This window comes from Parasedimentitalea maritima, from assembly GCF_005771405.1.
In the GTDB taxonomy this organism is placed as follows: domain Bacteria; phylum Pseudomonadota; class Alphaproteobacteria; order Rhodobacterales; family Rhodobacteraceae; genus Parasedimentitalea; species Parasedimentitalea maritima.
Window position 1 is genome coordinate 337,694 of sequence record NZ_VAUA01000001.1, and the last position, 54,968, is coordinate 392,661.

The window sequence follows — 54,968 nt, forward strand, 5'->3', positions numbered from 1 at the left end:
CGGACAACCGGTGTCTGACCCGGATACATTGCGGGCCATGTTCACCGGGATGTCAGCAGTGGACCCAGTTTTCGAATTTGGCGAACATGAGGTGTTTATCGCGGGGGATACTGCCCTGCACATCACGCCATGGCAGATGTCAGGTCGTGCGCCGGACGGAACAGAGATTGGCCAGTCTGGCCTGTCAGTTGCAGTGTTGCGCCGTCAACCAGGTGGGACCTGGCTCATGGTGATTGATAACCCTCATGGCGCGCAACTGTTGGCATCACAAGGTAGCTGAGGTCAATGGAGAGCGGAGTTCGGCCTCCGCTCTCCAGTAATTCGCTTAGCCTTTATCGGTCACGTTCTCTTTGAACGCGACTTCGAACTCGGCCTGCTTTTGCGGGCTGGCGTCGGTCTGATAGTTGGCTTTCCACTCGTCCATGGTCATGCCGTAGAAAATCTCACGCGCTTCGGTTTTGTCCATCTCGATGCCACGCTCGTTTGCGGCCTCTTGGTACCAGCGCGACAGGCAGTTGCGGCAGAAACCGGCCAGGTTCATCATGTCGATGTTCTGCGCGTCGGTGCGGTCTTCCATCAGGTGTTTCTGCAGGCGGCGGAATGCAGCGGCCTGGAGTTCAATCTCGGTCTGCGGATCCATCGATGCGCTCCTTCAAAACAAATACGTCCGCCTGCGTGACTAGCAAACGGACGTCGGTCGTTCAATGCGGGTTGGTTGCGGGCTACATCAGCTTCAGCGCGACATAGGGCGCCAGACAGAACACAAGTGTCAGGATCTTATAATTGGCGATGTACTTGAAATAGGCCTTTTTCACATCCGCGGTTTCCATGTTGAACATGCCCGCATGCAGGGTGGCCAGCCTCTCGTGACCAGCCAGTAAAATCAGCGCTGTTATGGCCAAGAAGCCAATGTTCAGAACAGTCATCCAACCAAAGAAAGTGGTCAATGTTACAAGGGTCATGGGTCTCTCCTATATGAGTGTTCGCCAGTATTTCCTACACACTGAATATGGGCATTTCATGCCTGCGCCACAATGATGTGCGGCCTGAAATACATGCAAGTTGACGTTGGGTTAGGTTGGGTCAGAAGCCCGCACTGCTGAGGGCTCGGGGCAGGGCCACCGCCAGTTTCTCGGCCCAGGCAATCTGACCTGTTTGCTCTGCGATCAAGTCGTTGCGCAGCTCGATCAAGGTGTTGGGACGACCATGAGTCGAGGCATGGGTATCGATGGCATCCCCGGGCAGATACCCCTTGTAGGGTTCATTCACACCAACAGGCGCATCGGTATGGGGTTTGAGATGTTCAACCACATGTGGCGAGAACTGCTCATCCTTGGGGAACAGGATGCCGATTTCCCATGGTCGTTGCGGACGACCACGCAGCTGTGGTGTGAAAGAATGAACCGAGATGATCACAACATCTTCACGGTCCGCCAGTTTTGACAGTTCAGAATGATAGGGGCGGTAACATGCGTTCAGCCTGCGTTCACGTTCGGCCGCGTCAGCGTGGCGGTTGGCGGGAATAATGGTGCCGTCATAAAGCTTCATCAGCAGGGTGGGGTCGTCATCACCGCGGTTGGGGTCGATCACCAGCCGCGAAAAATTCGATGCAATCACCGGCGCATCCAGCATCTCGCCAAGGTGTTTGGAAACCTCGTAGGCGCCAACGTCATAGGCAATGTGGCGTTCCATGTCTTCGCGCGGCAGACCCAGGTCACCATCGTTGACAAAGGGTGGTACAACATTGGTGGCGTGGTCACATGTGATCAGCCAACGGGCGGGACGGTCAGCGCCGTGAATAAAGTAGGGTGTGTATGTCATCTGCCTGTCATCTCTTTTGTCGCATCTATAGGGGAGTTGCGGCAAAAGGGGAATTGCGCGATAAGCAGCCCTGCAGTGTTTGCGATAACAATAACAAATCCGAAGGAGCCGCCCTATGAGACGTCAGCGCAATGTAAAGATTGTTGCCACCTTGGGGCCGGCCTCGGAGACCTACGAGACCATTCGAGCATTGCATGAAACAGGCGCGGATGTGTTTCGTCTGAACATGTCGCACGGTAGCCACGAAGAAATTGCTGAGAAGCACGCCATTATTCGCCGCGTGGAACAGGATCTGGACAGCCCGATTTGTATTCTGGCGGATCTGCAGGGGCCGAAACTGCGGGTTGGTGTGTTTGCCAATGGGTCCGAGGAACTGGTGCCGGGTGAAAAATTCCGCATGGATTTGGACGAGGCAGAGGGCGATGTCTCTCGCGTTTGCCTGCCGCACCCGGTGATTTTCCAAGCGCTTGAAGCTGGTGCGCATCTGCTGGTCAACGACGGCAAGATTAAACTGGTTGTCGACAGTTGCGGCGAAGATTTTGCAGAGTGCACTGTCGAAATCGGTGGCACTATTTCGAACCGCAAGGGCGTAAACGTCCCGGACGTAGAGCTGCCGTTGGCAGCCCTGTCAGACAAGGACCGCAAGGATCTGGAGTTTGTCTGCAACCTAGGTGTGGACTGGCTGGCGCTGTCCTTTGTGCAGCGTGCCAAAGATGTGTTTGAGGCACGCGGGCTGGCAGATGGCCGGGCCGCAGTACTGAGTAAGATTGAAAAGCCACTGGCCGTTGATAACTTTGGTGAGATTCTGGATGCCTCAGACGGCATCATGGTGGCGCGTGGTGATCTGGGGGTTGAACTCCCAGTGTCAGCAGTGCCGCCGATCCAGAAACGGCTTGTACGCAGCTGTCGCGCTGCAGCCAAGCCGGTGATCGTGGCAACTCAGATGCTGGAAAGCATGATTGAAAGCCCAATGCCAACCCGTGCGGAAGTGTCGGATGTGGCCACGGCCATTTATGAAGGCGCTGATGCAGTGATGCTGAGTGCCGAATCCGCAGCTGGCAGCTATCCGATCGAAGCGGTTCAGACGATGGATAACGTTGCCACCGAAGTTGAGGCCGATCCAACCTACACTCAGATCATCGCGGCGTCGCGTTCTGCCAAGGGCAGCTCAATTGCGGATGGCATTGTAGCTGCCGCTCGCGAGATTGCTGAAAAGACTGACATCAAGGCGATCTGTTGTTTCACCCAGAGCGGCACAACCGCATTGTTGACCGCGCGTGAACGTCCGGGAGTGCCGATCATCGCACTGACGTCCATGGAGGGTACGGCACGGCGTCTGGCGCTAAGCTGGGGCTGTAATTGCGTGATGACTCCGGGTCAGGAACGGTTCAAAGGCGCGGTGGTGAGCGCGGCGCGTGCGGCACGGGCAGGGGGCTTTGCCGCCGAGACGGACCAGATCGTGGTGACTGCGGGTGTGCCGTTCAACGTGCCCGGGACCACCAACATTCTGCGGGTTGCGCCCTGTGATGAACGTTTGATTTACAGCACTGATCCGGAATAGGCTGATCCTCATTTGATGAGGTGATGTCACATGGATACCGATTTGGCCCTGATTTTGGGTTTGGTGATCGGCGGGCTTTCCATCCCGTCGATCATGTCTGCCATTAGCGACAGAAGATCTCCACGAGCTTCGGCCCTTACAATTTTGATTGCCTGTGGGTTGCTGTATTACGCCACCGCCACCAAACCGGGCGGCTATCAGATTGATCAGATCCCGAACGTGTTTTTCTCAGTTCTGGGGCGTTATTTCTAAGAATCATCTTGCTCTTGCCGCAAGGCTTTCGTAAAGGGCAGTTCTTATCGCGCGACCGGCCGAATGTGGCATGCCGTGTTGCGTGGAGACCGAACCCGAACCATAGGAGACGGAAATGCCCAAAATGAAGACCAAATCGAGCGCTAAGAAGCGCTTTAAGGTGACAGCGACCGGTAAGGTCATGGGAAGCCAGGCTGGTAAACAGCACGGTATGATCAAGCGCACCAAGAAATTCATCCGTAACGCACGCGGCACTACTGCCCTCTCAGCTCCTGATGCGAAGATCATCAAGAGCTTCATGCCCTACGACCGTTAAGAGGAGCACGTAATATGTCCCGCGTAAAAGGTGGTGTTAAAACCCACGCCCGTCATCGGAAAATCGTCAAGGCAGCCAAAGGTTACTACGGCCGCCGCAAAAGTGTCTTTAAGGTAGCTACACAGGCTGTCGATAAGGCCAACCAGTACGCAACTCGCGACCGGAAGAATCGTAAGCGGAATTTCCGCGCTCTGTGGATCCAGCGGATCAACGCCGCAGTTCGCAGCCACGACGAAGCACTGACATACAGCCGCTTCATCAATGGCCTGAACTTGGCTGGCATTGAAGTTGACCGTAAGGTTCTGGCTGATCTGGCCGTACACGAGCCCGAAGCCTTTGGTGCCATCGTGCGCCAGGCACAGTCTGCTCTGGCTGCTTAAGCGCTAGCTGCACACTGACAGATTTAAGGCCGCTCCATCCGGGGCGGCCTTTTTCGTTTGCAGGGTTCAGGCTAAGTTCACACGATGGAAGTGACCGGGGGCAGATGTGTCGTTTGATCTGAAAAGTCTGGAACTGTTTGTCCGCGTTGCAGCACTGGGTGCAATTGGCCGCGCTGGGATGGAGTTCAATCTGTCTTCGACCAATGCGACCCACCGGATCAAGGCGCTGGAGACAGACCTGCAGGTGAAGCTGCTGAACCGTACGACACGGGCGGTGTCACTGACCCCGGATGGTGAAATCTTTCTGGATTATGCCAAGCGGATTCTGAACGATGTCGAGGATGCCCGCACGGTATTGTCGCAAACGACAGCCACAGTGTCAGGCGTGGTGCGGGTGACGGCTTCTGCCTCGTTGGGACGCACCCATATTGTTCCCTTCGTGCCTGAGTTTTCGCGCCTGTACCCGGATGTGAAACTGGATCTGAATCTGACGGATAATCTGGTTGATATTGTTGAGCAGGGCTATGATCTGGCGTTTCGGATGGGTGAATTGGCACCATCGTCCCTGTTGGCGCAAAAACTGGATGACAATCCGGTGTTGCTGGTGGCCTCGCCCGACTATCTGGCACGAAAAGGATATCCCGAACATCCTGATGACTTGCGCAATCATGACTGTCTGACACTGGGTGAACGGCACGGCTGGCATCTGCGGGGTCCGGACGGTGCCGAACATCGGATCCGCAGTGACTTTACCGCACGGAGCAATCTTGGAGATGCCTTGGTGGAGTGGGCTGTGGGCGGAATGGGGATTGCCCATGCCGCACTGTGGCATGCCGGGCCTGCCATCGAGGCGGGGCATCTGGTGCCGATCCTGCCGGGATACAGTGTGTTCTTCGATATGAAGATGTGGGCGGTGCGCCCGCCGGGGCGGTTGATGCCGCTGCGGGTCAAGGTGTTTCTGGATTTCATGCAGGCTCGGTTCATCGCGACAAACCAGAAACAATACGGCGCTATCCTTCCTGAATTGTCCCAATATTTGGGAAAATGATTTCCAGAATGGATCGATAGTGGCCTGCTTGGGGATGGATTAGGTCTGGTGACAGATCAAATCGGAGACCACCCAATGAAAGATATCGTCACCAGCACCGACGTTCAAAACCAGATTATCGAGGCTTTTGAATTCCGTCACGCGGCCAAAGTCTTTGACCCCGAGCGCAAGATTAATGAGAGCGAGTTTGGCACCATACTGGATGCCGCGCGGCTGTCACCGTCGTCGTTTGGGCTGGAGCCCTGGCAGCTGCTGGTTGTTCAGGATCCCGACAAGCGTGAGTTGCTGTGCCCGTTTACTTGGGGCGCTAGTGGTGAGATGAACGGAACCGAGGGCCAGCTGCGCACCGCCAGCCATTTTGGCATCTTCCTGTCCCACACCGGCGCAACAATGTCACATGAGTCGGACTATCCAAGGCAGCACGCTGCTGAGGTCAAAAAATTCCCTGCTGAATTCCTGGACGGGTTCCATGCGGCCTATTCCAAGTTCCGCACCGATGACTTCAAGATCGAGAGCGAGCGTGAAACCACAGACTGGGCTGCGCGTCAGGCCTATATTGCGCTGGGTAACGTGATGACGGTTGCAGCAATGATGGGCATTGATACCTGTCCGATCGAAGGGTTCGACGCAGACCAGACAAGTGCAGTATTGCAAGAGCATTTCGGCATTGATCCCAGGCTATACAGGCCTGCTGTGATGGTTGCCTTTGGCTATCGGGCTGGGCCGCCAATGTTCCCAAAAACACGTCGGGACATGGATGAAATTGTCAGCTGGTTCTAGTTAGAAACGACTGTGTGCTGCGTTTCCTGAACTGCGGCGCACGGTCTGACCTTGCCCAAATGTCACATGTCACAGTCTGAACTGAATGCCTCAGCAGGTGGTTTACTCTGGCTGCGACAAAATTTTGCGCCCCAGTCCCACTATGACCAAAGCCCCGATTGGCCAGAGCGCCCAAGGGTATCCACCCCAGCTAAATATATTTATCAGAGCGAGAGCCGCGACCAGCACCACAGTCTGGGGGGGAATGATGGCGCTGATCTGAGGGGGGATGATTTGCGGAGCGCACCTCAGGCCAGTGATGGTTGCTACGCCTAGGATTGGCCAGTGTGCCCAGATTGAACCTCCCGTAACCAGATTGATCAGCACAAGCGCTCCGGCAACAAGCGCAGCAAACAAAACCGACTGCGGCAGAGGGAGGCTCGATGGCGCGGAGGACACATCGCCCTCTTGACGCGCGGGCTCACGGGGGGGCACTGCAGATTTAGTTTTGCTGTGAAAGGAGAAGCCGGGTTTGCTCATGGCAATACGATAGACCGCGACGTCTTCCGCTAGGTTGCGAGGGCGCTTTTCGCCCAGGTATTCAAATCCGATGGTCAGCTTGCTGTGAACCTGATCATAGACCTGTTGCGAAATCAGAACGCCGCCGGGTTCGGCCATGCTTTGTAATCTGGCAGCAAGGTTCACACCCTCACCAATCAGGTCATCCCCGTCGACGATCACATCCCCCAGATGCACGCCAATCCGAAATTTCAGGCTGCCATCACGGGTACCCAATTCGCGCTGCGCTTCGATGGCGCATTGGGTGGCTTCGACGGTTGATGGAAAATCAGCGATAAACCCATCACCAGCTGTGTTTGCGATGCGTCCGCCGTGGTGGGTGATCAGTTTACCAAAAATGTCCTTGGCGGCATTCAGCTCGGCAAAGGTGCCAACTTCGTCTGCTCCCATGGCCTGACTGAACCCGGCAGCATCGGCTGCAAGGATTGTCGTCAGCTTGCGGGTCAGCTTCTCGGACATCTTGTAATTCTCCACTATCAATCACGGCAACATGGGCTGTGACAGGTGATGTTGCAAGGTAGGGGCACATATCGGGCACAGTGTCATAATGACGTATCTGGGATACTTGCTTTCACTGACCGCTATGGTAGCAGGGCCTAAGCGAAATTCAGGGGACCGTCATGGACGATCTTAAGTCAAAATATCTAAGCCAAATTGCCGATGCCGCCGATGAGAACGCGCTGGAGACCATCCGGGTCGCTGCCGTGGGCAAAAAAGGCGAAGTGGCGCTGAAAATGCGTGAGCTGGGCAAGATGACGCCAGAAGAGCGTCAGGTCGCAGGCCCGGCGTTGAACGCGCTGAAGAACGAGATCAACTCGGCTCTGGTTGCCAAAAAGGCTGGTCTGGCGGATGCCGCACTGGACGAGCGACTGCGCACCGAATGGCTGGACGTCACCCTGCCAACCCGCGCCAGCCGCACTGGCACCCTGCACCCGGTCAGTCAGGCTAGCGAAGAGCTGACAGCGATTTTTGCCGAGATGGGGTTCTCGGTTGCCGAAGGGCCGCGCATTGATACCGACTGGTATAACTTTGACGCGCTGAACATCCCGGGCCACCACCCTGCACGGGCCGAGATGGACACGTTTTATATGCACCGCGCCGAGGGCGATGACCGTCCGCCACATGTGCTGCGTACCCATACCTCACCGGTGCAGATCCGCTCGATGGAGAAAATGGGCGCGCCGCTGCGTATCATCTGTCCGGGTGGTGTGTACCGCGCCGACTATGACCAGACTCACACGCCGATGTTCCACCAGGTCGAAGGTCTGGCGCTGGACACCGACATTTCGATGGCCAACCTGAAGTGGACGCTGGAAGAATTTGTGAAGTCGTTCTTTGAGGTCGACAATGTTGAACTGCGCTTCCGCGCCAGCCACTTCCCGTTCACCGAGCCATCGGCCGAGGTTGATATTCGCTGTAGCTGGAAAGACGGCACGCTGAAGATCGGCGAAGGCGACGACTGGATGGAGATCCTTGGCTCCGGCATGGTGCACCCCAAGGTGATCGCCGCTGGTGGTGTTGATCCGGATGTCTATCAGGGCTTTGCCTTTGGCATGGGGATCGACCGCATCGCGATGCTGAAATACGGCATCCCCGACCTGCGCGCCTTCTTCGATAGCGACCTGCGCTGGCTGCGGCACTATGGCTTCCAGTGCCTGGACATGCCTAGTTTGCATGGTGGTTTGTCGCGTTGAAGCTGGACGAGAAAAAGTTTCTCCACGTGATGGAGTTTATTGAGGCTTCGGATGTTTCCGGAGCCTCTTTTGATGACAGCATTGATAATTTAAACGCCACATATCCCACAATGGAGCCCGGTAAGGGCACGACGGAAGAAAAGATTGGGATGTCAATTTCTGAGCGCGACTTCTTACTGAGGCATATGCGCGAGAATAATTTGGTTAAAGGTAGTTTCTTCAAAAACGGTGTTTCGAATTTGCACTTAACCTACCAAGGTCATTCTTGGTTGCAGGAGTACAGAAACAACACTTTGCCGAAAAGGGCTTTACGTTGGGCTGCCCGTCAGACTGATAAGATCTTTTCTTCAATATTTTTGCCCGTGGTTGCGGCTATCGTAACAGTTTTAGTGATGCAATATCTCGAAATTTCGCCAGACAAGCCGGTGGAGATTGAAATGGAAGCAGAACAGTAAATTCACATAATACCCGGTTGGCTTCGGTTGGGCACTTTACGCATAGAGTTACTGGTTCTGTTTCGTCCGGTCGATAGACCGGGCCGCGCCTGACCTTCCCCCCGGGAAGGCGCTTTGCACCTCCCCAAGGTCAGGCACTGCCCTATCCGCTGATGTGCTGAACTTACCGGTGCAAGCTTTTAAGCCGCACTCCCAGCTATCCTTGACCCCAACCGCGACCAAGTCTTGCACCCCGGGCCAATCTTTGCCATTGCCTGCGGGTAACACGTATGGCTTGCCAAGGGATCCTTGACCGATGAAATTCACTCTTTCCTGGCTGAAAGATCACCTCGACACTGACGCATCAGTGGACGAAATCGCCGAGACTCTGACCGATCTGGGGCTGGAAGTCGAAGAGATCAGCAATCCGGCTGAGCGGCTCAAGGATTTTACTCTGGGCTATGTCAAACATGCCGAGAAACACCCCGATGCCGACAAGCTGCGGGTCTGTAAAGTCGACACGGATGAAGGCGAGATGCAGATCATCTGTGGCGCGCCCAACGCGCGCGAGGGTATCACCGTGGTGGTCTGTAAGCCGGGCATGTATATTCCCGGCCTCGACATCACCATTGGCGTTGGCAAAATCCGTGGCGTTGAAAGCTATGGCATGATGGCATCCGAGCGCGAACTGGAGCTGTCGGACGAACATGACGGCATCATCGAGCTGCCCTCGGGCGAGGTGGGTGACAAGTTCATCGACTGGCTGGCCGAAAATGATCCGTCTAAGGTGGATACAGTGATCGAGATCGCGATCACGCCAAACCGCCCGGATGCGCTGGGGGTCTATGGTATTGCCCGCGATCTGGCTGCTCGTGGTTTGGGTACACTGAAGACCAAAGATTTCACTCCGGTTGAAGGCAGCTTTGCCAGCCCGATCAATGTGACCATTGATGAAGATACCTTGGATGGCTGCCCGCTGTTCACCGGTCGTCTGATCAAGGGCGTGCAGAACGGCCCCAGCCCGCAGTGGCTGCAGGATCGGCTGACTGCGATTGGTCTGCGACCGATTTCGAAACTGGTGGATATCACCAACTTCTTTACCTACGATCAGAACCGCCCGCTGCACGTGTTTGATGCGGCCAAGGTGCAGGGCGACCTGCGGGTGCATCGCGCGACAGGTGGCGAGGTCCTGATGGCGCTGGACGATAAGGAATACACCTTTGCCGCCGGGCAGATGGTGATTTCGGATGACAAGGGTGCCGAGAGCGTTGCCGGGATCATGGGAGGTCTGGAAACCGGCTGTACCGAGGACACTGTAGATGTGTTCCTGGAAAGTGCGTTCTGGGATCATGTGCAGATTGCCCTGACCGGACGGGCGCTGAAGATCAATTCGGATGCGCGCTACCGCTTTGAACGTGGTGTGGACCCGGAATTCACCCTCGAAGGGCTGGAACTGGCGACGCAGATGATCTTGGATCTCTGCGGCGGTGAGGCGTCTGAGGTGGTGATTGCCGGGCAAGTGCCGAACCATGCGCGTGCTTACAAGCTGGATGCTGCGCGGGTGCAATCACTGGTTGGGATGGACATCCCTGAGGCCGAACAGCGCCAAACATTGACCCATCTTGGCTTTCGCCTCGAGGGCAACCAGGCGCATGTGCCCAGCTGGCGTCCTGACGTTCAGGGCTCGGCTGATCTGGTGGAAGAAGTGGCGCGGATTGCATCGCTGACCAAACTGGTTGGCAAACCGCTGCCACGCATCACGGATGGCATTCCCAAGCCGGTAATGACACCGCGGCAGCGCCGTCAGCAGATGGCGCGCCGGACCTGTGCTGCACTGGGCTATAACGAGGTGGTCAGCTACACCTTCATCGACCAGCCCTCGGCAGAACTGTTCGGCGGTGGCACCGATGCGACAATGCTGGCCAACCCGATTTCGTCTGAGATGTCACACCTGCGCCCGGCCTTGTTGCCTGGCCTGTTGCAGGCGGCTGCCCGCAATCAGGCGCGTGGCTATATGGATCTGGCCTTGTTCGAGGTTGGTCCAGCGTTTCATGGCGGCGAGCCGGGTGAACAGCACAATCTGATCACAGGCCTGCTGGTCGGTCGCAATGGTCCCAAAGATGTGCACGGCGACTCGCGCGCGGTGGATGTGTTTGATGCCAAGGCGGATATCGAGGCCGTTCTGGCTGCGATTGGGGCACCTGCCAAGGTGCAGGTCCTGCGCGGCGCGCAGAGCTGGTGGCATCCGGGCCGTCACGGCAAGATTTGTCTGGGTCCCAAAAAGGTCATGGGTGTCTTTGGCGAGCTGCATCCCAAGGTGCTGTCCGAGATGGGCATCAAGGGCGCGGCTATGGCGTTTACTATCTGGCCAGACGAAATCCCGATGCCGCGCAAATCTGGTGCGTCTCGTGGCGCGCTGAACCAGAGCGATCTGCAAGCGGTTGAACGTGACTTTGCCTTTGTGGTGGATGACAGCGTCGAGGCGCTGACACTGGTCAATGCAGCTGGTGGAGCCGATAAGGCGCTGATCAGCAATGTGCGTGTGTTCGATGAATTTATCGGCGGCAGCCTGGGTGAGGGTAAGAAATCACTGGCCATCACCGTGCGCTTGCAACCCAAGGACAAGACGCTGAAGGAAAAGGACATCGAGGCCGTCAGCGAGAAGATCGTGGCCAAGGTGACCAAGGCAACCGGCGGTACGCTGCGCGGGTAAATGTCATTGCCCGGTCGATAGATCGGGCAGCACCCGCCCGCCCCCAAGGCGGGTGCTTTCGCTCCCACCTCGGTCGGGCGCTGCCCTTAGTTGTCGGTCAAAAACTCAGCCAGTGTATCAAACACCAGCCTGATACGCCGACTGCTGTGCAACTCGCGGTGAGTGACTAGCCAGACCGGGATCATAAAGGGATTTGCATCTGGTAGCACCCGCACCATGTCGGGAGTGCAGTCCCCCAGACTGTCAACCATGGGCAGGATGCCAAAGCCCTGTTTGGCCAGCTCCCAGGCCACCAGCCCGCTTTCGGATCCATAGGGAAAATTCTGTTCACTGAGGTTGATGCCCATCGGGGCCAGAAGCTCGATCATCCGTGGTGGATCCCCCATGCCAATGAAGTCATGATCAGACATATCAGCAGGTGCCTGAGGATATCCCCGTTGGTCGAGATAGTGACGGCTGGCATAGAAATGCCCGCGAATCTCGCTCAGCTTGCGGGCAATCAGGTCTGGCTGATCTGGTTCGACATGGCGGATCGCGATGTCCGCCTCGCGCCGCATCAGGTCGCGAATGTCATTGGCGGCAACGATCTCTACCTTCAGATCCGGAGCCTCATCTCGCAACAAACGCAGCACGTCTGGCATTCGATGTACCGAGAAGACATCGCTGGCGGTGATCCGCACCAGACCGGCGATGCTTTGTGATTGTCCCGATGCAGTCAGCGCAACCTGTGCGGCGGCGGCTCCCATCGGGCGCAGATGTTCCAGAAGATCCAACCCTGCCTGTGTCAGCTCCAACTGCTTACCGATACGTTCGAACAGAAGCATGTTCAGTTCAGCCTCTAGCGCGGCGACCTGACGGCTAAGCGTGGGTTGGGTTTGGCCAAGCTGGCAGGCGGCCGCCGACAAAGATCCGGCTTCAGCCGTGGTCAGAAAGGCGCGCAGGTGGTTCCAGTTTAGGTCATTGGGTAGAATGGACATACATTAATGTATAAGCAGACTGCGATTTTCGGCAATTCCCGTATGGATGCTTACGGGCTAGTTTCCGCCCAAAGGAGACAGTCATGCAACAGAGTGCTCAGTTCTGGGACAATGCCGCGGCCAAATACGCGAAATCCAAGATCGGTGACCCCGAGGCCTATGAGACGACGTTGGCCAGAACCCGGTCGTATCTGAAGGCGGAAGATCAAGTGCTGGAACTGGGGGCAGGGACCGGCACTACGGCGTTGCATCTGGCGGCATCGGTCGCGCGCTATACGGTGAGTGACGGATCCAAAGCGATGATCGACATTGCGCGTGAAAAGGCATGGGATGCCGGCGCTACAAACCTTGATTTTTCGGTCTGTGATATCACCGGTGCGCCGCAGGGGCCGTTTGATGTGGTTCTGGCCTTTAACCTGTTGCATCTGGTCGAAGATCTGAACGGCGCCTTGAGCAGTATCCAACAGTTGGTAAAGCCCGGCGGGTTGTTCATATCCAAAAGTCTCTGTGAGCCGGAGGAGGGGGCAAGCTGGAAGTTTCGTATCCTGCGCATGGCGATTCCGCTGATGCAAATGTTGGGTAAGGCTCCGTATGTTGCCTTTCGTCGGATGGAGGATTTCGAACAGCAAATCCGTGAAAGCGGTTTTGAGATCCTTGAGACCGGCAACTACCCGGCGAAACCTCCCAGCCGCTTTGTGGTGGCGCGCCGTCTGTAGCGGGTGATTTGACCTCACTTTGCGCTAGATCGCAGGGCGGGGTTTACATGTATGAAAATCGCACATCAGCTGGGGAAGTCTTGGCAGCAGAGCTGAAGGTGCTGGTTCTGGCTGAACCGGTGATTTTGGCACTGCCACGTGGTGGCGTGCCCGTGGCCTTGCCGATTGCAAAGGCCCTGCAGGCGCCATTAGATCTGATATTGGTGCGCAAGATTGGTATGCCGGGAAACCCAGAACTTGCCGCTGGTGCGGTGGTTGAGGGCGCAGAGCCCGTTTTCAACGAAATGTTGCTGCTTCCAGAGGGGCTTCGGGTTCAGGATTTCGATGCTGCGGTGGAGCGTAAAAGGGGCGAGATTGCAGACCGGCGGTCTCTTTACTTGGGGTCGCGGAAACAGGTTGATGTCTGCGGACGCTGCGTTGTGGTGGTGGACGATGGTATTGCGACCGGCGCCACCGTTAAGGCGGCCTTGCTTGGGCTGCAAAAGAAAAATCCAGAGACGATTGTCTTGGCGGTGCCCGTCGCCCCACCAGAGACGGTGGACGAACTGTGCGGTCTGGTGGATACTGTGATTTGCCCGCTTTGCCCCAGACCGTTCTGGTCGGTTGGCGCGCATTACAGAGATTTCCGGCAAGTGGATGGCGAAGACGTCGCAGGGATGCTTGCCGAGGCTGAAGGGCCAGGAACAACAAAGGACTGAACACGTGACATTGAACGTTTATCTTTCAGGAGAAATCCACTCTGACTGGCGCGAACAGATCACAGAAGGGGCGAAGGCGCTGGATGTGAGTTTTAACAGCCCGGTCACTGATCATGATGCCAGCGATGATTGCGGCGTGGCGATATTGGGTGCTGAAGAGAACAAATATTGGCACGATCACAAAGGGGCGATGGTCAATGCGATCCGCACCCGTAAGGGGATCGAGGATGCCGATGTGGTGGTTGTGCGCTTTGGTGAAAAATACAAGCAGTGGAACGCAGCCTTTGACGCGGGATATGCCGCAGCACTGGGAAAATCGATTATCGTGTTGAACCCACCGGAGCATCAGCATGCGTTGAAAGAAGTTCATGCCGCTGCGCTTGCCGTAGCTGAAGAGCCTCGTCAGGTGGTCGAAATTCTGACCTATGTGCTTAGCGGAAAATTGCCAGCATGAGCGCGCCAATTTTAGAAACCGAACGCTTGATCCTTCGCCCACACCGGGCCGAGGATTTTGACGATGTCGCAGCCATGTGGGCTGATCCTGCTGTTGTGCAATTCATCAGCGGAGTACCTTCTACTGGCGAGGCGTCATGGTCGCGTTTGTTGCGTTACATTGGTCATTGGCATGCGCTTGATTACGGCTTTTGGGCGGTCACTGACAAGGAGACCGGTGCGTTTCTGGGAGAGGTCGGTTTTGCAGATTTCAAGAGGGAGATTAAACCATCATTAGGTGGGCATCCCGAATGCGGTTGGGTGATGGCCTCTGCAGCCCATGGCCGGGGGATTGCAACCGAAGCCGTGGCCCGCATCCATCAGTGGGCGGATGAGGTGAAGGGCTGGAAAGAGACGGTCAGTATTTTCGATCCGGATCATAAAGCGTCTCATAACGTGGCTAGAAAAAATGGCTATGAAGTGAGTGGTGAGGCTGTTTTGGGAAATCTGCCAACTCTGGTGATGCGTCGAACGAAGGATTGATCTTTTTTGACGCTCGAAGCAACCGTTCGTTAACGGGCGTCAGAATAGACTACAGCATCCGCTCACATTTGGCTTCAGGCGATGTGGTGCATTTCCTGTTGGCCTTTAGCTTTGGACAAATTGATGCAGAACCGCCGTGCTCCAATCTCGGAAATCACCCCTAAGCGAGAGGACGCAGGCCTGTTCAAAAAAGGCATTGTGAAGTTCGACATGGAACTGGTGCCTTACAAGGCCCGCACCAGTCGGGGTGATCTGGTGGTCAAAGGGTTTTTCCAGAATAACACGCAGGTTGATGTTATTTTTGCCGGTCGGCGCGCGATGGAAACAGCGCCGTTAGAGCTGTGCCTGGAGCGACTGTTTGCCCAGGCCATACGGATGGCAATCCGCTCCAATACGCAGTCGCCCAATGTGGATAACGTCCGGTTTCCGGTTCAGGTCGAAGGATCATGGCGCCCGCATTTTCTGCGTGACCTGTCCGGCTGGGAGACGCGAAGCTACCAGTTCCTAGTGGCGCAATGGACCTTTGCAGATGAAGCTGGAAATCCTGCAGAATTTGGCACGCTTCCGATTAGGTGAGCGTGGCTATGTTCGGGCATTTGGCTCATCAACAATTCTTAGAAATATAGTGCAGCACTTATTATTGTTGCCCCGACCTTGGGCCGGGGCAACAGAGTATTGATAGTCTTACCTTAGGCCTCGCGCTTGATTTCCACCTGATGGGGATAGGGGATCGAGATGCCTTTGGCGTCAAAGGCTTCCTTGACTGCTTGGGTCATGGCAAATTTCAGTTCCCAGTAATCTTCGGCCTTGCACCAGATCCGCGTAGTCAGATCCACCGAACTGTCGCCCAGGTTGGTCACACGCACCCAGGGCTCTGGGTTTTGCAGGACTCGAGTGTCGGCATTGGCCTGTGCCAAAATGATCTCTTTGGCGGTGTCGGCGTTGTCGCCGTAGTCGATGCCAAACACCAGATCAACGCGACGGGTTTCGTGGTGAGAGTAGTTGGTGATGACGGCTCCCCAGGCCTGTCCGTTGGGAATGATGATCTGTACGTTGTCGGGGGTGGTCAACTCAGTGATGAACAGGTTCAGATCTTTGACGGTGCCGGCCGTGCCGCCGATATCGACGTATTGGCCCAGCTTGTATGGGCGGAACAATACCAGCATAAATCCAGCTGCTAGATCGCTGAGTGTGCCCTGCAAGGCCAGACCAATGGCCAGTGTGGCAGCGCCCATCATGGCAACAAGGCTGGTGGCTTCGATGCCGAACAGGCCCAGGACTGCAATCAGCACAACAGCGATCAGTGCCCAGCGGATGATGCTGGCGACGAAGTTGCCTAGTGTTGGGTCAATTTCAGGAGTGGCATTGATGCGCTTGCGAATGGCGCGGCTGATCATGCCTGCGGTCATCCAACCGAGGATCAGAACGGTCAGCGCCTTGACCCCGTTCAACACAACAGGCCAGTAAGCAAAGCTCTGTTCTACAATCTGTTCCATGAAAATTTCTCCAGTTTGTCAATTTGGGGCGTCATAACGCAAAAACGCCCGCAAAGTGCAGGCTTTCCCCAACGTAAGGTTGGAATTCACTCTATTTTTCCATTCCTCGCGCGTTTGAGCAACAGGGGGAGATGAGTGTTTTTAGCTAAGAGAAAGAAAATCGGCCTTCCGCCAGGATTGGAGGAAGGCCGATGTGATGCGTTTTACTGTTTGACTGCAAGGCTGGGGGAGACGACGTCGATCCCAAGTGCTTTGCCAACTGCGTAGTAAGTCAGCTGACCAGCGTGAACGTTCAAACCGTTCAAAAGGTGTGGGTCGTCGGCACAGGCCTGACGCCAGCCTTTGTCGGCCAGTGCCAGCATGAACGGCATAGTGGCATTGCCCAGAGCGATGGTTGATGTCCGCGCAACAGCACCGGGCATGTTGGCCACACAGTAGTGCATGACGCCATCTACATTGTAGATCGGATCGCCGTGTGTTGTGGCCTTGGAGGTTTCAAAGCAACCGCCCTGATCGATGGCAACATCGACGATCGCCGCGCCGGGCTTCATTTCGGACAGCTGCGCGCGGCTGATCAGTTTTGGTGCAGCAGCACCGGGGATCAGCACCGCGCCAATGACCATGTCTGCTTGGCGGACCAGATCAAGAGTGGCACCCGCAGTGGAATACTGGTTCTTGAAGTCACGGCCAAACACGTCGTCCAGATATTTCAGGCGGTTCAACGAGCGATCCAGAACAGTGACATCAGCGCCCATGCCAGCTGCAATTTTTGCAGCGTGGGTGCCAACAACACCGCCGCCGATCACGACAACCTTGGCGGGGGCAACACCGGGGACGCCACCCATCAGAACGCCGCGGCCGCCATTGGCCTTTTGCAGGGTCCATGCGCCAACCTGTGGCGCCAGACGACCGGCGACTTCGGACATTGGGGCCAGCAGCGGCAGGCCTCCGCGATCGTCGGTGACTGTTTCATAAGCAATCGCAGTACAGCCGCTTTCCAGCAGATCGTGGGTTTGCTCGGGATCCGGGGCCAGGTGCAGGTAGGTGAACAGCAGCTGGTCAGGGCGCAGCATCTTGCGCTCGACGGCCTGTGGTTCTTTGACCTTTACGATCATGTCCGCAGTGGCAAAAATTTCTTCAGCGGTGGCGATGATATGTGCGCCAGCCGTGGTGTAATCTTCGTCGGAAAAGCCGGAGCCCATGCCGGCATCTTTCTGGATCAGCACCTGATGGCCGTGATTGACCGCTTCACGTGCAGCGTCGGGTGTCATGCCAACGCGGAATTCCTGGGGTTTAATTTCTGTGGGGCAGCCAATTTTCATGAGTTTATCCTCCTAAACTTGCCTGAATAATACGCGCCCTTTGACGCCATTTGCTGCTTTGTTGGGCGAAATAAAAACATGTCTTTCGAATATTCTTCGACTATAAGGCATATACCTAGCAAGGATCTTCGCAGAAATGTCACTTGATCAGACGGATCGCCGCATCCTCACAGTATTGCAAAAACAGGGGCGGATTTCCAATGCTGACCTGAGTGAATTGGTGAATCTATCGGCCTCGGCCTGTCACCGTCGCGTGCAACGGTTGGAGAAAGACGGCTATATTCGCGACTATGTGGCCTTGCTGGATGCCCGGAAAATGCAGGTGCCCAGCACCGTGTTTGTAGAGATTACCTTATCGGGGCAGGCGGATGAAGTGCTGGATGCGTTTGAAAAAGCGGTCGCGCGAATACCGGATGTTCTGGAATGTCATCTGATGGCAGGAACGGCGGACTACCTGCTAAAGGTGGTGGCAGAAAACACAGATGACTTTGCCCGCATTCACCGACAGTATCTGGCGCGGTTGCCGGGGGTCGCGCAGATGCAAAGCTCGTTTGCACTGAGGACGGTGTTTAAGACAACGGCATTGCCGGTCTAGGACACTGTGCGGTGTGCCATCTGACAGGAACCAATAGGGACTCAACGTCGCCTCTTTTACCGCCTCAACAGATATGCTCTGATGCCGCAAAACGTTGGGGGCAGGCATGAGCTGGGATTACATTATTGTTGGCGCGGGCAGCGCGGGTTGTGTGCTGGCCAAACGGCTGAGTGAAGCTGGGCACCGGGTACTGCTCCTGGAAGCTGGCGGAAAGGACAACTACCATTGGGTGCATATCCCGATGGGGTACCTGTACTGCATCAATAATCCCCGCACGGACTGGATGTACCGTACTGCCGAAGAACCGGGGCTGAATGGGCGCTCATTGCTGTACCCACGGGGTAAGGTGTTGGGTGGATGCTCGTCTATCAACGGCATGCTCTACCTGCGCGGGCAAGCGGCGGATTACGATGGCTGGCGTCAGCGTGGCAACACCGGCTGGGGCTGGGACGATGTGCTGCCCTACTTCAAAAAGTCCGAGGACTACGTCGAAGGCCCGTCAGAAATGCACGGCGAAGGTGGTGAGTGGCGTGTCGAGAACCAGCGCCTGCACTGGGATGTGCTGGATCACTGGTCTGAGGCTGCGCAGGACTGGGGCTTGCCACATGTCACAGATTTCAACACTGGCAACAACGAAGGCGTTGGCTATTTTCGGGTCAATCAGCGCAGCGGTTGGCGGATGAACACAGCTAAGGCGTTCTTGCGTACCTCAACTGGGGAGACGCTGAAGGTGGAAACCAAGGCCCACACCCGGCGGGTTCTGATCGAGGATGGTCGCGCGGTTGGGGTTGAGTATGAACAAGGGGGGCAGGTGAAAACCGCAAAGGCCCATGGTGAAGTGATCCTGTCGGCTGGTGCGGTGAACTCTCCGCAGATTTTACAGCTGTCGGGGCTGGGCCCAGCGGACCTGCTACGAAGCCATGGCATCGAAGTGCGGCGGGATATGCCTGCAGTGGGTGGAAACCTGCAAGATCACCTGCAACTGCGCTGCGCCTGGCGATTGACTGGTGCCAAAACACTGAACACATTGGCCAATTCGCTGTGGGGCAAGGCGAAGATTGGGCTGGAATACGCGTTGAAACGGTCGGGGCCGATGTCGATGGCGCCCAGTCAGCTGGGGGCGTTTGCGCGCTCGCGGCCTGGCTTGGAGACGCCGGATCTGGAGTATCACGTTCAACCTCTGACGTTGGAGGCCTTTGGCAAGCCGTTGCATGATTTCCCGGGATTGACGGCCAGCATATGTAATCTGCGCCCTGAGAGCCGCGGAACAGTGCAGATTATGTCTGCCAATGCCCAAGATGCGCCTCGGATTGCCCCTAACTATCTATCCACTGAAGGCGACAGGCAGGTGGCTGTGTCGGCCATTCGTCAGGTGCGGGCGATCATGGCGCAGGGGCCGATGCAACGGTACACACCAGAAGAGATTAGTCCGGGCATAGTTTCGGATGATGAGGCTGATCTGGCGCGGGCGGCGGGGGATATCGGCACCACCATTTTCCACCCAACCTGTACGGTGCACATGGGCACCGAGGAGAGCGCCCCCGTGGATCCTGAACTGCGGTTGCGCGGGGTGACTGGATTGCGGGTGGTGGATGCCTCAGTGATGCCAACCATCACCAGTGGTAACACCAATGCACCGACCATTATGATTGCTGAAAAGGCGGCGGATATGATTTTGGCAGCCGCGCGTTAGAGGATTGGGTCGATTTCACCAGTGGAATGAAACGATTTTGTGATTTTTGGGGTCCTGAGGCCGCCAATACCGCTTTCGGGTTGAACCTTGGGTGATTTCCGGTTTCCCTAGAGGAATACTTAACACCAGCTATGTTGCAAACCCGGCAAGCCAAGTTTGTTCTTGCGTGTGTGTGATGACTCAAAGGAGCCCTCTGTGAATCGCGATGACGACAACACAACTCTGGCCTGGCTGGAAGATGAACTGCAGGACATGCTGGACGAGGGGATCGAGGTTGAGTCCGCTGAACCGATGTTGTCGATGGAGCTGCGCAAGATCTACCGCGCGCAACACCCAGAGATGCTGGACCGGCAAGTCTATTTCCGCAATCTTTTGCGGCTTCAGGCTGAGTTGATCAAGCTGCAGGATTGGGTGGTCGAGACTGGCGCCAAGGTGTTGGTGATCATGGAAGGCCGGGATGCAGCCGGAAAGGGTGGGGTAATCAAGCGGATCACGCAGCGGTTAAACCCTCGGGTGGCACGGGTGGTGGCCCTGCCCGCGCCCAGTCGGCGCGAACAGAGCCAGTGGTATTTCCAGCGGTATGTCCCTTACCTGCCATCGGGGGGCGAGATCGTGCTGTTTGACCGGTCCTGGTATAACCGGGCCGGTGTCGAACGGGTGATGGGTTTTGCTGATGATGATCAGGTCGAAACTTTCTTCAAAGATGTTCCCGAATTCGAAAGAATGCTGGTGCGGTCGAACACCATCGTGCTGAAATACTGGTTTTCAATCACTGATGAAGAGCAGCAGTTGCGGTTTATGATGCGGATTCATGATCCGATGAAGCAGTGGAAGCTGTCGCCAATGGATCTGGAGAGCCGGGTGCGTTGGGAACAGTACACCAAGGCCAAGGAAGACATGCTGGCACGAACCAATATACCCGAGGCGCCTTGGTATGTGGTTGAAGGCAATGACAAAAAACGTGAGCGATTGAATTGCATCGAGCATTTGTTGTCACAGATTCCATATAGCGATGTACCGAGCGAGAAGGTCGATTTACCGGACCGTGAGTACAACCCAAAGTATGAACGGCAGGTGCTGCCGGATGAATTATATGTGCCAAAGGTCTATTGAGACCGGCGATTGGTGCGTGCCAGCACGCACCCTACAGGAAACACAGGGGCTAGGATTTGCCGCCTGAGAAACAGGTGAAAATGTCCGAAGCCCCAGTGTATGACATCGATCCTGCCGCATTTTGGCAAGATCCATATCCTGACCTTGCCAAAATGCGGGACCTAGCGCCGCTGGTCTATGTGCCGCAGATGGATGCGACGCTGATCACCCGGCGTGATGATATTTTTGCCCAGGAAAAGAAGATCGAGGTGTTCTCGTCTGAGCAACCCGGCGGTTTGATGACGCAGCTGATGGGGCAAAATATGATGCGCCGCGATGGGGCGGATCATATGGATGAGCGGCGGGCAATCTTCCCCACGGTATCGCCAAAAACGGTGCAGAGACACTGGTTGGTGCAGTTTCGCACTGCGGCGCAGCAGATCCTGGAGCAGCTGGCAATGACCGAAGGCTGCGATCTGGTGCAGGACTATGCTCTGCCACTGTCGGCAGAGGCGTTGAAGCTGGTCACCGGGCTGACCAATATGAGCGCGATTGAAATGGACCGTGTCAGTCAGGGCATGATCGACGGCTGTGCCAATTATACAGGGGATGCGGCTGTTGAGGCCAGATGCCATGACTGTACCGCCTCCATTGATCGCCATATTGATGACTGTCCCCCGCACACTGGGGACGCGGAGGATTTGTCGCTGCTGGCGATTCAGCGCCGGGCTGGGTTGAGCGATGCACAGGTGCGGGCGAATATTAAACTGGCGATCTCGGGTGGACAGAACGAACCGCGTGATGCGATTGCGGGCACTGTCTGGGCCCTGTTGATGCACCCCGAGCAGTTGATGGATGTGAAGGCTGGGCGGGCGGGCTGGCTGCAGGCGTTTGAAGAATATGCGCGCTGGATATCGCCCATTGGGATGTCACCGCGGCAAATTGCGCAGCCCTATGAGCTGCACGGGGTGACGCTGAACGTCGGAGATCGGGTCTTTCTGATGTTTGGCTCCGGGAACCGGGACGAAAGGATTTTTGCGCAGCCAGATGTTTTCAACCTGCATCAGGACAACAGAGCAGCGATTTCATTTGGGGCCGGGCCACATTTCTGCGCCGGAGCGTGGATCTCTAAGGCGTTGATTGCCGAGGTGGCGCTGCCGATGCTGTTTGAGCGCTTCCCTAAGATCGAGTTGGCCGGGGAGGCCCGGTTTGGTGGCTGGGCTTTTCGTGGGCCTTTGCAGGTGCCGGTTCGCTGGTGACGCTTCGGTCGTCCTGTTAGCGGCACTGTAGTGCCGTTTCTCGGGATCGCAGATGCTGTACTTCCTGCCGCTCAGACGCTGATAGGGGTATCTGGCCTGCTGGTACGCCAATGCGGCAGCCGAGGTTGGAAAAGGCCTGCTGTCCGCGTGCGCTTTGGAAGCAATATCCGTTGCGGGCAAAGATGGCGTTTCGCTGCAGCCAGAGGGAGTTGCAGGTTTCTTGCGGCTGCGCGCTTCTGACACCGACAAAGCGAATCCAGTTGGAATGGGCCCAGCCCTGAGCCCCTGTTTCAGTTCTGACCCTGAACCAAACGCCATTCTGTTCGAGAACCTGTAGCCGCGTACCCTCGACCATTTTCATCAGACGGGATGCGGACGAGGTTGTGCCATTGCGCAGGGCGAGAAATCCGTCGCCGTAGGGATCAAGGCCGGCAACCTGATGGGTGAACTGACCGGTTGCGACAGGCTGTACTGGTGTTGGTGGTGGAGGCGGCGGGGTGTTTGGCACAGGTGTAATGCGCGGAGCCAGATAGATACGATCTATGAGTGAGGAATTTTCCCAAGGGATTTGCGCGCCGTTGGTCTGCTCTACAACATCGCGGCGCACCTTGCGCATGACCTCGTGCAGGTCGTCCTCTGTGGAGGGCAGATGTTTCAATAGCGCGGCGGTGAAGGGGCTGTTGCGACCTAGCCCATCCAGCGCGACGTTGCCCGGTTGGGTGGAAAACGCAACAAAAGAGCCAACCCCAGCATCGATTTTCACCAGTCCACGTGTGGCACCGCCAACTGACCGTTTTGAGGTGGTAAGGTCAAATGGGTTGTCGCGACAGGCATCAAGGATGACGATGTTGCGATCTGCCCGGCTTTCCATTTCAGCAAGGATTGTCTGCAGTTTAACGGATCTCTGCCTCAATGTTTCTTCATCGTTTCCATAGGCATCGACGGGGATCAGAAAATTTTCGGCACCGAGCTGGATGGCGTGTCCGGCAAAGTAGAACAGTGCAATATCGCCAGCGTTAAGCGACTTTTGTACGTCCTGTGTGAGCCGGAGGATTTCTGAACGGGTCAGGTCGATGCCTGAGTGAACACGAAACCCCAAAGAGCTGAGCCTTTGGGATACGTCGCGTGCATCCTGCGCAGCATTTGGCAGATCTTTGACTGTGGCGTGTTGATAGTCAGAGTTCCCAATAACCAGCGCCACCCGTTCGGTCGCATAAGATGCGCTGGCAATAAAGAGGGCGAGAATGAGTGTAAGGACGGGTTGAAACATCTTTTGCCTTCTCTGTTTATGCGAATCTCAGCGAATATCGTGACGCAGTTGGCGTGCTAAAATGAGCGGTGCGAGGCTTGGGAAAGCGGCGTCCAGTGTGATCTTGTAACGATAGACTAGGGCAAATTTGGGTTTTTGGGAATAAAGCTGGGTTTGACGGGGGCGACATTAAGATGTTTGGCAACTCGGCTCTGGGAGGTGGTCCCGAAGTGACCGCCTCCTTGATCAAATAGCTCAAGGTTTACGCAATTGGGGGACTGCGCGGTCAACTTCGGGAAGTGGCTGGAAGCCTACAAAGGCCAGCAACCCAAGCAGTTGTGACAGGGGGGTGCCATAACTGCGATGGAATCAGTTTAGCGGGTATTTTTAGAGTCTAAAACACTTTTTACGTGTATCGGCAGGGCTCCGCCGATTATTCGACACTCAGTACCAAGGTTGAACTCGTTGGAAAAATAACAAACCTCTACGGCTGTGGTTCGGGGAGATTACACCTCATCGTGAACGATCGCCAGTGTTGCCGCGAATTCTAACCTGCGTGTGGTTTTCCCATCCCTTTAGGTAGAGTTGCACGGGTCCGTGGGAAATGGCGCTATGGCAAAGCACTGTTGGTTTGTTTAGAACTGGAGCAAGTTGGTCATAAGCAGTGCATGCAGGAGACGCAGGATGAAGACCGAGCACGATGATGCGCAAAATGCCACCAAGGTGGCACTGCTGGACGCGGCTCTGATGCATGTGCCGTTTGATGGCTGGACCGAAGTGACATTTCAGGCCGCTTGCCAGGATTGTAGCGTGGATCAAGTACTGGCACAGGCGATTTTCCCGCGCGGCGCAGTTGATCTGGCGCTGGCCTATCACGCCCGTGGTGACGCTCTGATGTTGCAGCGGTTGGCAACCGAGGATCTGACGGGACTGCGGTTTCGCGATAAAATATCGGCTGCTGTTCGATTTCGGCTGGAAGTTGTGGACGACAAAGAGGCCGTGAGACGGGGTACGACCCTGTTGACACTGCCGCAATATGCGGGCGATGGGGCACGAGCGATTTGGGGTACGGTTGATGCGATCTGGACGGCGCTGGGCGACGGGTCGGATGACATCAATTGGTACACCAAGCGAGCGTCATTGTCGGCAGTTTACACTGCCACAGTGCTATACTGGCTGGGAGACGACAGTTTGGAGCATCAGGCCACATGGGACTTTCTGGATCGCCGGATCGACAACGTCATGCAGTTTGAGAAGTTGAAGGCGCAGGTGCAGGCGAACCCGCTGCTAAAACCGTTTCTAGCCGGACCGAATTGGTTGGCTGATCAGATCAAGCGCCCCGTTGGGCGAGACGATTTGCCAGGGTCCCTGACCCCGCGCCGCTGATTTCTAGCCCTTACCTCTGATCTGACAGGGGCTCCCGCCCGGTGTCGGATATTGCCTTATCCTCCTCCCGTTGGGCCTGGCGCCGCGCATGCGCGGCGCAACTGTGCGTAACGTTTGCCATGTCATGCTACGGTTGAGGGATCAGCGTTTGCAGACCTGCGCTGGGGTGTTAGGCATAGGGCAAAGGAAAGGACCCCTGATGACCCAAGTGATGCGTGCTGTTGAGATTTCCACCCCTGGTGGCCCCGATGTATTGAAGCTGACGGAGCGACCCGTGCCAGAGCCGGGTCATGGACAGCTGGTGATCAAGGTGGCCTATGCCGGGGTCAACCGACCGGATGCGTTGCAACGGGCGGGGGCCTATGCACCGCCTCCGGGCGCCAGTGATCTGCCAGGGCTTGAAGCGTCGGGCGAGGTGGTCGCTGTTGGGGCCGGGGTCAGTGAATATGCGCTGGGCGATCTGGTTTGCGGGCTGTTGCCCGGTGGCGGCTACGCCGAATATGTTGCGACGCCAGCGGCGCACTGTCTGCCGGTGCCTAAAGGGCTGGACCTAAAGCAGGCGGCCTGCCTGCCGGAAACCTTTTTCACTGTCTGGTCGAATGTGTTCAGTCGAGGTGGTTTGCAGGCTGGTGAGCGGTTTTTGGTGCATGGCGGATCGAGCGGCATTGGTACAACTGCGATTCAGCTGGCAAACGTGCTGGGCGCGCGGGTGTTTACCACGGCTGGGTCGGATGAGAAGTGCCAGGCCTGTCTGGATCTTGGGGCGGAGCGGGCGATTAATTACCGCGATGAAGATTTTGTCGAAGTGCTCCGCGCTGAAGGGGGGGCTGACCTGATTTTGGATATGGTGGGCGGCGATTACATCCCACGCAACATCAAGACGCTGGCCAATGACGGAAGCCTTGTTCAGATCGCGTTCCTGACCGGACCCAAGGTGGAGCTGAACTTTGCCCAGATCATGATGCGGCGGTTGACGGTTACGGGATCAACTCTGCGCCCGCAAAGCGATTTGGCCAAGGCGCGGATTGCGGATGATCTGCGTGAAGTGGTTTGGCCTCTGATCGAAGCGGGGCGGGTTGCGCCGGTGATGGACAGTGAGTTTGCATTGGAAGAGGCCGCATCGGCACATACCCGAATGGAAAGCTCGGGGCATATTGGTAAGATTGTGCTGAAAGTGGCGGGGTAATACAGTAGTGAAACTGTGGATTTTGGCCACTGGGATGTGGCCAAAATCTGTAAGCAGATGTTACTCCACCGCGCGGCGGTACAGGTGCCAGGTGGCATGGCCAAAGATGGGCACTACAACAACCAAACCTAACAGGAATGGAATTGCTGCGATCACCAGGCTGGTGCCGATCAGTGCGCCCCACGTCAGGGTCACAACGGGGCTGGCGCGCAGCACTTTGATCGAGGTGACGACGGCAACTGGCAGGCCCACGTGACGGTCCAGTAACAGCGAGAATGACACCACGCTGATGGCGAGGGCAGCCAGTGCAAATAGCGCGCCAAGACCGCTGCCGAAGATGATCATCACCCAGCCAGCAGACGTGGTGAAGGTTGCGGAGATAAAGGTACCAAGTGAGGCGGGAGGCTCTGGCCCGAGGGTCCATGCGTAGACAGAATTGGCGCAGATCAACCAGACAAAGAACAATGCCGCAAGATAGATGCCGAGCATCAGAATGGCGCCAAAGGACGGCGAGCGGATGACGTCAAAGGCATCGCCCCATTTTGGTTCAAAACCGGCTTCGCGGCGGCTGGACATTTCATACAGTCCGACAGCGGCCAGCGGGCCAATCAGGGCAAATCCCATGATCATCGGCACCAAAAGCGGCAAAAGGTTCATCGAGAATCCCATTACCACCATGACCAACCCGATCAGCGGATAGAACAACACCAGAAACATCGCATCACTGCGGCAAGCGGCAAAATCATCGACCCCCGCCTTAAGCGCATATTTCAGGTCGGCCATCGTCAACTCTCGGACACGCGGCATTGCACGGCTGTCTTCGCTCCCCATCTGTTCGACCGAGGCAGCGATATGGTGGCTGGTGGTTTCGGTGTGTTGGAACAGCCAACTGAGAGGGTTTCCAATCGTTTTTGCCATGAGCGGGCTCCTTTCACTATCCATGACGGAGGGTGCCGTCTGGGCAGTCACCGGGCGCGGCACTTAAGTTTAAGTATAGCATAAAAGGCCCGCATTTCCTTTGTCGGTTGGGTTCCGTGCCGCTTTCCACTGATTTTACAGAGAAATTTGGCCCAATTCGTAAGCGAATTAAGTTGGAAAACAGACAGTTCCAGCTGGCTCATTTGGTGGGATGTGCCGATTCTGCGTTTAGCTTTGTCAATGGAGTGGTTGATTGCAAAGCAAGATTGTTCCCGTTATGTTCCTGCAGGTAGTCTTAGGAATGACAAAATGACAAAGATAGCTATGGTCGTCACCTCTGGGTTTGCGGATTGGGAATACGCTTTGATTGCTGGAATCGGCGGGCCGTTCTATGGGCTTGAGATCCAGTATTTTTCACCTGAAGTGGGGCAAATACGCTCTCAGGGAGGTCTTGTGACGATGATTTCACAAGGGATGAAGCAGCTTTCGGAGTGGCAGCCTGCTGTCATCGTTGTTGTTGGTGGCACCATTTGGGAGAGTGCAGGAGCGCCTGATATCAGCGCATACCTGCGGGATCGTCACGCACAGGGGGCGACAGTTGCGGGCATCTGCGGTGGGACATTGGCACTCGCCCGTGCTGGCCTGTTGAATGCGGTGGAGCATACCTCGAACAATGCGGAGTTTTTGGCGCAGCATGCGGAAAACTATGCCGGATCAGGGTTGTTCCGTGGGGGTGCTACAGCGGTCTCGATGGGGCGGGTTATTTCCGCACCAGGAACTGCACCCGTTAGCTTTACTGCGGCAGTTTTTGAAGCTGCCGGAGTGGCGCAAGAAACCGTAGAGCAATTCAAGGGTATGATGGCGGCGGAACATGTTGAAGCATTCAGCGGCGCATAAGCTGGGATGTAATGCCAAGGACCCGAAGTGCGCGAGACAGAAATGACTCGCGCATGGAATGGCCTATGTGGGGCTAGCGTACCGGTGTAAAGCGCGCATTTTTCAGCCCACATTCCTGGATCACATCACGACCACAGGGCACAGGCGACAATGTGCGCGAGAGGCAGATGCGGACCTCTTGGATATAACCATCGCGACAGGTGACGCTTAGCATGTCCTTGTCCAGTTCCGGGTTGGCTTTTAAAAACGCCTCCTCGATCAGTGAGGCGGGTAGGGTGACTTCCTTTTCCAGTTTGCGGAATATGGCTGGGCGTTCTACGCGGCTGTAAGCTTCACGCATCAGGTCGTAATACTGTTGGGCTTGCAGGCCTGCGCAGGTGCCGTGCTTTTTCCACTGGTGCCAGGCTAGGCCGGGGCTTCCCATCAGTTCGGTCATTTCGCCGCTCATCCGACGCGACGGAGGCGCGACAGAGGTGGGACAATAACTGGGCCAGCCGCGATGAAATTGCGGCCACAACCCGTGCAGGGTCCAGCCATAGTCGTGGCGATCATCACATTGGTCAGAATCACGGGCGTCACCTTCCAGCGCACACCAATTGGGCGACCAGCTCAGCGCGAGGACGTAATAGTCGAATACTCCGGCTTTTTCACCATCGGCCTGTGCTACTCCGGAACCTAGGGCCCAAAGGGCCAATCCAACTGTCAAAATCATCCTGCGCATTCGGCTCTTCCCAAATTGAAATATCGCGACTATATAGGGTTCAAATTCCCCGACAATGGAAACCAGACCCCAAAGACGGGGCAGCCTATTTTCAGGCGGCGGGGAAGATGTGTTGTAAATGGAGATGAGCACATGGCAAAACCGTTGATGGCCAAAGCAACCGCTGTGTGGCTGGTGGACAATACCACCATCAGCTTTAAACAGATTGCGGACTTTGTTGGCCTGCATGAGCTGGAAGTACAGGGTATCGCTGACGGCGATGTGGCCCAGGGCGTTAAGGGTTTTGACCCGGTTGCCAACAATCAGCTGACTCAGGAAGAGATCACAGCAGCAGAGGGTAACCCGCTGCACAAGCTGAAGCTCAAAATCTATGCCGCTGCTGCAGGTGAAGAAAAGCGCCGTGGGCCGCGGTACACACCGCTGTCCAAGCGTCAGGACCGCCCGGCGTCGATCTATTGGTTGGTCAAGTTCCACCCGGAGCTGGCAGATAGCCAGATTTCCAAGCTGGTGGGCACCACAAAGCCGACGATTCAGGCCATCCGTGAGCGCACCCACTGGAACATCGCCAATATCCAGCCGATCGATCCAGTGGCTTTGGGTCTGTGTAAACAGTCCGAGCTGGATCAGGCGGTGCAGAAAGCAGCTGCTAAAAAGGCTGCCGAAGGCGGCGTGATGAGTGATGACGAGCGTCGCAAACTGGTCAGCACCGAGCAGTCGCTGGGTATGGAAGCTGAGCCAAAAATTCCTGGCAGCATCGAAGGTCTTGAGACCTTTACTCTGGGCGGGGGTGATGAAAATCAGCGTTCAGAAGAAGAGCCGGTCGCAGATGCAGATAGCTTCTTCAACCTGCCCGCTGGTGGCGGCGATGATGATGAAGAGGACGATCAGAAGGCTTAAGCGGCCTATCTTTCATTCGATACAGTCAAACGGCGGCCTTTTGGTCGCCGTTTTGCATTTGTTTCCGTTCCTGAGCAGTAGTGACTTGGTTGTCGCCCCAGATGTGAGGTCAAGCGGATGGCGACTTCGGCGATATCATTGATGACGATGATGGGCTCCTGAACCTGTCCTGCAGGCAGAGTAATCGCGCCCTGAAGGACCGGACCATGCGGGTGGCCTTCACTAAAATTCTGCGCGAACCGTGAAGACCGTATCAGCGTGAAGTCGATGCCGCAGTTGCGCAGGATGTCTTTGCAGGTCATGGCATGGCTTTCGCCCCGGCCTGACAGCAGGACCAAGCGATCGACACCGGCATTTGAGGCGGCCTCGGTCAGGGTTTTGATTTTCTCGGCGGCTCCGGGAAATGCCAGATCCGGGAATTAGTCTGTTCAGCGGTGCGTTGTAGGCCTTTTGGAACTCAGAAGGCTTGTTTCATTTGAGAAGGCGGCTGTTGCGCAAAGTGATTGGCGCACTTCCACCGTGCCGGGAGTGTTGCCTATAAAGCGTGGGCCGTGATGATCTCTTACAAAACTATCGGCTATAGATTGAGTTCAATCGCCGACAGGTAGGCCGCTTTGACATAGTGATCAACCGACGTTGGGACCTCTGCGTGGGGCAAGTAGAGTTTCACCGCGGCCAGAGGGAACCCAATAATACCATGCATGCAGGCTTGATGGCTGAGGTTTTCACGCGCGGCGAAGGTTTCGAGCCTGTGTTTCATATTTGCATTCTCTTCTTCAGTAGCTGCGAGCAGCTCTTGAGGCGCGTTTTCAGCCATCATGGTTTCGCGGCGACCCAGGCATAGGATGATCGCTTTGTCCCGGTGCTGCCTTGAAAAGCGCGGCGTGGCCATGGCAGCAAGCTCTCCCGCCTCGCGCCCAGGGGTATCCAACGCGGCTAAGAATTCCGTGTGAAATGATCGCAGGGCATCAACCCAAGCCGCTGCGAGCACACCTTCGCGGGATTGATAGCGGTGATAGAGCGATCCAATTGAGATGCCAGTTTCAACCGCCAGATCCTGAATGCGGAACCCGACGCCACTGCCGACCTGATTGCTCACGGCAGAAAACACTTTTTGATCTGAAAATGTTGACTTTCTCCCCATAAGACAAATTATAGTAGAAAAATGATTCTAGTAAAGGCCGAAAACTTATGCTCATGATGTTTACCAGCCTCGCGGCTGCTGCTTCAGTTGTGACGTTTCTTGTGCATACCTTTGTTGGGGGGCGGCGCGTTGCTGCGCCTTTACTGGTGGATCGATCCCTGCCGAAACCATCGAAATGGCTCAACTACTATTGCTGGCATGTCACGACGGTTCTGATTGCGTTTATGGTGGGCGGCTTTCTGTGGCTTGCGTTCGATCCACACTTGCCCTCGCTGGTGTTTCTCGGCGCTTTGGCTTTTGCGCTTTCGGTATTAAGTGCTGCTGTTGCGCTGAAGGCCGGGATCGGACCGCTGCGATTTCCCTCAACATCGCTCTTCGCTGCGATTGCCATCATCTGCATGGCGGCCGGACTGTTTATGTGAGCTTGGCCAGCTGATCAGGTGCATCCATCAGTTTTTGCAAGAAACAGACTGCTGGGACGTTAAGCCCGCGCCGGTTTGAAATGAGGAGAGTACAAATGCATAAGTGGGTGCTGTTTGGCATTGGCGTGATCTATGCCCTGAATGCGCTGGTCATGTGGGTCCTGCCAGAGTGGTGGTACGTCGCCGTACCCGGAATCACCATGATGGGGCCGTTCAATCTTCATTTTGTGCGCGACATCGGATTGGTTTATCTCGTGTCTGGTCTGGGCTTGATTTATGGAATTCGAACACCCGAGGTCGCAGTGTTCGGCTGTCTTTGGCCAGCTCTACACGCGTTGTTTCACGCGTGGATATTTTTCCAACGCGGGATGCCCGTTGATCTCGTAGCGGCAACCAACCTTGTCCTTATCCAACTGCCTGCTTGGCTTAGCTTATGGAGTGCATGGTCGCTAATAGCTGTCCTGAAAAACCGTCCGCACAAGTCTTGAAGACGAGGATGACGACAACTCAATACGGGCGTCGATCCTCTTACAATGCTTGCAACGATGCAGCCTAGTGATGGTTTTACGTTTTGGCGGTTGTTTTAACGGCCCGGCCATTTAACTTGAAACAGAATTTGAAAATTCTGGAGTTTGAAAATGTTGAGCCGCCGTGCATTTTTAGCGTCTTCGGGCGCTGCTGCTACAGTTGTCGCTGTACCTGGAATTTCTCAGGCGCGTCGTCAGTTGGATGACCCATTCATTGCCTATGATGCAGTGGGAATGGCGGAACTGGTTAAATCCGGAGACGTTACTGCCGCTGAGTTAGCTGAAGTGGTGATCCGGCGGGCTGAGGTGTTGAACCCGGCGTTGAATTTTATGGCCACTCCAACTTTTGACCGGGCCAGAGAGAACGCGACCAAGATGTCGCGTGAAACACGGTTTGCCGGTGTCCCCGTCTTGGTCAAGGATATGGTGGATGTTGGTGGTGTGCGGCGCACTGATGGGTCGCGGTTCTTGGCGTCGAATGTGCCGGTGCAGTCCGTGGCCTATACTGCTGCGCTAGAATCTTCGGGACTGAATATTATTGGGACTACCGTGGTCCCGGAATTTGCCAATGGGCTCGATAGCGAGCTGTATGGCACAGCGCGTAATCCCTGGGACTTGGAGTATTCCTGCGTTGCGTCCAGTTCGGGCTCTGCCTGTGCGGTGGCAGCAGGCATTGTTCCGTTGGCACATGGAACTGACGGTGGCGGCAGCAACAGATTGCCAACCAGCGCCTGTAATCTGTTTGGGTTCAAACCCAGCCGGGGGCGGATGTTGTCGGGGGAAACCTATGGCGGCCATGACGTGTTCAAGACCAATGGTCCAATTTCACGTACTGTTCGCGACGCTGCCGCCTTGATGGAAGTGTGCGAAGACCCCAAAGGGGAGCTTGCACCGATGGGGTTTGTTGAAGGCCCATCATCGCGGCGCCTGCGCATTGCTTATACCCGGCAAGGGGCCAGTGGATTTGCTCCGCCTGTCGAGTCGGTTACTGCAGTTCAGGACAATGCTGTGGCCTTACTGCAGGGCCTAGGCCACGACGTGGTAGAAATCGCCCACCCGATCAATGGTGAGGAATACGCCGAGAAGTTTCGCTGGGCCTTTTTACCCAAGTTTGCGCCAATGCTGGAACGCGCCATGCAGATCAGTGGACGAGGGCCGTTGGAGACTGGTTTGTTGTCCCATATGGCTGCAACCATGATGGTCGAAGGGTTGAGCTATACGCCTGATCAGATTGCGCAGGGGCTGGCCTATTTTGAGAGTATGGCGGGCACCTATGCCGATGTCTTTGGCGAGTTTGATGTGATCTTTAGCGCAACGTCACCGGTGGAAACGCCGCAGTACGGAGCCATCCGTCATCAGGATGATTTTGCCCACAAAGGTGTAGATCTGGAACATATCCTGAGCATGACCTCGCCGGTGAATGCAGTTGGGGATTGCGCAATGAATGTTCCGTTGGGATTTTCCGCTGAGACAGGAATGCCTGTGGGGTCAATGTTCCATGCCCCGATGGGTCACGATGCGCTGTTGTTGCAGTTGGCGTACGAGCTGGAGCAGGCGCAGCCATGGGCTGATCAATGGGCACCGTTCTCAGCGAAACATATTCCGACCTGATAAGGCTGGTTCAGATTTCTTTGCGCGCGCGCATGGCGGCGGTGATGGTGCCGTCGTCCAGATAGTCCAGCTCGCCACCAATTGGCACACCCTGCGCCAGCGTGGTCAGCTTGACCTGATCCTGCAACTGGTCGGCGATGTAATGGGCTGTGGTCTGGCCGTCGATGGTGGCGTTCAGGGCCAGAATGACTTCGCTGATGGCCTCGGCTGTGACCCGGTCCACCAAACGCGGGATGCGCAACTCTTCCGGGCCGATGGCGTCCAGTGCCGATAGGGTGCCGCCCAGCACGTGATAGCGGCCTTTGAACACGCCCGCGCGCTCCATCGCCCAGAGGTCGCCAACATCCTCGACCACACAAAGTTCGCCATTGGCGCGCCGGTCATCTGTGCAGATATCGCAGATTTCACTGGTGCCGACATTGCCGCAGTTCAGGCACTCGCGGGCGCTGAGCGCGACCTCGCTCATCGAATCAGCCAGCGGGGTCAGCAACAGGGCGCGTTTGCGGATCAGGTGCAGAACTGCACGCCGGGCCGAGCGTGGCCCAAGCCCTGGCAGCTTGGCCATCAGAGCAATCAAAACCTCGATTTCGTCGGTAGAATTTCTGATCATGATTTGGCCTTTGCAATGCTCGTTATATAGACCCGAGCAGATGACCAAGGGCAAGGGCGGGCAGTCCGCCTTTGCCAAGTTGGAAGCGGGATCAGAACGGCAGTTTGACGTCCTTGGGCAGGCCCATGCTTTCGGTCAGCTGCGTCATTTCTTCTTTAGCTTTTTCCGAGGCTTTGGCCTGCGCGTCTTTGATCGCAGCAAGGATCAGGTCCTCGACCACTTCTTTATCGTCACCGTTAAAGATAGAGGGATCGATATCCAGAGCCTTGAGGTCGCCCTTGGCGCTGGCTGTTGCCTTGACCAGGCCAGCACCGGATTCACCAACAACCATGACATTGTGCAATTCGTCCTGCATCTGAGCCATTTTGGTTTGCAGTTCCTGTGCGGATTTCATCATCTTGGCCATATCACCAAGACCGCCGAGGCCTTTGAGCATCTGTTTTCTCCTGTAGAATGGGTATGAACGCTAAATACGGTCGCTGTAGCCACCATACAAGGGGAAAGCGGTGGCCATTCCATTATGGATGGTGCTGAGGCTGGATATGGAACCGACGTCGATAGGTTCCGGGGCTTAGGCCTGTGCGGGCTTTGAACACGCGCGAAAAAGCCGACAGGTCTTGGTAACCGACATTCCAGGCAATTTCACTGACGCTTTCGCCGCCCCGTTCCAGAGCCGCCCGTGCTTTTTCGATTCGCAGGGCCTGCAGGTAGGTGGCCGGGGGATACCCTGTGGCGGACTGAAACCGGCGCATGAAAGTGCGCAGAGACATGCCTGCCAGCACTGCCAGTTGTTCGGTTTGCATTTGGTCTTGAACCTGCCGTTCCATATGGCGTTGCACTGTCAGGATCTGCGCATCGCCATGGCTGCGGTTGGGGCGAAAGCTGGAATAGTGCCGCTGCTCGCGTCCCGCTGGGTCGATCAGAAGGTGACGCGCCAGCCGTGACACTGCATCGCTGCCGTACCACCGCCCTGTCAGGTATAGCCCGAGATCCAGCCAGGCCATTAGCCCTCCTGCGGTGATGACGTCATGATCGTCGATCAGAATGTGTTCTGGACGCAGGTCAACTTTGGGAAAAGCGGCTCTAAATCGGTCTTCGAGGGCCCAGTGCGTGGTGGCCGGGCGCGCGGTCAGCAAGTCGGCGTGGCCCAACCAAAAGGCACCGGCACAGACGGAACAGGCCAGTGCGCCAGCGTGATGTTGCGTGACGGCCCAGTCCAGGAGTTGCGGTGCTTCGGTGCCCTGACTGTTATCAATTGAGGGCGGAAAGACAAAAGCGTCGCAGGGGCTGGGGGCAGGGTCGGCTGCGCTGATAATGCGGACTTCAGGTCCTGATTGGTCGTCGTGCAAACGCGGGAGCAGCGCGAACATATCCGCCAACCCCCAAAGGGCAGAGCGTTGGACACCGGGATAGTCTACCAGCGCAAGGATGGGGTTTGGCGTGTTCGGCACAAAACTTGTCATATCTGCCAATCGTCCCACTGGTCAACCCGGTCCAGAAAGGAGGAGTAACCGCATCAAGGAGAGAACGATGCCCAAGACAGCGCTGATAATTGTGGATATCCAGAATGACTATTTTGAAGGTGGCGATTGGACGCTGCATCAGATGGAGCGCGTTTCAGCCAATGCCGCTACCCTACTGGCTGATGCGCGCAAGCAGGGCCATTTGGTGCTTCACATTCGACATGAGAATGCCTCACCCGAAGCACCGTTTTTCCGGCCGGGAACTGCAGGTGCCGAGATCCATGTGTCGGTGGCCCCGAAAACGGGCGAACCCGTGTTGACCAAAGCGCGCGCCAACAGTTTCTACGAAACAGGGTTGCTAGACTTGTTGCGCGAGGCTGAGGTCGAAGCGGTGACCATTTGCGGCGCGATGAGTCAGATGTGCATCGATGCCACTGCGCGGGCGGCGTCTGATTTTGGCTTCCAGGTCACAGTGGTCGAAGATGCCTGCGGAGCCAAGGAAATGGGGTTTGATGGTGTGGAGCTGAGCGCGGTACAGGTTCACGCTGCCTTTATGGCACCGCTGGCAATGGGCTACGCCAAAGTGGTGAAAACGGATGATGTCATCGTTTGATGGCTTGCCTGAGGGGGCGGTTGAAAATCAGCCGTCCTCGAACGGATCCCATTCGTCCTCGACCTCAGGCAGCGCATCGGCGGCGATTTCGGCCTGCAGTTCCTCTGCGGTACGAATACGAGTGATCTTGGCTTTGGGGAATTTTTCCAAAACGGCCTGCACCAGCGGGTGGGAGGTTGCCTCGGCGCGCAGAGCGTTTTCGGCTGCGTCGCTTTTTTCCGCGATGGTTTGGGCATCGCCGCCTGATGTAATCACAACGGCCCAGCGACTGCCGGTCCAGTTTTGGAGGCTTGATCCCAGTCGGGAGGCCAGACTGGCCGGGGCACTGTCGGATGGGGTGAACTCGATCCGTCCGGGTTGATAGGATACCAGCCGCACACCGGTTTCCACTTCTACCAATAGCTTTACATCGCGATTGGTGCGGATCAGTTCGACCACATGTTCAAAGCTGGGGTAGCGGGCCAGTGCGGCATCCGCTTGCGGGGCAAGGGCCAGCGTTGTGCCGTTGCCGCCGGACGCAACGGGGCCACCGGCGCCGGATGGGGCGTTGGAATATGCGCTCCCTTGGGCGGCGCCGCCACCGATTGCCATACCACCGCCAGGCCCAGATGGTGGGGCGGCCGGAGGTGGCGGCGGCATATCTTGCAACTTGCGGATCAGTTCTTCGGGGCTGGGCAGATCAGCGACATGGGTCAGGCGGATCACTGCCATTTCAGCCGCCATCATGGCGTTGGGCGCAGCGGAGACTTCCTCGAGCGCCTTGAGCAGCATTTGCCACATGCGGGTCAGCACCCGCATCGGCAGGGCTTCGGCCATTTTGCTACCGCGCGCGCGTTCATCTGGTGAAATCGTTGGGTCTTCGGCAGCATCCGGAGTGATCTTCACTACCGATACCCAGTGGGTGATTTCGGCGAGATCGCGTAACACTGCCAGCGGGTCGGCACCCTCGGCGTACTGCGAGCCCAATTCCGTCAGGGCAGCAGCCGCATCGCCGCGCAGGATCATGTCGATCAGGTCCAGCACCCGACCTCGGTCGGCGAGGCCCAACATGGCGCGCACTTGGTCGGCGCTGGTTTCGCCTGCGCCATGAGAAATCGCCTGATCTAGCAAGGAGGTCGCATCGCGGGCTGAACCTTCGGCGGCACGGGTGATCAACGCCAGAGCGTCGTCAGAAATCTGCGCGCCTTCGGCATTGGCGATCTTGCTGATCAGCGCAATCATCACCTCGGGTTCGATTCGGCGCAGGTCAAAGCGTTGGCAGCGGGATAGAACTGTAACGGGAACCTTGCGGATTTCGGTGGTGGCAAAAATGAATTTCACATGCGCTGGCGGTTCTTCCAGTGTCTTCAGCAACGCGTTGAACGCGCTGGTCGACAGCATGTGAACCTCATCGATGATGTAGATCTTGTAACGGGCCGAGGCAGCGCGATAGGCGACCGAATCGATGATTTCGCGAATATCACCAACGCCGGTGCGGCTAGCAGCATCCATTTCCATCACGTCGACATGACGGCCTTCCATGATGGCGGTACAGTGTTCGCAAACACCGCAGGGTTCGGTCGTCGGGGTGCCGGTGCCATCCGGGCCGATACAGTTCATCCCCTTAGCGATAATCCGGGCCGTGGTGGTTTTACCGGTGCCGCGGATCCCGGTCATGATAAAGGCTTGGGCAATACGATCAGCCTCAAACGCGTTTTTCAGCGTCCGCACCATGGCATCCTGACCGACGAGATCGGCAAAGGTCTCGGGGCGGTATTTGCGCGCCAGAACCTGGTATTGGCTAGGTCCGGCCTCAATGCCTGCGTCGTTGGATGTGTCGCTCATATGTACTCGTGCCGGATTCGGGGTCAATCGTGTTTGGCGCAGGGTATGCAAGCCTGCCGGTTTCGTCCACCGCTGTTGCGGCTCTGCGGGCTGCTTGGTGAATTTGTTTTGGTACAAATGGTTGGTCGGGCTACAGTTGGGCGCAGTGTCTTCGATAGGCATGCGGTGATGGCAGTGGCAGGAGAGGCGATGCTGGGCGAGGAAAGCAATCAGGACGGCAGCAGTTTGGTGATCCACGCCCTGTCGGTGGCGGATGGTATTCTGGCGCTCTGCCCATTGCCCGGTGCTGGTGGCGATTATTGTGGTGATCTGGAGCATATTCACGACTGGAAGCCGGGGATTGTGATCTCAATGACCACCGAGGCCGAACACGTTGCCGTGGGTGGGGGCACATTGGGCACGGACATTCAGAGCATGGCCAGTCGTTGGGTGCACTTGCCGGTGCCCGATTTCGGCACGCCATCCGCCAAAGTTCTGTCGAAATGGCCAGCCGCCAGCCATATGGCGCGTAAGGCATTGGTCGGGGGTGGCCGGGTTCTGGTGCATTGCCGAGGCGGCTGTGGTCGGTCGGGGATGGTGGTTCTGCGGTTGATGATCGAATGTGGCGAGCGACCAGAACTGGCACTGGAGCGGTTACGAGCTGTTCGGCCCTGCGCAGTCGAGACCCCCGAACAGTTGCAATGGGCCTATGGTCGGCGAAAAGTGAAGGGGGTCTGACCGTTTCGGATCGTGCAAATGGCGGGCCCCAAGTCTACATCATAGAATCGCAGGCAAGGACCGGAGCACATCCGCACAACGGCGCATCCGTGCCAGCTGCCAGCCGCCTTGCAACAGGATATAGAACTTTTGTGCGGTTGCAGCGGCGTCCTCCTCGGCCAATCCGAGACGATGGGCGTGGTATTCGACTTCTGTAATCCAGCCCTCGAAGAGATGGGCGGCATGGCGGTGGAACTCTGCGTTGTCGGGCCCTTCGAATAGGGTCGAAGAGACCGGGCAGCCACACCATTTTCCCGCTGAATCAAACAATTCCGCCAGCTTTTGACAGAGCGTTTCTGCACCATCTTTAAAACTGACGGAGGGTTCAAAAGATGCGGCAACCAGTAGCAAAATTTGATCCGATGCCCAGGTCGCCGAGGCCATGGCTAGGTCAGATTTTCCATTTGGAAAATGGTGATACAGCGATCCCTTAGGGGCCTGAGCTTCGGCCAGGATCTCGGCCAGACCAACCCCGTGATATCCCCGGTTGCTAAACAAATGGGCCGCTGCACGGATCAGTCGATCTTTGGTCGGCCTGGGCTTGGCGGCTTTTTGGGGAGGGGACACATCATTCATTTTGCCACCTTGACACGCCTAGACCGATTGGTCCAGAGATGTCGTGTGGACCAATCGGTCTAGAAGGGGTGTGATGTGCTAGATTTCGAAAACTTTGACCCGGAGGCCGAGGATCAGGCTGACCAATTGCGCTTTGATGCAGGCGGGGTCGAGCTGACAGGACGCCTTTATCGGCCCAAAGGAACTCCGCGCGCTGTGGTGGTCCTAAATGGGGCAACCGGGGTACCGCAGAGGTTTTATCGGCATTTTGCCCGCTGGCTGGCAGAAGAGCGGGAGATGGCCTGCCTGACCTATGATTACAGTGACTTTGGCGAGTCTGCGCAACGCTCTATACGTCGGTCAGATGCCACGATGGCGCGCTGGTCGATGGTGGAACAGCCGGCTGCACGTGACGAAATGCGGCGTCATTATCCTGAAGCGCCACTGTGGGTGATTGGACACTCTCTAGGGGCGATGTTGATGCCGCTACAGGACGGGATTGAGGATATTTCCAGAATGATCGTGGTCGCTGGTGGGCTGGTCCATCACAATGACCACCCATGGCCGTATCGTGCCCTGGCGCTGAGCTTTTGGTTTGGGCATGTGCCGCTGGCGGTCAAACTGATGGGGTATTTGCCGGGTCGGGCATTAGGATTGGGCGCGGACCTGCCGGCCAGTGTTTACTGGCAATGGCGCAAGTGGTGCACCACGCCGGGGAGCTATCTGCCCGAGGTCGGGGCTGGGTTGCCGTTGCCGGACTGGCAGAGCTGGGATGTCCCGGTGGATCTATTTGCGTTGAGTGACGACGAAATGATTCCCCCTGCCTGCGTATGGCGGTTGGGAGAGGTTTTTGGTGATGTGGAGCAGACCAGAACTGAACTGAAACCGCAGGATTATGGGTTGAAGAAGGTGGGTCACTTAGGGGCTTTTGCCCGCCGCAATGCTGCCCTTTGGCCGACGTTGATACCGGAATAAGGCGCGCCCAAACGGGCACGCCTTTGGGGGAAGGTTAGTATCCCTTGCGCCCTTTGTGATCGCGTTTCATCGATTTGACCATCTTTCCGAAGCCTTTGTCGCGACGTCGCGATTGCAGCAAGGTTTCGGAATTCCGCTCTTCATCGCGTTGTAGCTTTTGCCAGCGAGCCACGCGTTCCTGTTCCAGCGAGCCGTTCTTAACAGCGGCAATGACAGCGCAGCCGGGCTCGCCGTTATGGGCGCAATCGCTGAACCGGCAGCTCTGGGCGGTTTCGGTGATATCGGAAAAGACCTCTTCAACCCCTTCGTCGGCGTCCTTGATTCGCAGGGCGCGCATCCCGGGGGTGTCGATCAGCCAGCCACCGTGGACCATGCGGCGCAGGTAGCGGGCGGTGGTGGTATGGCGGCCCTTGGCGTCATCTTCGCGGATATCGCGCACTGCATCTGCGCTGCCGGTCAGGCCGTTGGTCAGGGTGGTTTTGCCAACACCGGATGACCCAACTAAAGCCGCAGTTTGACCGGGCTTGACCCAGTCTAACAGCTGTTTGAGATCGTCAGGATCTTTGGCGTTGAGTGTCAGCACCGAAAGGGCGGGCGCCAGAGATTCTGCTCTGACCCGGTAGTCTGCAGCGTCCTCGCCAACATCAGCTTTGGTGAGCACGACTACCGGGTAACAACCAGATTGATGTGCCAGAGCCAAATACCGTTCCAACCGGGCGAGGTTGAAGTCAGCGTTGCAGGATGTGGTGATGAACAGCACATCGACATTGGCGGCAATCAGCTGCACGCGGGCGTCGGTTCCAGCGGCGCGGCGGCTTAGCTCTGTTTGTCGTTCCAGCCGTTCGCAAACCTGATCCGCCGCATTGGCCAGAACCCAGTCGCCCACTGCAAATTCGCCAGTCAGACGGTCGGGCAGAAGCTGGATTTGGCCGTCAGGTGAAAGGCCGGTTAGTTTATCGCGATGAACAGCCGAGATGCGATAGGGCGTTAGGTCGCCGTCAGCGTCTTGTTGAGATTGAAAAAAGTCAGACCATCCGAGATCTGTATAGGTAAGAGTCATGGCTCTGCCTGCAATTGAACGTAGAAAGACCCAAGTGATGGCGATAGCGCATCACAACAGGAGTGGTGTTCAGGCAGGGAAACGGCGGATGGCCGGATCAGGAGTGCGCTGCCTGAGGGGTCGGTACTGCTACAATCATCAGGCCCTCCAATCAGGCTGTGGGAGCAGAGCTCCGGTTTTGCGAATCTGAGCGTACTGCGCAGAGATAAAGTGAGAGGCTGGACATCGACCCAAGCGGGGCTCGTTGTGGCTGCTTCCTTCCGGATCTGACCAGGTTGGCGAGGCGCTTGCCCGCGCCAACCTCTCGAATCTCGATATAGGGTGCTGCGCCGCGAAAGACAAGCGGCGTGTCGGGTACATCTACAGCGGCAGTCGCAACCTGAGGAAACCGTCTGCGGTTGGCTCAGCCGGTGGGAGGCTCAGATGGTCCAACTCGCTTAGGTGAGACCGGGCTGCGGGGCCTGTAAAAGCGAGAACCTCGGTTCCGGGGAGGCTGGCCAATTGCCAAGGGGAGGTGGTTATGGCCAAAGGCTCAGCTGGTGGGGTGCTGTTCAGATAATCGTAGATCGCCAACTGTATCGGTCGCCGAGGCAGGGATATCTGTCGTGCCTGCTGCACCATATTGAAATTGCCACCACCACCAACGCGATAGCTGTTGACTGCAACCACGAACTGCTGGGTTTTATCCAATGGTCGCCCGTTCCAGGTGGCGTTGCGAATGCGGTGGGACTGGATATCAGCCAGCTGGCCTGAGGCATGAAAGCGGGGAGGGGCAGAAACATCTATCTGATAGTCGAGCCCATGTAAGACATCAAAGTGATGCCCGGCCCGATCTGGGTTGACCAGTGCAGTGTCACTGGTCCCGGGGGAAACCTGATTGAAAAGGCCCGCTGACATTTCAAGCCAATCCAGAACCTGCGCCCCAGAAAGAACAACTGCGCGTAACTCGTTGGGGAATACATGCAGGTCCGCCACATGACGGCGACACAATGGCCCGGCGGCCACGTCGGTGTAATAATCCGGGCCGGAACGGGCGCCGTACTTGTTGGGAGACGCCGCTGACAGCAGAGGCAGATCTGCCTCGGCTCGATCCGAAAGTAACGGGCGAAGTGCTGCTGCCTGCGCGTTGGCTACCAGAGCCAGAGCCTGATCTGGCGCAAAAAAGGTAAAGTATGAGTGCAGTGCTTGCGGGCTGTGACCAACAGGCTGATCCATCCGGGCACGGGTGGCGATATGATCCTTTGCAAGGGCGGTGGTGAGCACCGGATCTTCATCCACCAATGGTGTAAGCCGACCCCCGCTATCGCGCTGAGCAATGGCCCGTAACGCGCAGTCCCATCCTGCAAGCCGCCACCCGCCGGGGCCATGTTGCATTTGCAGGTCAATGACCCCCAAATGCGAACCAAATGCTCCGGGCATGACAACGGGTTTGGTGAAAACTGTTTCAGGATCGGGCAGGAGCAAGTGGGTATGACCACCGACCAAGGCGTCAATTTCATCAACAAGTGCCAGTGGTCGCAGAGCGTTTTCGCACCCCGGACCTGTATTGTGCCCCAGCCCGGTATGCGCCAGCGCAATGACCAGATCGCAACCCTCAGCGCGCAGGGTGGTTGCCGTTTGTCGTGCCGCCTGCACCATATCCGCAATCTGCACCCGTCCTTCGAGCAGGTGTGCATCCCATCGCAGTGTCTGCACAGGCAGCACCGATAACAGGCCGATTTTGATGGGCGGTGCCTTCGGCGCGTCTGGAATGTTGCGTTCGAGAATGGCTGAGCTGACAAATGGCAGCTGTGTTGTATCGTCTACCGCTGTCATGTTTGAGCAGATCACCGGGCAGGGTGCAGTCTGCAGTGTTCGGCTCAGAGCTTCGATCCCGTAGTTGAAGTCATGGTTTCCAAGGCCAATCGCATCATAGTCCAATACCTGAAACGCCCGCATCAAAGGATGCTGGGGCGCTGCGTCGGGCTGCTCTCCAAGTGGTGTGCCCTGTAGCCCGTCGCCATTGTCCAGCAATAAGGTGGCCGCGCCCATGCTGACGGCTTCGGATCGGGCCTGGGAAATCAGACTGGCAGTACGTGACAGGCCAATGCCAGGGTTCGTTCGATCGCAATAATAGTCATGCCCCAAAAGGTTCATATGCAGATCGGTTGTTGCCAGAACTCGCAATGAGACCGGCTGACTAGAGTTGGAGAGGTCACGTTCTGTCACTGTTCGATGCGCCTGACGCCTGATTGTTCGCGGTGTCCTACTGGACGCCGTCCTTCCATGTGTTGAAACCAGTGATCCGGGGCTCTGCCCAGCCACAATTACAAAAAAGTTAACACAAACTGCCCATAGGCCAATCCCGAGATGCTTTTTCTCGCGGGTTCCGGCTTGGACTTTGATCTTAATGTGTGGCAGTCCATGTGCAAGGTGCGACACTGTTAGTGTTACGTTAAAAGTGCACATCTGGCAGAAATTTGGGCAAGTGAGCTGCCAAGAGGCGGTGCTGTCACTTGAGAATAGTCTAGGGAGCGCAAGGTGAAGCGAGCAGAACAGGTGACCTTTGGCGGTGGAGGTCTGGATCGGGCTGCTCATTTGCGTGAAGATCCCAAAGCACTGGAAGCGGCCTGGGCTGATCCGCAGGCTGAGGTGATGTTGATATGGCAGGGTAAACCGCTATCCCGCCGCAGCGGGCGCGGATCGTCTCCGGATCAATTGGCAATGATCACAACAGATCACCCCTTGGCGCAGGCACGCCAAAGCCAAGCAATTTTTCTGGGGCTGACACCGGAGGGTGCACCACAGTTTGCCTGTGATATGAGCGATTGGCAGCCTGATGCGCTGGATCAGGCCATGTTGGCCAGCTTTGCCGATGCCAGCGAGCAGCATCACCCCGACTTGCCGGTTGGTGACGTGTTTACTGAATTGCGCCGGATGATGGCGTTCCTGACGCCACTTGAGGCCGAGCTTGCAGCGACGGCCAAGGCCGTTCTGGCCTGGCACCACAGCCACCAGTTCTGTGCCCGCTGTGGTGCAGCCAGCGCGGTTGCTCAGGCTGGGTGGCAACGCAATTGCCCAGACTGCAACGCCTCGCATTTTCCACGCACGGATCCGGTGGTGATCATGTTGATCACACATGGGGATTCGGTGCTGATGGGGCGATCACCGGGTTGGCCCGAGGGGATGTATTCGCTACTGGCAGGCTTTGTTGAGCCTGGCGAAACCCTGGAAGCCGCCGTGCGCCGTGAAGTGTTTGAAGAAGCAGGCGTACGAGTGGGGGCTGTCAGTTATCTGTCTAGTCAGCCCTGGCCGTTTCCAATGTCGTTGATGTTCGGCTGCGCGGGTAGTGCGCTGGAGCGCGAATTAACCATCGATACCACAGAGATTGAGGATGCGCTCTGGGTCAGTCGCGCTGATATGATGATGGTGTTTGCCGGCGAGCATCCCAGAATCAGTGCGGCCCGAAAAGGTTCAATTGCGCATTTCTTGTTACAGAACTGGCTTGCGGATAGGCTGGATTGAGACGAATAAGAACGTCACATTCGAAAGTTGTGATGAAAATTAAATTGATGGGGACACCATGAAATTTGTGAGCAAGGAAGACATCGAGGCTCCCATTGCCGAGGTTTTTGCCGTTCTCAGTGAATTTGAAAACTTTGAACGCTCGGCTATTCGTCGCGGGGTTGAAGTGCAGCGCATGGGCGATGTCGCGGCTCCGGCCAGTGGGCTTGGCTGGGATGTGCAGTTTATGTACCGCGGCAAGAGCCGTGATTTACACCTGAAGCTGGCCGAGTACGAGCCGGTGACTGGAATGCGCTTATCCGCAGAAGGGGGCGGGATCGAAGGTGGACTGGACGTGGAGCTGCTGGCCTTGTCTCCGCGTCGCACCCGGATGGTGGTTGTTCTGGAGCTAAAGCCGAGAACTCTTTCCGGGCGGTTACTGGTGCAATCACTGAAGCTGGCCAAAAGCAAGCTGACCAAGCGCTACAAGTTGCGCGTCGCGGAATTTGCCAAACTGACCGAAGAGCGGCTGAGCCGGACAGCCTGAAAAATGTAGGGTGCGTGCTGGCACGCACCTTTACACAAAAGGCGGTGCAGGGCAGGTGCGTGCCAGCACACACCCTACACAAACTTTGATCGTTAGAATCTGCCGTTGTCGGCTGGAAACACGCCAAGGATTTCGATGTTGGTTGTGAAATATGCCAACTCATCCAGCGCCAGCTGGACATTTGGATCGTCGGGGTGACCATCGATGTCGGCATAAAACTGTGTGGCGGTAAAGGAGCCGTCGACCATGTAGCTTTCCAGTTTGGTCATGTTGACGCCATTGGTGGCAAAGCCGCCCATCGCTTTGTATAGCGCTGCTGGGATGTTGCGGACCTGAAACACAAAACTGGTGATCATGCCATGCGCGCCACGCCGACTGGTGTCGAGTTCGGGTGACATGATCACAAAGCGCGTTGTATTGTTGCCTTCGTCTTCGATATGGCGGGCCATCACGTTCAGCCCATAAATGTCACCGGCCAGTTCGCTGGCCAGAGCGGCGTGGTGAATGTCACCACGTTCAGCGACTTCGCGCGCGGCGCGGGCATTGTCGGGGCTGACCCGACCGCGAATACTGTGTTCGCGCAGAAAGCTGGCGCACTGCGGCAGAAGCACCAGATGCGAATGTGCTTCTTGTACGTCTTCCAAGGTTGCCCCCGGTACCACCAGCAGATTGATATGAACGCGAACAAAGGCCTCGTCGACGATATGCAGCCCGCTATGCGGTAGTAAACGGTGGATATCAGCGACCCGTCCATAGGTCGAATTTTCAACCGGTAGCATCGCCTGATCAGCGTTCCCACCGCGGACGGCATCGATGGCATCCTCAAATGTACGGCAAGGCAGCACCTCAAATCCGGGCCGCGCATTGCGGCAGGCCTCGTGACTATAGGAGCCCAGCTCCCCCTGAATGGCAATTTTCCGGGTCATTTGTGCGACTTCCGTGCAAAAGATCTTTAAAAGGGCATTTCGTCGCGTTGTCTATACCTTGCCAGTTGCCGGGGGAAGCCTTAGACACCCCCTCAGTTATAGAAAATGGACTCGCGATCATGTTTGACACGATGACCCTTACCAAAGCGGCTGCAGGACTCTGTGGCGCGTTCCTGGTTCTCCTTTTGGGCAAATGGGCTGCAGAAGAAATTTATCATATGGATAGCCACGGCGAGGCGTCCTATGTGATTGAGCTGGAAGAGGCAGGTGAACAAGAAGAAGTGGCGGAGGTCAACTTTGAGGAGTTGATGGCTGCGGCTGACGTTGGCAAAGGCGCCAAAGTCTTCAAGAAATGTTCCGCTTGTCACAAACTGGAAGATGGCGTTAACGCCACCGGTCCGTACCTGTATGGTGTGGTTGACCGCGCGGTTGGCGGAGCTGCAGGGTTTGGATACTCAGCTGCAATGGCTGGCTTTGGCGGTGATTGGACCGTCGAACGTCTGGACGCTTTCCTGGCCAAACCAAAAAGCTATGTGTCCGGGACAACAATGGGTTTCTCGGGCCTGAAAAAACAGAGCGACCGGGTCAACCTGATCGCTTATCTGGACAGCCTGGACGGTTAAGCCGTTCTGTCTTTCAGGACTTTAAGATCAAAGGGCCGCTGCTTTTGCTGCGGCCCTTTTCTATTTTTTGCTTGAATTTGGCAGGCAATTTGCAGCGCTTTTCCGCGCAGAGCGTTTAAATTCATTCGTCAATTGCGGTTGCTGCGGGAAAAAATCACGTTATTTCAACTTGAAAGTTACCACGCCCGGCCTTTAGCTTAACCGGGACAGGCCCGATCAAAAAGACGCGGGCATGGGAGGATTAGCAGATGAGCACACCCCGTAGCGTTGTACGAGCCCGCGTGATTGACAATAGGGCGCGACAGCGGGCCCTGAGTGTGATGGTCATGGGGCTGATATTGGCTCTGGGGTTTGCCAGTTTCTTGCAAGCTGAAGAGAAAATCATCACCAGCCATGGGTTTTCCGAATTTGGTGATTTGAAGTACCCGGCAGGATTTGAACATTTCGATTATGTGAACCCAGATGCACCTCGCGGTGGCCAATTATCATATGGGGCGCAGGGGACCTTCGACAGCTTTAATCCCTACACCCGCAAAGGGCGTGGTGCTGCGCGCTCGACCGAGCATTTTGAATCACTGTTGACGCCATCCTATGATGAAGCGGCTTCATACTATGGGTTGGTGGCGGAAAGCCTAGAGTACCCTGAAAGCCAGGATTGGGTCATTTTTAATATGCGCCCAGAGGCGGTATTCTCTGACGGTTCCCCGGTCACCGCCGATGATGTGGTATTCTCGCATAATCTGCTGCTGGACCAAGGTTTGAAATCCTATGCCGATGCAGTGCGTAAACGTATCCCCAAGGCCGAGGCATTGGGCCCGCATCGGGTGAAATTCTATTTTTCCCCCGATTTTCCCAAACGAGCGATGATTTCGCAGGTTGGTGGAACGCCGATTTATTCTAAGGCCTGGTTTGAGGCTGATCCTGAAAACCGTCGTTTGGATGAGCCGCGACTGGACCCAGGTATTGGGTCGGGTCCCTATATGCTGGACAGCTATGACATCAACCGGCGTGTGGTCTATAAGCGGAACCCGGACTATTGGGGCGACAACATCAATGTGAATGTCGGTCGCCACAACTATGACAGTATCCGCATCGAATATTTCACCGATTCCGTCGCGGCGATGGAAGGGTTCAAATCCGGGGCTTTTACTCTGCGCCAGGAAAACAACTCCAAGAGCTGGGCGACAGCCTATGACTTCCCTGCGTTGCACGCTGGCAATGTTGTAAAAGGTGATTTCTTTGACGGTGACGTGCCGGGTGCAAGTGGCTTTGTGTTCAATCTGGATCGGCCGCAGTTTCAGGACATTCAAGTGCGGGCGGCAATGCAGCTGGCCTATAATTTTGAATGGACCAACGAAAGCCTGCAGTATGGGCTGTTCCAGCAGCGCCATTCGTTTTGGCAGGGGAGTGAGCTTCAGGCCACAGGAGTGCCAGAAGGTCGCGAGTTGGAAGTGTTGCAGAGTTTAGGTGATGCTCTCGACCCGGCGATCTTGACTGAGGAGGCTATCACCGCCCATGAATCCAGCTCCAAACGTCAGAATGATCGTCGCAATATACGGAAAGCCATGAAGTTGTTGGATGCTGCAGGGTGGGCTGTTGGGGATGATGGAATTCGCCGCAATGCGGATGGCCAGACCCTGTCAGTTGAATTCCTATCGGATCAGCCAACGCTAGACCGGATCATTCAGCCTTATGTCGACAATCTGGTCGTTATGGGTGTCGATGCTAAATACAACCGGATCGACAATGCGCAGTTTACTGCACGGCGACGTGACCGTGATTTTGACATGATGGTGGCGGGCTATCGAAATTCCTTGCAACCCTCGACAGGATTGTATCAGAAATTCGGTGAAGAGGCGGCGTCCTACTCCCTGTTCAACCCAACTGGTGTGCATGGTCCTGATATCGAGCCGCTAATCGACAACATTGTCCAAGCAAAAACCACTGAAGAGCTATATGCAAATGTGCGGGCGCTGGACCGGGTATTGTTGTCCAAGCGGATCATGGTTCCGACTTGGTATCTGGGCAAATACTGGGTGGCCTATTGGGACATGTATAGCTTCCCGGACAATCTGCCACCGTATGCGCTGGGCTTTGATGACCTGTGGTGGATCGACGAGGACCGTGCAGCGGCGTTGATTACCTCTGGCGTGTTGCGGTAGGGGCCGGTCATGGCTGCCTATATCCTCCGCCGTTTTCTGCTGGTGATTCCAACTTTGCTGGGGATCTTGGTGATCAACTTTGCTCTGGTGCAATTTGTTCCGGGAGGACCCGTCGAACAGCGCATTGCCGAGATGCAGGGCGGGGGTGATGTGTTCGAAGGGTTTGCCGGCGGTGGTTCTGATGTTGAAGGAATGCGGGAAAGCGGAAGCGATGATTACCTCGGATCACGTGGCTTGCCTGAAGAACTGATCAAAGAATTGGAAGTCATGTATGGGTTGGATAAGCCGCCATTGCAGCGGTTTTTTCTGATGCTAGGAAATTACGCGCGCTTGGATTTCGGCGAGAGCTATTTCCGCAAGATCAGCGTGTTGGACTTGGTGCTGGAAAAAATGCCAGTGTCCATTTCGCTCGGGTTGTGGTCAACGCTGATCGCCTATTTGATTTCAATCCCGCTGGGCATCCGTAAGGCAATCCACGACGGTAGCCGCTTTGATACATGGACCAGTGCTGCGATTATTGCTGCCTACTCCATACCCGGCTTTCTGTTCGCCATCTTGTTGTTGGTGTTGTTTGCCGGGGGATCGTATTGGCAGATTTTCCCTTTGCGCGGATTAACTTCGGACAATTGGGAAAACCTGAGTACTTATGGCAAGATCGTAGACTACGCCTGGCACATTGCGCTGCCGGTGGCGGCTTCGTCGACAGCAGCCTTTGCAACGCTGACCCTTTTGACCAAAAACTCGTTTCTGGATGAGATCAAGAAGCAGTATGTGATCACGGCACGGGCCAAGGGACTAAGCGAGAACAAGGTTCTATATGGCCATGTGTTCCGTAATGCGATGTTGATTGTGATTGCCGGCTTCCCTGCTGTTTTTGTCAGTGTGTTTTTTGGCGGGTCGATCATCATCGAAACCATCTTCTCGCTTGATGGTCTGGGGCGTTTGGGGTTCGAGGCAGCGGTGCAACGAGACTATCCTGTTATCTTTGGCACGTTGTTTGTCTTTGGCATTTTGGGGCTGGTTGTGGGGATCATTTCCGATCTGATGTATGTGGTGGTTGATCCGCGCATCGATTTTGAAAAGCGGGAGGGATAACAAATGGCTATGTCTCCACTCAATCAGCGTCGCTGGCGCAACTTTCGCCGCAACGGGCGCGCGTTTTGGTCATTGATCATTTTTTCTGTGTTGTTTGGCTTGTCATTGTTTGCAGAGTTCATAGCCAACAATAAACCGATCTTGGTTAGCTATCGCGGCGAAATCTACGCACCTGTGTTCAACTTCTATCCCGAAACCGCCTTTGGAGGGGATTTCCAAACCGAAGCGATCTATCGCGATCCCGAGGTTGAATGCCTAATCCAATCTGGTGGAATAGAGGACTGTTTTGATGATCCTGAGGGCATTATCGAACAAATCCAGTCGGGAGAGTATGAGGCAGAAGGCTTTGACAAGGGTTGGACCCTCTGGCCGTTGATCCGGTATTCTTACAACACCACCGTGGACCGCCCCGGTGCAGCGCCACTGCCACCAAATTCGCAAAACTGGTTGGGCACCGACGACACCAAACGCGATGTGTTAGCACGGGTGATCCATGGGTTCCGGCTGTCGATCGTCTTTACCTTGATTGTCACCAGTATTTCCAGCGTGATCGGCATCATTGCCGGTGCGGTACAGGGGTACTTTGGGGGCTGGATTGATCTGGTGTTCCAGCGGATCATCGAAATCTGGTCAGGGACGCCGCAGCTCTATGTGATCATCATCCTGTTTGCCATTCTTGGCCGCAGCTTTTGGCTGCTTGTCGGGTTGATGATCCTGTTCGGCTGGATGGGCTTGGTGGGCGTCGTGCGTGCCGAATTCCTGCGGGCGCGAAATCTGGAGTATGTTCGCGCCGCTAAGGCGCTGGGTGTGAGCAATCTGACCATCATGTTTCGCCATATGCTGCCCAACGCTATGGTCGCGACGCTGACATTTATGCCATTTATTATCACTGGCACAATTGGAAGCTTGGCAGGTCTGGATTTCCTCGGATTTGGCCTGCCTGCGTCTGCGCCATCACTGGGTGAGTTGACCTTGCAGGCGAAACAGAACCTCGAGGCGCCTTGGCTGGCGTTCACTGCGTTTGTCACCTTTGCCATCATGCTGTCGCTGCTGGTCTTCATTTTCGAAGGCGTGCGCGATGCATTTGATCCCAGAAAGACCTTCTCATGAGCGCGCTTTTGCAAGTGAACGACCTGCGTGTTTCATTCCGCCAGGACGGTAAGTCATCGATGGCGGTTAAAGGTGTTTCCTTTACAGTTGATCGAGGTGAAACTGTTGCATTGGTTGGGGAAAGCGGTTCGGGTAAGTCTGTTACTGCTTTGTCGACGGTTTCGTTGCTGGGTGACAGCGCCTCAGTCGAGGGATCTGTTCTCTACGATGGTAAGGAAATGATTGGCGCTGATGACCAACGGTTGATGGACGTGCGTGGCAATGACATCAGCTTTATCTTTCAGGAACCGATGACCTCGCTGAACCCGCTTCACACAATCGAAAAGCAGCTGGCCGAATCTATTGCGTTGCATCAGGGATTGGCGGGCGCGGCGGCGCGGGCGCTGATCCTCGAGCTGTTGGCAAAGGTTGGTATCCGGGACGCCGAGGATCGGCTTGGTGCTTATCCACATCAGTTATCCGGTGGACAGCGGCAGCGTGTGATGATTGCGTTGGCGTTGGCCAACAAGCCCGACGTTCTGATTGCCGACGAACCAACTACAGCGCTGGATGTGACGATCCAAGCCCAGATTCTGGACCTGCTGGGCGACTTGAAAGCCAGTGAAGGCATGGGGCTGTTGTTCATTACCCATGATTTGAACATCGTGCGCCGCATCGCCGATAAGGTCTGCGTGATGAAGGATGGCGAGATCGTGGAGACGGGGCCAACGGCCGAGATCTTTGGGAACCCACAACACCCCTATACTCAAATGTTGCTGGCGGCCGAGCCCGCTGGTCATCCTGAGCCTGTGCCGGAAAATGCGCAAGAGTTGATCCGGACCAAGGAGTTGAAGGTGTGGTTCCCCATTCAACGTGGATTCTTGAAACGCACAGTTGGCCATATCAAGGCGGTTAATCCTTCATCGATCTCCGTCCGTGCAGGCGAAACATTGGGCATTGTCGGCGAAAGTGGCTCGGGCAAGACAACAATGGCACTGGCCATCATGCGGTTGATTGCCTCAGAAGGCGGTGTGAATTTCCATGGTAACGATCTGCGCAAATTCTCGACCAAAGATTTGCGGCAGCTTCGCAAGGACATGCAGATCGTATTTCAGGATCCGTTTGGATCGTTGTCGCCACGGATGACCTGCGCCCAGATTATTGCCGAGGGGGTGGGGATACATAAGATCGAGCCAGACCGTGATCCACGTGATTTGGTTGCAGATATCATGACAGAGGTGGGTTTGGATCCGATAGCGATGGATCGATACCCACATGAGTTTTCAGGTGGTCAGCGTCAACGCATAGCCATTGCCCGCGCGATGGTGCTGCGGCCCAAGCTGGTGGTTCTGGACGAGCCGACGTCTGCGCTGGATATGACTGTGCAAGTACAGATCGTGGAATTGCTGCGTGATTTGCAACGGCGCCACGGGCTGGCCTATCTGTTTATCTCGCATGATTTGAACGTTGTGCGGGCGATGTCGCACAAAGTGATGGTGATGAAGCAAGGCGACGTGGTGGAGACTGGCATGGCCGAGGACGTCTTTGCCAACCCGCAGCATGAGTACACGCGTACATTGCTGACTGCGGCAAGGTGACTGTATCTGCCCGGCCGAATGTTGGCCGGGCTTAGTTGCGTCAATAGTTTGAAATCATCAGATCGCCGAAGAGTGTCCAGTCTTGCTGAGATCGTAAGCATCAAAGCTACGGGCAATCATTCGCGTGAGCGGCCTGGCTTTTTCAGGGATGTATAGTCCCTGAGATGAGATTTGCAGCATGTCGGGGAAGCGATTGGAGGCGTCTGTGTATAGCTGTTGCAACGCAGACGGCGTGATGTCGAACTCAGCCAGAATCTCTGCTGAGTTGATCCGGAAATCACACATCAAGACTTCAATCAGCCGCGCGCGCAGACGGTCTTCGCCTCGGAACGTATGGCCGCGACCCGTCGAGAATGTGCCCGCACGAATTGCCTTGGTATGGGCCGACGTGGCAGATGCGTTTTGCGCGTAGCCCTGCGGAAACCGAGAAATAGACGAGGCACCCAACCCGATCAGAACTTCTGACTGATCATCAGTGTAGCCCTGAAAATTGCGTTTGAGTTGGCCGGTTTGCTGAGCAACGGTCAGGCCATCTGTCTGAGTGGCAAAATGGTCGATGCCAATTTCAGCATAGTTATCCCAAAGAAACAGTTTGCGGGCGGTATCATAGAGGTCCAGCCGTTCCTGCGGTGTGGGCAGGGCCTCGGAGGGGATCATCTGCTGGCGTTTGGCCATCCACGGAACATGCGCATAGCCATATAGCGCCACCCGGTCTGGGTTGAGTGACAGCAGCTTTTGTACACTTTCTGTCATCCGTTGTTGTGACTGGTGCGGCAAGCCGTAAAGAATATCAGCGTTCAGGCTGGTGATGCCCCGGGCTCGGATCATCTCAACCGCGTCGCGGGTGATGTCATAGCTTTGGATCCGGCCAATGGTCTTTTGGATCTCGTCGTCAAAATCCTGAACCCCAATTGACGCACGATTCATGCCTGCGGCGGCCAGCGCATCAAGACGGGCCTCGTCGATCTCGTTGGGATCGATCTCAACTGAAAACTCAGCATCCGGGGCAAACGGAGCGATCTCGGCAATGGACCCGGCCAGTTGCGTCATCATATCTGGCGCCAGCAGGGTCGGGGTACCACCACCCCAGTGCAGACGGGAAAGCTTTACGCCTTCGGGAAGGATATGCCCCAACATTTTGATCTCGGCTTTCAGCACCTCTAGATAGGCGCGCACCGGAGAATCACTTTGGGTGCCTTGTGTGCGGCAGGCGCAGAACCAGCAAAGTCTGCGGCAGAACGGCACATGTATGTACAACGAGATTGAGCTATTGGGCTTAATCGTTGAAATCCAATCGGAAAATCGATCCGGCCCGACATCGTTGCTGAAATGAGGTGAGGTTGGGTAGCTGGTGTACCGCGGCACTTTGGCATCGAATAAACCGAGCTTGGCCAATTGTGATTTCTGTGTCATTTGGATAATCTACTTCAAGTCCGACAGGACTAACTTTGACCCAGATCAATTGGGACCGATGATGAATACCCCAAACTTTACAGCAGGCAAATGCAGTGATTGCCCAATCCGTCACCGCGCTGTCTGCGCACGCTGCAACGCTGATGAGCTCGTCGAGCTGGACGCGATCAAATATTACCGCACCTATGAGGCGGGCCAGACCGTAATCTGGTCCGGCGATAAAATGGGCTTTGTCGGATCCGTGGTGTCGGGGGTTGCAACCCTGACCCAAACCATGGAGGACGGCCGGACCCAGATGGTGGGGCTCCTGCTGCCCAGCGATTTTGTTGGTCGGCCAGGACGTGACGGGGCTGCCTATAATGTTGTGGCCACAACTGATGTGGTCATGTGCTGTTTCCGCAAAAAGCCGTTCGAAGAGTTGATGAGCAAGACACCGCACATTGCACACCGGTTGTTGGAAATGACGCTGGATGAGCTGGACGCCGCCCGCGAATGGATGTTGGTGTTGGGGCGCAAGACAGCGCGCGAAAAAATCGCCAGCCTTTTGTCCATTATTGCCCGCCGCAATACGACGCCTGACAATGATAGCGTGTCTACGGTTTTTGACCTGCCTCTCACCCGCGAGGCGATGGCCGACTATTTGGGTCTGACCCTTGAGACCGTCAGCCGCCAGGTGTCGGCGCTAAAACGGGATGGCGTCATTCAGTTGCAAGGCAAGCGTCATGTTACAGTGCCAGATATGACGCGGCTGATGGAAGAAGCTGGGGATGACACTGATGGCGGGTTCCTGATCTAGCGATCGGGGACACGGCCCGCCCCAGTTAGCCAGCGCGCCACT

Annotated in this window: 59 protein-coding genes and 1 other RNA gene (2 of these 60 running past the window's edge); 37 read left to right on the forward strand and 23 right to left on the reverse strand. The window is 56.2% G+C overall.

The genetic code is table 11. From position 1 onward, the window contains the following. On the forward strand, window positions 1-280 hold the 3' portion of the coding sequence (locus tag FEE96_RS01655; RefSeq protein ID WP_138161251.1) for a YybH family protein. Its footprint begins 197 nt before the window's first position; the window shows 280 of its 477 coding nt (coding positions 198-477); the start codon falls outside the window, past its left edge; it ends in the stop codon at window positions 278-280. 45 nt (window positions 281-325) lie between these two features. On the opposite strand, the gene FEE96_RS01660 is transcribed toward FEE96_RS01655, so the two are convergent. From FEE96_RS01660 to FEE96_RS01670, 3 genes are all read right to left on the reverse strand, one after another. Beyond that, window positions 326-640 carry a DUF1244 domain-containing protein gene (locus tag FEE96_RS01660; protein ID WP_138161252.1) on the reverse strand — a complete coding sequence of 105 codons (315 nt, stop codon included), beginning with the start codon at window positions 638-640 and terminating at the stop codon, window positions 326-328. 82 nt (window positions 641-722) lie between these two features. Further along, complete coding sequence (locus tag FEE96_RS01665; protein WP_138161253.1) at window positions 723-962, reverse strand: DUF6868 family protein; 240 nt, start codon at window positions 960-962, stop codon at window positions 723-725. 121 nt (window positions 963-1,083) lie between these two features. Beyond that, a complete protein-coding gene (locus FEE96_RS01670) occupies window positions 1,084-1,821 on the reverse strand; it encodes an N-formylglutamate amidohydrolase (RefSeq protein WP_138161254.1) in 738 nt (245 codons plus the stop codon). Window positions 1,822-1,936: 115 nt separating this feature from the next. On the opposite strand from FEE96_RS01670, the gene pyk reads away from it, so the two are divergent. From pyk to FEE96_RS01700, 6 genes are all read left to right on the forward strand, one after another. Further along, a complete protein-coding gene (pyk, locus tag FEE96_RS01675; RefSeq protein WP_138161255.1) occupies window positions 1,937-3,382 on the forward strand; it encodes a pyruvate kinase in 1,446 nt (481 codons plus the stop codon). 30 nt (window positions 3,383-3,412) lie between these two features. After that, the gene (locus FEE96_RS01680) at window positions 3,413-3,634 is read left to right on the forward strand and encodes a hypothetical protein (protein WP_138161256.1); all 222 of its coding nucleotides are present in this window, start codon (window positions 3,413-3,415) and stop codon (window positions 3,632-3,634) included. A 115-nt stretch (window positions 3,635-3,749) separates the two neighbouring features. Further along, complete coding sequence (gene rpmI / locus FEE96_RS01685) at window positions 3,750-3,950, forward strand: 50S ribosomal protein L35 (RefSeq protein ID WP_138161257.1); 201 nt, start codon at window positions 3,750-3,752, stop codon at window positions 3,948-3,950. A 14-nt stretch (window positions 3,951-3,964) separates the two neighbouring features. Further along, the gene (rplT, locus tag FEE96_RS01690; protein ID WP_127750233.1) at window positions 3,965-4,330 is read left to right on the forward strand and encodes a 50S ribosomal protein L20; all 366 of its coding nucleotides are present in this window, start codon (window positions 3,965-3,967) and stop codon (window positions 4,328-4,330) included. Between the two features lie 106 nt (window positions 4,331-4,436). Beyond that, on the forward strand, window positions 4,437-5,378 hold the full coding sequence (locus FEE96_RS01695) for a LysR family transcriptional regulator (RefSeq protein WP_138161258.1): 942 nt from the start codon (window positions 4,437-4,439) through the stop codon (window positions 5,376-5,378). Window positions 5,379-5,453: 75 nt separating this feature from the next. Next, complete coding sequence (locus tag FEE96_RS01700; RefSeq protein WP_138161259.1) at window positions 5,454-6,158, forward strand: NAD(P)H-dependent oxidoreductase; 705 nt, start codon at window positions 5,454-5,456, stop codon at window positions 6,156-6,158. A 102-nt stretch (window positions 6,159-6,260) separates the two neighbouring features. Here the strand turns inward: FEE96_RS01700 and FEE96_RS01705 are convergent, their stop codons facing one another. Beyond that, window positions 6,261-7,175, reverse strand: coding sequence for an adenylate/guanylate cyclase domain-containing protein (locus FEE96_RS01705; RefSeq protein ID WP_138161260.1), 915 nt, complete (start codon window positions 7,173-7,175; stop codon window positions 6,261-6,263). 161 nt (window positions 7,176-7,336) lie between these two features. On the opposite strand from FEE96_RS01705, the gene pheS reads away from it, so the two are divergent. The 3 genes from pheS (at window position 7,337) to pheT (ending at window position 11,557) form a co-directional block, all read left to right on the forward strand. Beyond that, window positions 7,337-8,410, forward strand: a complete 1,074-nt coding sequence (pheS, locus tag FEE96_RS01710; protein WP_138161261.1) for a phenylalanine--tRNA ligase subunit alpha — start codon at window positions 7,337-7,339, stop codon at window positions 8,408-8,410. Beyond that, window positions 8,407-8,865: a hypothetical protein gene (locus FEE96_RS01715; RefSeq protein WP_138161262.1), complete on the forward strand. Its 459-nt coding sequence runs from the start codon at window positions 8,407-8,409 to the stop codon at window positions 8,863-8,865. The genes pheS and FEE96_RS01715 overlap by 4 nt, the downstream gene beginning before the upstream one ends. Window positions 8,866-9,160: 295 nt before the next feature. Next, window positions 9,161-11,557, forward strand: a complete 2,397-nt coding sequence (gene pheT, locus FEE96_RS01720) for a phenylalanine--tRNA ligase subunit beta (protein ID WP_138161263.1) — start codon at window positions 9,161-9,163, stop codon at window positions 11,555-11,557. A gap of 86 nt (window positions 11,558-11,643) precedes the next feature. Here pheT and FEE96_RS01725 read toward each other — a convergent pair whose 3' ends face one another. Continuing rightward, window positions 11,644-12,534, reverse strand: a complete 891-nt coding sequence (locus FEE96_RS01725) for a LysR family transcriptional regulator (RefSeq protein ID WP_138161264.1) — start codon at window positions 12,532-12,534, stop codon at window positions 11,644-11,646. Window positions 12,535-12,617: 83 nt separating this feature from the next. On the opposite strand from FEE96_RS01725, the gene FEE96_RS01730 reads away from it, so the two are divergent. From FEE96_RS01730 to FEE96_RS01750, 5 genes are all read left to right on the forward strand, one after another. Continuing rightward, window positions 12,618-13,250 (forward strand): class I SAM-dependent methyltransferase, encoded by a 633-nt coding sequence (locus FEE96_RS01730; RefSeq protein ID WP_138161265.1) that lies wholly within the window; start codon window positions 12,618-12,620, stop codon window positions 13,248-13,250. A 47-nt stretch (window positions 13,251-13,297) separates the two neighbouring features. Continuing rightward, window positions 13,298-13,948, forward strand: coding sequence for a phosphoribosyltransferase (locus FEE96_RS01735; protein WP_138161266.1), 651 nt, complete (start codon window positions 13,298-13,300; stop codon window positions 13,946-13,948). Between the two features lie 4 nt (window positions 13,949-13,952). Continuing rightward, on the forward strand, window positions 13,953-14,402 hold the full coding sequence (locus tag FEE96_RS01740; protein WP_138161267.1) for a YtoQ family protein: 450 nt from the start codon (window positions 13,953-13,955) through the stop codon (window positions 14,400-14,402). Further along, complete coding sequence (locus FEE96_RS01745; protein ID WP_138161268.1) at window positions 14,399-14,923, forward strand: GNAT family N-acetyltransferase; 525 nt, start codon at window positions 14,399-14,401, stop codon at window positions 14,921-14,923. The genes FEE96_RS01740 and FEE96_RS01745 overlap by 4 nt, the downstream gene beginning before the upstream one ends. 123 nt (window positions 14,924-15,046) lie before the next feature. Continuing rightward, window positions 15,047-15,499 carry a hypothetical protein gene (locus FEE96_RS01750; RefSeq protein WP_138161269.1) on the forward strand — a complete coding sequence of 151 codons (453 nt, stop codon included), beginning with the start codon at window positions 15,047-15,049 and terminating at the stop codon, window positions 15,497-15,499. Between the two features lie 113 nt (window positions 15,500-15,612). Here FEE96_RS01750 and FEE96_RS01755 read toward each other — a convergent pair whose 3' ends face one another. Further along, a complete protein-coding gene (locus tag FEE96_RS01755; protein WP_138161270.1) occupies window positions 15,613-16,419 on the reverse strand; it encodes a mechanosensitive ion channel family protein in 807 nt (268 codons plus the stop codon). A 203-nt stretch (window positions 16,420-16,622) separates the two neighbouring features. Further along, window positions 16,623-17,741: an alanine dehydrogenase gene (gene ald / locus FEE96_RS01760; protein WP_138161271.1), complete on the reverse strand. Its 1,119-nt coding sequence runs from the start codon at window positions 17,739-17,741 to the stop codon at window positions 16,623-16,625. Window positions 17,742-17,877: 136 nt separating this feature from the next. On the opposite strand from ald, the gene FEE96_RS01765 reads away from it, so the two are divergent. The 4 genes from FEE96_RS01765 to FEE96_RS01780 all read left to right on the forward strand — a co-directional run bounded on the left by FEE96_RS01765 (window position 17,878) and on the right by FEE96_RS01780 (window position 22,380). Further along, a complete protein-coding gene (locus tag FEE96_RS01765; protein WP_138161272.1) occupies window positions 17,878-18,336 on the forward strand; it encodes an Lrp/AsnC family transcriptional regulator in 459 nt (152 codons plus the stop codon). Window positions 18,337-18,442: 106 nt separating this feature from the next. Beyond that, window positions 18,443-20,029 carry a GMC family oxidoreductase gene (locus FEE96_RS01770; RefSeq protein ID WP_138161273.1) on the forward strand — a complete coding sequence of 529 codons (1,587 nt, stop codon included), beginning with the start codon at window positions 18,443-18,445 and terminating at the stop codon, window positions 20,027-20,029. Window positions 20,030-20,281: 252 nt separating this feature from the next. After that, window positions 20,282-21,142 carry a polyphosphate kinase 2 gene (ppk2, locus tag FEE96_RS01775; protein ID WP_157021853.1) on the forward strand — a complete coding sequence of 287 codons (861 nt, stop codon included), beginning with the start codon at window positions 20,282-20,284 and terminating at the stop codon, window positions 21,140-21,142. Between the two features lie 80 nt (window positions 21,143-21,222). Next, a complete protein-coding gene (locus FEE96_RS01780) occupies window positions 21,223-22,380 on the forward strand; it encodes a cytochrome P450 (RefSeq protein ID WP_138161275.1) in 1,158 nt (385 codons plus the stop codon). 16 nt (window positions 22,381-22,396) lie between these two features. Here FEE96_RS01780 and FEE96_RS01785 read toward each other — a convergent pair whose 3' ends face one another. Continuing rightward, window positions 22,397-23,650: a caspase family protein gene (locus tag FEE96_RS01785; RefSeq protein WP_138161276.1), complete on the reverse strand. Its 1,254-nt coding sequence runs from the start codon at window positions 23,648-23,650 to the stop codon at window positions 22,397-22,399. 663 nt (window positions 23,651-24,313) lie between these two features. On the opposite strand from FEE96_RS01785, the gene FEE96_RS01790 reads away from it, so the two are divergent. Both FEE96_RS01790 and FEE96_RS01795 read left to right on the forward strand, forming a co-directional pair. Next, window positions 24,314-25,015 (forward strand): COQ9 family protein, encoded by a 702-nt coding sequence (locus FEE96_RS01790; protein ID WP_138161277.1) that lies wholly within the window; start codon window positions 24,314-24,316, stop codon window positions 25,013-25,015. A gap of 199 nt (window positions 25,016-25,214) precedes the next feature. Then, window positions 25,215-26,201 carry an NAD(P)H-quinone oxidoreductase gene (locus FEE96_RS01795; RefSeq protein WP_138161278.1) on the forward strand — a complete coding sequence of 329 codons (987 nt, stop codon included), beginning with the start codon at window positions 25,215-25,217 and terminating at the stop codon, window positions 26,199-26,201. A gap of 60 nt (window positions 26,202-26,261) precedes the next feature. Here the strand turns inward: FEE96_RS01795 and FEE96_RS01800 are convergent, their stop codons facing one another. Beyond that, the gene (locus FEE96_RS01800) at window positions 26,262-27,119 is read right to left on the reverse strand and encodes a DUF2189 domain-containing protein (RefSeq protein WP_138161279.1); all 858 of its coding nucleotides are present in this window, start codon (window positions 27,117-27,119) and stop codon (window positions 26,262-26,264) included. A gap of 309 nt (window positions 27,120-27,428) precedes the next feature. Here FEE96_RS01800 and FEE96_RS01805 point away from each other — a divergent pair, with 309 nt between their 5' ends. Next, window positions 27,429-28,016, forward strand: coding sequence for a DJ-1/PfpI family protein (locus tag FEE96_RS01805; protein WP_138161280.1), 588 nt, complete (start codon window positions 27,429-27,431; stop codon window positions 28,014-28,016). A 73-nt stretch (window positions 28,017-28,089) separates the two neighbouring features. Here the strand turns inward: FEE96_RS01805 and FEE96_RS01810 are convergent, their stop codons facing one another. Next, on the reverse strand, window positions 28,090-28,737 hold the full coding sequence (locus FEE96_RS01810) for a ribonuclease T2 family protein (RefSeq protein WP_138161281.1): 648 nt from the start codon (window positions 28,735-28,737) through the stop codon (window positions 28,090-28,092). Between the two features lie 132 nt (window positions 28,738-28,869). Between FEE96_RS01810 and FEE96_RS01815 the strand changes: the two genes are divergently transcribed. Continuing rightward, window positions 28,870-29,634: a DUF1013 domain-containing protein gene (locus tag FEE96_RS01815; RefSeq protein ID WP_138161282.1), complete on the forward strand. Its 765-nt coding sequence runs from the start codon at window positions 28,870-28,872 to the stop codon at window positions 29,632-29,634. A gap of 5 nt (window positions 29,635-29,639) precedes the next feature. On the opposite strand, the gene FEE96_RS01820 is transcribed toward FEE96_RS01815, so the two are convergent. Both FEE96_RS01820 and FEE96_RS01825 read right to left on the reverse strand, forming a co-directional pair. Continuing rightward, window positions 29,640-29,936: an SDR family oxidoreductase gene (locus tag FEE96_RS01820; RefSeq protein WP_138161283.1), complete on the reverse strand. Its 297-nt coding sequence runs from the start codon at window positions 29,934-29,936 to the stop codon at window positions 29,640-29,642. Between the two features lie 275 nt (window positions 29,937-30,211). Next, complete coding sequence (locus FEE96_RS01825) at window positions 30,212-30,733, reverse strand: TetR/AcrR family transcriptional regulator (RefSeq protein WP_171021581.1); 522 nt, start codon at window positions 30,731-30,733, stop codon at window positions 30,212-30,214. Window positions 30,734-30,825: 92 nt separating this feature from the next. Between FEE96_RS01825 and FEE96_RS01830 the strand changes: the two genes are divergently transcribed. From FEE96_RS01830 to FEE96_RS01840, 3 genes are all read left to right on the forward strand, one after another. Next, window positions 30,826-31,200, forward strand: coding sequence for a hypothetical protein (locus FEE96_RS01830; RefSeq protein ID WP_138161285.1), 375 nt, complete (start codon window positions 30,826-30,828; stop codon window positions 31,198-31,200). Between the two features lie 95 nt (window positions 31,201-31,295). Next, on the forward strand, window positions 31,296-31,688 hold the full coding sequence (locus FEE96_RS01835) for a hypothetical protein (protein ID WP_138161286.1): 393 nt from the start codon (window positions 31,296-31,298) through the stop codon (window positions 31,686-31,688). Between the two features lie 150 nt (window positions 31,689-31,838). Beyond that, the gene (locus tag FEE96_RS01840; protein WP_138161287.1) at window positions 31,839-33,338 is read left to right on the forward strand and encodes an amidase; all 1,500 of its coding nucleotides are present in this window, start codon (window positions 31,839-31,841) and stop codon (window positions 33,336-33,338) included. Between the two features lie 10 nt (window positions 33,339-33,348). Here FEE96_RS01840 and recR read toward each other — a convergent pair whose 3' ends face one another. The 3 genes from recR to FEE96_RS01855 all read right to left on the reverse strand — a co-directional run bounded on the left by recR (window position 33,349) and on the right by FEE96_RS01855 (window position 35,411). Continuing rightward, window positions 33,349-33,948, reverse strand: coding sequence for a recombination mediator RecR (gene recR, locus FEE96_RS01845; protein ID WP_138161288.1), 600 nt, complete (start codon window positions 33,946-33,948; stop codon window positions 33,349-33,351). A gap of 91 nt (window positions 33,949-34,039) precedes the next feature. Then, window positions 34,040-34,384 (reverse strand): YbaB/EbfC family nucleoid-associated protein, encoded by a 345-nt coding sequence (locus FEE96_RS01850; protein WP_138161289.1) that lies wholly within the window; start codon window positions 34,382-34,384, stop codon window positions 34,040-34,042. A gap of 82 nt (window positions 34,385-34,466) precedes the next feature. Then, entirely contained in the window at window positions 34,467-35,411 is a 945-nt protein-coding gene (locus FEE96_RS01855; protein WP_138161290.1) for a GlxA family transcriptional regulator, read from the reverse strand. A 67-nt stretch (window positions 35,412-35,478) separates the two neighbouring features. Here FEE96_RS01855 and FEE96_RS01860 point away from each other — a divergent pair, with 67 nt between their 5' ends. Continuing rightward, window positions 35,479-36,024 carry a cysteine hydrolase family protein gene (locus tag FEE96_RS01860; RefSeq protein ID WP_138161291.1) on the forward strand — a complete coding sequence of 182 codons (546 nt, stop codon included), beginning with the start codon at window positions 35,479-35,481 and terminating at the stop codon, window positions 36,022-36,024. Window positions 36,025-36,051: 27 nt separating this feature from the next. Here FEE96_RS01860 and FEE96_RS01865 read toward each other — a convergent pair whose 3' ends face one another. Beyond that, complete coding sequence (locus FEE96_RS01865) at window positions 36,052-37,848, reverse strand: DNA polymerase III subunit gamma/tau (protein WP_138161292.1); 1,797 nt, start codon at window positions 37,846-37,848, stop codon at window positions 36,052-36,054. Window positions 37,849-38,037: 189 nt separating this feature from the next. Between FEE96_RS01865 and FEE96_RS01870 the strand changes: the two genes are divergently transcribed. Beyond that, on the forward strand, window positions 38,038-38,565 hold the full coding sequence (locus tag FEE96_RS01870; RefSeq protein ID WP_138161650.1) for a protein-tyrosine phosphatase family protein: 528 nt from the start codon (window positions 38,038-38,040) through the stop codon (window positions 38,563-38,565). A gap of 39 nt (window positions 38,566-38,604) precedes the next feature. Here FEE96_RS01870 and FEE96_RS01875 read toward each other — a convergent pair whose 3' ends face one another. Beyond that, window positions 38,605-39,180 carry a TetR/AcrR family transcriptional regulator gene (locus FEE96_RS01875; RefSeq protein WP_138161293.1) on the reverse strand — a complete coding sequence of 192 codons (576 nt, stop codon included), beginning with the start codon at window positions 39,178-39,180 and terminating at the stop codon, window positions 38,605-38,607. A gap of 75 nt (window positions 39,181-39,255) precedes the next feature. On the opposite strand from FEE96_RS01875, the gene FEE96_RS01880 reads away from it, so the two are divergent. Beyond that, window positions 39,256-40,134: an alpha/beta hydrolase family protein gene (locus FEE96_RS01880; RefSeq protein ID WP_138161294.1), complete on the forward strand. Its 879-nt coding sequence runs from the start codon at window positions 39,256-39,258 to the stop codon at window positions 40,132-40,134. 34 nt (window positions 40,135-40,168) lie between these two features. Here the strand turns inward: FEE96_RS01880 and rsgA are convergent, their stop codons facing one another. From rsgA to FEE96_RS01895, 3 genes are all read right to left on the reverse strand, one after another. Continuing rightward, window positions 40,169-41,194 carry a ribosome small subunit-dependent GTPase A gene (gene rsgA, locus FEE96_RS01885; protein WP_138161295.1) on the reverse strand — a complete coding sequence of 342 codons (1,026 nt, stop codon included), beginning with the start codon at window positions 41,192-41,194 and terminating at the stop codon, window positions 40,169-40,171. A 208-nt stretch (window positions 41,195-41,402) separates the two neighbouring features. Further along, window positions 41,403-41,501, reverse strand: an RNA gene (ffs, locus tag FEE96_RS01890) — signal recognition particle sRNA small type. 53 nt (window positions 41,502-41,554) lie between these two features. After that, the gene (locus tag FEE96_RS01895) at window positions 41,555-43,402 is read right to left on the reverse strand and encodes a 5'-nucleotidase C-terminal domain-containing protein (RefSeq protein ID WP_246079239.1); all 1,848 of its coding nucleotides are present in this window, start codon (window positions 43,400-43,402) and stop codon (window positions 41,555-41,557) included. 312 nt (window positions 43,403-43,714) lie between these two features. Between FEE96_RS01895 and nudC the strand changes: the two genes are divergently transcribed. After that, entirely contained in the window at window positions 43,715-44,698 is a 984-nt protein-coding gene (nudC, locus tag FEE96_RS01900; protein ID WP_138161297.1) for an NAD(+) diphosphatase, read from the forward strand. A 58-nt stretch (window positions 44,699-44,756) separates the two neighbouring features. Further along, window positions 44,757-45,224, forward strand: a complete 468-nt coding sequence (locus tag FEE96_RS01905; protein WP_138161298.1) for an SRPBCC family protein — start codon at window positions 44,757-44,759, stop codon at window positions 45,222-45,224. A gap of 92 nt (window positions 45,225-45,316) precedes the next feature. On the opposite strand, the gene FEE96_RS01910 is transcribed toward FEE96_RS01905, so the two are convergent. After that, on the reverse strand, window positions 45,317-46,150 hold the full coding sequence (locus tag FEE96_RS01910; protein ID WP_138161299.1) for a prephenate dehydratase: 834 nt from the start codon (window positions 46,148-46,150) through the stop codon (window positions 45,317-45,319). Between the two features lie 119 nt (window positions 46,151-46,269). On the opposite strand from FEE96_RS01910, the gene FEE96_RS01915 reads away from it, so the two are divergent. The 5 genes from FEE96_RS01915 (at window position 46,270) to FEE96_RS01935 (ending at window position 52,717) form a co-directional block, all read left to right on the forward strand. Then, the gene (locus FEE96_RS01915; protein ID WP_138161300.1) at window positions 46,270-46,773 is read left to right on the forward strand and encodes a c-type cytochrome; all 504 of its coding nucleotides are present in this window, start codon (window positions 46,270-46,272) and stop codon (window positions 46,771-46,773) included. Between the two features lie 248 nt (window positions 46,774-47,021). Next, window positions 47,022-48,935, forward strand: coding sequence for an extracellular solute-binding protein (locus FEE96_RS01920; protein ID WP_138161301.1), 1,914 nt, complete (start codon window positions 47,022-47,024; stop codon window positions 48,933-48,935). 9 nt (window positions 48,936-48,944) lie between these two features. Continuing rightward, window positions 48,945-50,030: a microcin C ABC transporter permease YejB gene (locus FEE96_RS01925; RefSeq protein ID WP_138161302.1), complete on the forward strand. Its 1,086-nt coding sequence runs from the start codon at window positions 48,945-48,947 to the stop codon at window positions 50,028-50,030. 3 nt (window positions 50,031-50,033) lie between these two features. After that, a complete protein-coding gene (locus FEE96_RS01930; protein ID WP_138161303.1) occupies window positions 50,034-51,140 on the forward strand; it encodes an ABC transporter permease in 1,107 nt (368 codons plus the stop codon). Then, window positions 51,137-52,717 (forward strand): ABC transporter ATP-binding protein, encoded by a 1,581-nt coding sequence (locus FEE96_RS01935; protein ID WP_138161304.1) that lies wholly within the window; start codon window positions 51,137-51,139, stop codon window positions 52,715-52,717. Before FEE96_RS01930 ends, FEE96_RS01935 begins: the two co-directional genes overlap by 4 nt. Window positions 52,718-52,774: 57 nt before the next feature. On the opposite strand, the gene hemN is transcribed toward FEE96_RS01935, so the two are convergent. Then, complete coding sequence (hemN, locus tag FEE96_RS01940; protein WP_138161305.1) at window positions 52,775-54,130, reverse strand: oxygen-independent coproporphyrinogen III oxidase; 1,356 nt, start codon at window positions 54,128-54,130, stop codon at window positions 52,775-52,777. Between the two features lie 61 nt (window positions 54,131-54,191). Between hemN and fnrL the strand changes: the two genes are divergently transcribed. Further along, window positions 54,192-54,926 carry a transcriptional regulator FnrL gene (gene fnrL / locus FEE96_RS01945; RefSeq protein WP_138161306.1) on the forward strand — a complete coding sequence of 245 codons (735 nt, stop codon included), beginning with the start codon at window positions 54,192-54,194 and terminating at the stop codon, window positions 54,924-54,926. Here the strand turns inward: fnrL and FEE96_RS01950 are convergent. After that, a protein-coding gene (locus tag FEE96_RS01950) for a LysR family transcriptional regulator (RefSeq protein ID WP_138161307.1) crosses the window boundary here: on the reverse strand, window positions 54,923-54,968 show its 3' end. Its footprint extends 842 nt past the window's final position; only the last 46 of its 888 coding nucleotides appear in the window; its start codon lies beyond the right edge, outside the window; it ends in the stop codon at window positions 54,923-54,925. The two genes, fnrL and FEE96_RS01950, sit on opposite strands and share 4 nt — an antisense overlap.

Bases quoted from the DNA above. Each gene is read 5' to 3' on its own strand.
- rpmI (WP_138161257.1), top strand. From the start codon at position 3,750: ATGCCCAAAATGAAGACCAAATCGAGCGCTAAGAAGCGCTTTAAGGTG.
- FEE96_RS01755 (WP_138161270.1), bottom strand. From the start codon at position 16,419: ATGGAACAGATTGTAGAACAGAGCTTTGCTTACTGGCCTGTTGTGTTG.
- hemN (WP_138161305.1), bottom strand. From the start codon at position 54,130: ATGACACAGAAATCACAATTGGCCAAGCTCGGTTTATTCGATGCCAAA.
- FEE96_RS01865 (WP_138161292.1), bottom strand. From the start codon at position 37,848: ATGAGCGACACATCCAACGACGCAGGCATTGAGGCCGGACCTAGCCAA.
- FEE96_RS01810 (WP_138161281.1), bottom strand. From the start codon at position 28,737: ATGCGCAGGATGATTTTGACAGTTGGATTGGCCCTTTGGGCCCTAGGT.
- FEE96_RS01770 (WP_138161273.1), top strand. From the start codon at position 18,443: ATGAGCTGGGATTACATTATTGTTGGCGCGGGCAGCGCGGGTTGTGTG.
- FEE96_RS01915 (WP_138161300.1), top strand. From the start codon at position 46,270: ATGTTTGACACGATGACCCTTACCAAAGCGGCTGCAGGACTCTGTGGC.
- FEE96_RS01905 (WP_138161298.1), top strand. From the start codon at position 44,757: ATGAAATTTGTGAGCAAGGAAGACATCGAGGCTCCCATTGCCGAGGTT.
- FEE96_RS01910 (WP_138161299.1), bottom strand. From the start codon at position 46,150: ATGACCCGGAAAATTGCCATTCAGGGGGAGCTGGGCTCCTATAGTCAC.
- FEE96_RS01925 (WP_138161302.1), top strand. From the start codon at position 48,945: ATGGCTGCCTATATCCTCCGCCGTTTTCTGCTGGTGATTCCAACTTTG.
- FEE96_RS01820 (WP_138161283.1), bottom strand. From the start codon at position 29,936: ATGACCTGCAAAGACATCCTGCGCAACTGCGGCATCGACTTCACGCTG.
- FEE96_RS01840 (WP_138161287.1), top strand. From the start codon at position 31,839: ATGTTGAGCCGCCGTGCATTTTTAGCGTCTTCGGGCGCTGCTGCTACA.
- FEE96_RS01870 (WP_138161650.1), top strand. From the start codon at position 38,038: ATGCTGGGCGAGGAAAGCAATCAGGACGGCAGCAGTTTGGTGATCCAC.
- FEE96_RS01725 (WP_138161264.1), bottom strand. From the start codon at position 12,534: ATGTCCATTCTACCCAATGACCTAAACTGGAACCACCTGCGCGCCTTT.
- FEE96_RS01735 (WP_138161266.1), top strand. From the start codon at position 13,298: ATGTATGAAAATCGCACATCAGCTGGGGAAGTCTTGGCAGCAGAGCTG.
- FEE96_RS01745 (WP_138161268.1), top strand. From the start codon at position 14,399: ATGAGCGCGCCAATTTTAGAAACCGAACGCTTGATCCTTCGCCCACAC.
- FEE96_RS01795 (WP_138161278.1), top strand. From the start codon at position 25,215: ATGACCCAAGTGATGCGTGCTGTTGAGATTTCCACCCCTGGTGGCCCC.
- ppk2 (WP_157021853.1), top strand. From the start codon at position 20,282: ATGCTGGACGAGGGGATCGAGGTTGAGTCCGCTGAACCGATGTTGTCG.
- FEE96_RS01730 (WP_138161265.1), top strand. From the start codon at position 12,618: ATGCAACAGAGTGCTCAGTTCTGGGACAATGCCGCGGCCAAATACGCG.
- FEE96_RS01920 (WP_138161301.1), top strand. From the start codon at position 47,022: ATGAGCACACCCCGTAGCGTTGTACGAGCCCGCGTGATTGACAATAGG.
- FEE96_RS01705 (WP_138161260.1), bottom strand. From the start codon at position 7,175: ATGTCCGAGAAGCTGACCCGCAAGCTGACGACAATCCTTGCAGCCGAT.
- FEE96_RS01815 (WP_138161282.1), top strand. From the start codon at position 28,870: ATGGCAAAACCGTTGATGGCCAAAGCAACCGCTGTGTGGCTGGTGGAC.
- pheT (WP_138161263.1), top strand. From the start codon at position 9,161: ATGAAATTCACTCTTTCCTGGCTGAAAGATCACCTCGACACTGACGCA.
- FEE96_RS01700 (WP_138161259.1), top strand. From the start codon at position 5,454: ATGAAAGATATCGTCACCAGCACCGACGTTCAAAACCAGATTATCGAG.
- ald (WP_138161271.1), bottom strand. From the start codon at position 17,741: ATGAAAATTGGCTGCCCCACAGAAATTAAACCCCAGGAATTCCGCGTT.
- rsgA (WP_138161295.1), bottom strand. From the start codon at position 41,194: ATGACTCTTACCTATACAGATCTCGGATGGTCTGACTTTTTTCAATCT.
- recR (WP_138161288.1), bottom strand. From the start codon at position 33,948: ATGATCAGAAATTCTACCGACGAAATCGAGGTTTTGATTGCTCTGATG.
- FEE96_RS01790 (WP_138161277.1), top strand. From the start codon at position 24,314: ATGAAGACCGAGCACGATGATGCGCAAAATGCCACCAAGGTGGCACTG.
- FEE96_RS01680 (WP_138161256.1), top strand. From the start codon at position 3,413: ATGGATACCGATTTGGCCCTGATTTTGGGTTTGGTGATCGGCGGGCTT.
- pyk (WP_138161255.1), top strand. From the start codon at position 1,937: ATGAGACGTCAGCGCAATGTAAAGATTGTTGCCACCTTGGGGCCGGCC.
- FEE96_RS01750 (WP_138161269.1), top strand. From the start codon at position 15,047: ATGCAGAACCGCCGTGCTCCAATCTCGGAAATCACCCCTAAGCGAGAG.
- FEE96_RS01665 (WP_138161253.1), bottom strand. From the start codon at position 962: ATGACCCTTGTAACATTGACCACTTTCTTTGGTTGGATGACTGTTCTG.
- FEE96_RS01850 (WP_138161289.1), bottom strand. From the start codon at position 34,384: ATGCTCAAAGGCCTCGGCGGTCTTGGTGATATGGCCAAGATGATGAAA.
- FEE96_RS01660 (WP_138161252.1), bottom strand. From the start codon at position 640: ATGGATCCGCAGACCGAGATTGAACTCCAGGCCGCTGCATTCCGCCGC.
- pheS (WP_138161261.1), top strand. From the start codon at position 7,337: ATGGACGATCTTAAGTCAAAATATCTAAGCCAAATTGCCGATGCCGCC.
- FEE96_RS01930 (WP_138161303.1), top strand. From the start codon at position 50,034: ATGGCTATGTCTCCACTCAATCAGCGTCGCTGGCGCAACTTTCGCCGC.
- FEE96_RS01875 (WP_138161293.1), bottom strand. From the start codon at position 39,180: ATGAATGATGTGTCCCCTCCCCAAAAAGCCGCCAAGCCCAGGCCGACC.
- FEE96_RS01830 (WP_138161285.1), top strand. From the start codon at position 30,826: ATGCTCATGATGTTTACCAGCCTCGCGGCTGCTGCTTCAGTTGTGACG.
- FEE96_RS01860 (WP_138161291.1), top strand. From the start codon at position 35,479: ATGCCCAAGACAGCGCTGATAATTGTGGATATCCAGAATGACTATTTT.
- rplT (WP_127750233.1), top strand. From the start codon at position 3,965: ATGTCCCGCGTAAAAGGTGGTGTTAAAACCCACGCCCGTCATCGGAAA.
- FEE96_RS01835 (WP_138161286.1), top strand. From the start codon at position 31,296: ATGCATAAGTGGGTGCTGTTTGGCATTGGCGTGATCTATGCCCTGAAT.
- FEE96_RS01780 (WP_138161275.1), top strand. From the start codon at position 21,223: ATGTCCGAAGCCCCAGTGTATGACATCGATCCTGCCGCATTTTGGCAA.
- FEE96_RS01935 (WP_138161304.1), top strand. From the start codon at position 51,137: ATGAGCGCGCTTTTGCAAGTGAACGACCTGCGTGTTTCATTCCGCCAG.
- FEE96_RS01805 (WP_138161280.1), top strand. From the start codon at position 27,429: ATGACAAAGATAGCTATGGTCGTCACCTCTGGGTTTGCGGATTGGGAA.
- FEE96_RS01785 (WP_138161276.1), bottom strand. From the start codon at position 23,650: ATGTTTCAACCCGTCCTTACACTCATTCTCGCCCTCTTTATTGCCAGC.
- FEE96_RS01800 (WP_138161279.1), bottom strand. From the start codon at position 27,119: ATGGCAAAAACGATTGGAAACCCTCTCAGTTGGCTGTTCCAACACACC.
- FEE96_RS01670 (WP_138161254.1), bottom strand. From the start codon at position 1,821: ATGACATACACACCCTACTTTATTCACGGCGCTGACCGTCCCGCCCGT.
- fnrL (WP_138161306.1), top strand. From the start codon at position 54,192: ATGAATACCCCAAACTTTACAGCAGGCAAATGCAGTGATTGCCCAATC.
- FEE96_RS01855 (WP_138161290.1), bottom strand. From the start codon at position 35,411: ATGACAAGTTTTGTGCCGAACACGCCAAACCCCATCCTTGCGCTGGTA.
- FEE96_RS01765 (WP_138161272.1), top strand. From the start codon at position 17,878: ATGTCACTTGATCAGACGGATCGCCGCATCCTCACAGTATTGCAAAAA.